This is a genomic window from Clostridium sp. UBA2485, assembly GCF_002341865.1.
GTDB lineage: Bacteria > Bacillota > Clostridia > Clostridiales > Clostridiaceae > Clostridium_J.
Window position 1 is genome coordinate 586 of record NZ_DDOV01000112.1, and the last position, 57,671, is coordinate 58,256.

Genomic DNA, 57,671 nt, shown 5'->3' on the forward strand with positions numbered 1-57,671 from the left:
GTCCTTTGACTTAATAATAAAACGGGGGAGGTTTTCATCTCCCTTTTTAAATATAGATAATTAAGTGTATAAAAGAAACTAATAAAGTCTTATTATAAAAGCCACTGCAAATACTTAATTTTATCTATTTTAGACATAGTTATTATCCTCTTTCCAGTAAACTCTAAAATCTTACTATTTAATATCCCACCCGATAGAGCCCCTGACTACTTGTTTAACTATTTTATATAATTCAGAACATGAGTCTTTTTAATCTTTACATATCCTCAAATTCAATATCCATTTCTATAAATTCTTCCCTTAATAAATAATTATTATTTTATTTTCTAATTAGGTTTACATTTCTTAATAAACTTTCGTTTTTTATTATTGAAAATTAAATTTTATCCTAAGTAAAGCAAAGGAAAATAATAGGGATAGTTATTATTCCTTTGTATCCCCTTTACAAAAAGGGATAGATGAATTTTCAGAGAAATTAACTCTATTAAATGTAAGGTAAAATACCATATAAAAAAGGAATAACACTGCTACTATAATTTTAAATGCACTTAAAGATAAATTTTCATTTGTAAATAAAGATTTTAAGAAAATAACGAATAACAAAATAAAGGCTCAAACTTTTCTTATGAGCAATAGAGAACTTTTATGAAAAATTACAGAAACCTTTGAAGTTGTAACTTTAAAGATTGCTTATAATATAGACTTTTAAATAGGCATGAGATAAATAAGAAAACTTTCTACAGAACTATCCACTGTTTTACAAGTGTAATTAATTTCTTATAAGCTAGGATGACTACTTCTTAGCAACTTCAGACCTTTATCTAAAAGATAGTCGTGAGCATAGAATAGTTGCTGAAGAATTCTATATTGTTTCTGAATAGAGCATAGCAAACAACTTTTAACTTGCCCCTTTAAAATATATATTTTAAAAGACCTGTAGTACTATCACACTACAGATCTTTTACGGATTACTGACACATATATATTAAAATGTTCTGCTTTTTGTATCTACAAGATAACAGTCCTAGTAAAAATAAAACCTTAAAACTCTCTACTCATAATACTGGCTTATCAGTAATCAAGGTAATCGTAACTGTTAATTTTTTGTGGGAAATTTACTTAGAGCTTAAAAGGTACGTTTTTAAAAAATAATAACAGTTCTAAGTAAAAAATTTTGAGTTAAATATTATTATGATTATATCAACAAGTGAACGTGAAAACTGTATAGATGAAAAAGCCGTCCTGTTAATGGGATGGCTTTTAAACAAATTAGCATTCAAAATTAATTAGTGCATTAGAGTTGTTTCGATTTTGTTGATTCTGATGATATTGTTGAGTTTTTCCTGTGGGTTCCATATCTTTATTATAATCTTCATAGGATTCTTTAACTAATTCCATAAGTAAGTTTCCGTACTGTGTATCACATTCTGCTATCTGTTGAGTTTCCATGGAGGCTTGTACTAGTATTCTCTATTCCTCTTGTTTACTTTTAGCATTTCTCAATTTGTTTTTTAAAGATTCATTTACCTGCTTTGCGAAGCATCTCTGGATCAGCACGGTTTATTAATTCTTTTTCTTCTTCTGTTAATTTCTGACCTCGTGCAATCTTTCTAGCAATTCCTTCGATTTTTGCCTGCTCTTCATACATCTTATTGATATCATGCTAATAAAGCATACGATCCAATTGTGGATTTTCCTTTCTAGCTTTATCAATTTTTTCTCGATCTTCTATAGTTTTATTCTTCTTATTATGTAGATTAAAAATATACTGAAAATTTATATCTCCTTGAATTTTCATTTCTCTAGTCCTCCCTCTTATCTAAATATTCAATGCTGATAGCTTTATAATTTTTATATCGAACATTTAAATAAGAATTATAGTTCTTCTTAAAAGTTAACATATAAACATGTTAAAACTTCTAGATTTGTTTGGTAATGTTTTATGTTGTTATTGAATATATATCATACCTATATAAATAATTAATAGCCTTCTGAAAATTGATGATGTAAAAGATTTGTAACAATCTCTTAAGGAACTATTTGTTAGTACTCTATAGGAAATAGTTAAAATAGAATTAAAGGGCCATTTGGGTTATTCTAAGTATAAGTATAACTATAAAAATAAAAGAACTAAGAATAGTAGGAACGAGAGTAAATTCCTTTATTATGATAATAATTAAATAGTAGCATTAAAGTCCACTAAATACTCATCTACAAATATTCTCTATTTTCGTGTTAACTTCAAAATGCCGCCATTCCTTTTATACATAATAAAAGAGCCCAATTAAGAGCTCTTTTAAACTATTTACGACGGATTTTACTTTATACTATTGTTCAGTTGAATCAATTACAGTTTTTGATTCATTATAAGTATCAGTCAATTGTTGCACAGGTGAATTGTAAGGTTTAGCCCAACCTTGAGTTACAGCTAGTTCTGTAAGAGCAGTATGCCCTCCAACTATTTGACTTAAACCAGCAGAATATATGGATCTCAATTCTGGAGTACTGCTTGTTAACGTAGCATTAAGATATGCATCAGCTGCAGCTTTTCCAGAAGAAAGCATATTTGTAGATATAACCTCATCATTAATATTAACGTTATTTTTAATTAGGTTTCCAATTAAATTTGCCATTCTATTATACCTCCGCTATAACTGTTACTTGATTTTCATTAATAAACTGTTGTAATCCTTTTATCCTACCCTCTGATGCTAATACGCTAGATTCACCTTGTCTTTTTAAGTTTTCATCCGTTATTAGTGCATTCACTGCTCTCTGTACAATTAATCCATCTTGTTCCATTTTCAATAGTGATGTTAAAGATAGTACTTCTGCTTCTGAAAGTTTTCTCATATTGTTACCTCCGCTAAATATAATTTATATATGCTTATATTATGTGATTTTTAGGAAGTTAATAGTCGTGTTAAATTTATCCAATTAAATAAATATTATTTCTGCCTTAAAACTCCATTAACTTTTTTTATATACCCTTTTCTTACATATACTCTTCTAAATTATCTATTGCCTTTTGTTTACCTATCCTTTTACTACTACATTAAAGACATACTAAATATCTTTCTGCTTACTTGATTTTTAATTTCTTTAGTTAATAATACCAATCATTCTTACAAATTTTATACCTATATGAACTATAAATATTTAGCATATTTTCATCTCACTTTAATTTTTTACATAAAAAAAGAGCCCCCCTATAAGCTCTTCTCAAAATTAATTTACTATATCTTATTAAAAGTAAAAAATTGTTTTTTAAATCCTACTGGAAAATTTTGAACTTTAATCAACTTTTACATCCACTTCAAGTATCTGACCAGTATTAGCATCTATTTCAACTTTATATACTCCAGTAGTATTTTTAATAGTAACTTTATAGATTAATAAATCCCCTTTATAATCTATTTCAACTTTCATTACCTGACCTGGAAATTGCTCTAGAGCAATTTGAATAGCTGCTTCACTGTTAATACGATAAGCTCTCCAGTAATTATCCCACAGACTATAATAAAGATCCGTCATTACTTGCACACCTTTCTTTTAACATTCCCATAATTATTGTATTCAGGTACCTGGAAATTTATGTCTTATACTATTATATATTCATCACATCAAAATAAAGCAACCTCTGCTCTAAGTCCTCTAAAAATTATTCAACTTAAATTGACTTAATCTAATTAAACAATTTACTAATTATCAATTCTTTCATAACCACAGCCACAAGTATATTTAATACTTAAAGTAAAATTATAATCACTGTTATCATCTAATTTTACATATTCTCTATTTATCTTCTTGCCACATTTAGGACAAATTAAATATTCATTCATTTTTTAACTCCTTCCTAATTTTCACTATTAATATATTTGAAATATGGACTAATTAAATATCTATTTCTACTGGCTTATCTTGATAACATGCAATATTTTGTTTTGGACTTTTTTTAAGTATTCTATTTAGAATCTTTTGAATTTGATTTATATCCTTATCTTCTATATCTTTCCAAATTAAATTTTCCCACTCTTCATACATATTGTCGCACTCTTCATTTTTAATAGCACTTTTTAACATATCTTTTGCGTTAAGAGCTGCATGATGAATCCCTAATGTATAAACATTCATTTCTTTAAATTGATCTATATTTGTAATCAACTCTTCTTTTGTCATTAGCTTATATTCATTACCAACTACTAATATTTCATTATCTTTTAAAGTTGACAATTTAACCATTCTTATTCCCTCCTATTTCAGATTATAAAAAATAATCCCTAATCATTTTCTAAAACTTATTCTTTTATTGCATTTAGCCTCAAATAAAAGCTTAATTTCTTCTGCTGAATATCCTATAACTTCTTAGTGCCCTAATTTCTCAACTGCTTTTTATATTAAAATCTAAAAATCCTTCTATTTTATAATACAATCAGCATATGTAATTTGTTACTTATAATAACAAATTATCTTCTTTTAACCATTTTACATTATTAAAAGAAAATTATTTCTTTAACATTTTCTTCTTTATCTCTTTCTGTTAAACTTGGTGCTACAAATGTAAAATCTGATACAATGTTTTTATTTACCAAATAAAAGTTTATTTCATTATGTACATCTTTTAAATCTATTCTTATTAACATCTTTTTAAGGCTTTATTAAATTTCACAATTAACAATCTTATTAAATAACTTCAACTCAATAGCCTAAATCATTAACATTAATTTATAATATAAAAAATACCGTAAAATTCACCTTGAATAATACAGTATTAGAAATTTAGTTTATATACATTTTTGTTACTTTTATATAAAACTATATTTGACTTTTACATAAAAGTTCTCTAACTTCCATTAATATTTTTCCTAACATATTTTTTCCCGTTCCCTCTTTACCACATCCCCAATAATAATCATTAGAAGTCTTCTCTATTATTTCTTCTTCTCCTGTGGATAAAAGTATCTTCAATATGTCTTTATGACTTTTAAACTTTTGCAATACAGCTTTTCGCATTATATCATCCTTTACTTCCTCCCAGTCTTTCCTCAAAGGCTTAGTTCTATCACGTCCCATTATTGCAGCATCCATTGGTGTTTTTGCAAACCTCACCTCTTCTTCATATTCACTTATAACGAACTTTTGAGCTTGGAAATAATGTTCACTTGTTTGCCGCCACTTCTCATCAAGCTCAAATCCATGCTTTGAAAAGTTTGAAAAATATCCATATTCCTCATTTATCTTATAAAAATATATAGTCATATTGTTCTCCTTATAAATTTATTAATTCAATTAAATTTAGATATAGCCTTCTAATAATATGATATTTATTTATTCAATGATAAATAATTAATATTAATCATCTGCTCCATTAATCCCTATTGTATTCAATCATTTCTCTAATAGCCTCTTCTAGCCAAGCCCAAAAATCATTGTATTCTTTTCTTTGCTCATATCCTACTGATGCAAAATCATGTATTATTTAAACCCTTTCACCTTTATCTACTTCGAAACATGCTATATCATCATTGTCATCTCGTCTTGCGAAAGGTATTAGTTTTCTATTGGGATATCTTTCTTTAAGTCCTTTGAACCTATTTAATATTCTTTCTTCATCCATGATATACCATAAATCAAAGTCTAATAAGTTTAATTCTACGGCTTTTACAAATGAATCTGGATATTGAAAGTCATCAACCCCTAATCTATCCTCTAAAATTTCTATATTCATAATTATTTACCTATCTTTTCATAACATCTGCTTCTCTCGATGATTCTCAATCCTCACCATATTTTATTACTATAAAATCTAATTATTCTTTAGCTAGTTCACCTTCCTTATATGAGATATGAGTCTAAAGTAAGACAATTAGCATTCTTATCCCATACATCATTCGTCTGGTAAGTATCAAACTCAATTAACCTTTGCTATTGGTTAGTGCATCCCAATACCAAGCTTACAGCAAACTTTCACCGCCAGTTATTAGCCATGTTAACATACTAATAAAAGGATGCCTATTTTAAATAAGCATCCTTAATTACTTAATATATATAATACGAAATTGGATTAATTTTCTCATTATTAGAGTTAATTATCTCAAAATGTATATGTGGTCCAGTTGACCATCCTGTTGAACCAACCTTTGCAATTTGTTGTCCTCCACTGACGCTCTGTCCCTGACTAACTAAAAGCTCTGAATTATGAGCATATAAGCTGCTGATATCTCCATGATCTATAACCACTACATTCCCATATCCATTCATCCAACCTGAGTAAGCTACAGTTCCATCTTTAAGTGAATACACTCCAGCACCATAAGGTGCCCCTATATCAAGAGCTCCATGAAATTCTTTCTCACCTGTGATAGGACTGACTCTTCCTTCAAATTCCTGAGTTATAGGATACCCATTTCCTCCTGTTATTGAAAAAATACTTCCATTTGATACTTGTCCACCACTAGGCACATCTTCATCGCTAGACATAGATCCACCTCTAGATGGTCTACTCTCAGCCTCCATACTCCCAATAGCTGTAATTATTTCATCAAACTCACTTTGCTGCTTCGCTAATATAGCTTCATGTACATCAATATCACTTTCAATTTCAGCTATAAGTGCATTTTTCTCTTGCTTATTATCTTTTACAGTACTCATTTTACTATTAGCAGTTTGCATCATACTTTCAAGATTGCTTTTTTCATTCTTAGCTTGAGTAGTAGTGCTTTCCAGCTCGTCTTGTTTTTCCTTAAATTCATCCATAAGTTCTTTATCATATTTAATCAAACTTCTTATAGCTTCTACTTTTTCAATGAAATCATAAACTCCTTCTGATCCAAATAATATCTCTATGTAACTTTGGGATTGGTTCATATACATAATACGAAGTCTTTCTGCCATCACTTCTTCATTTTTTGCTAAATCAACCTTTAATTTCTCTGATTTAACCTCTAAATTTTTTATCTTCTCATTTGAATTACCTATTTGGGAATTTATCTCCTCAACTTCATGTTCTAACTCATTGATATTTTTTTCTAATTCATGAATATCATTAAGGACATTTTCCTTATTTTTCTCTAATTTTTTTATCTCATTCTTGCCATTATTGATTTTCTGTTCAATATTATTGGACTTATTTTTCATATTGTTAATATCATTTGCTAGCACATTTCCTGTCGCTAGGTTGCTACATAGTATCAATGCTATTATAATTTTAGTTTTATTATTCATAAAAACTCCCTTCAAGTTATAATGCTTGTCTACTTATTTTTTATGTCATTTTACCAACCTAAACACTTTTTGTCAACTTTTAATTCAATTTAACTTTTTTATGTAAAGGATCCAATTTATTAATTTTTTTATTGCTTTCTCTGTTAACTAACCATATACCTATACATACACATATTAATGCTATGGCATTTTTTAATTCCCATATATTCTCATGTAAAAATATAGCTGATAATATTGAACCAAATATAGGTGTTAAAAAATTAAAAACAGCTACAGTTCCTACGTTGTTATACTTTAAGAGAATTGTCCACAATGAAAATGCAATGGAGGAAAGCATTGCAAGGTATATAAGTAAGCTTGTGGATTTTATAGTAAATCCTGATATAGAACCATTAAAACCGTAACCTAATCCAATAAGTACAGCTCCTCCTATGAATAATTGATATCCCGTTACTACCACTGAATCCATAGACTGTGTAAGTTTCTTACCATAAATAGATGATGCAGATAGTATTAATGCAGAAATCAAAATTGCTCCTTCACCTTTTATGGTAAAAGAAGAACCCAGTAACTGCGAATCGAAATTAACAATGATTACACCTATAAATCCTATAATACACCCTAAGGTCTTTTTTAAATTTAATTTATCATTTATGTATATATAATGAGCTATTATAACGCTAAAAAAAGCTCCTGTTCCACTCAGGATAGAACCCTTTGCACCGCTAATATAAGCTAATCCTAAATAAAAAAATATGTATTGTAAGCAGGTTTGTGTAATTCCCAGTAATGCTATTTGCCCTAGTTGTCTTTTATTAAACTTAAAAAGTTCTTTTTTACTTAATAATGCTATAAAAAGTACTATTAAACCTGCCAAAAAAAATCTATACCCTGCAAATACTAATTTAGAAGGTATATCCTCTGAAGCAATGTTAAATACTTCATATCCACTTTTTACTGCTGGAAAGGCACTTCCCCATAACATACAACACATAGTTGCAAATATGTATATTACTTTTTTCTTCATAAAAAACTCTCTAGTATTCATTTATATTCTCCTATTGTCAATATATTTCACTATTAAATATATCACTAAATTAGCGATTTATAAATATATGCTATTCATAAATTCCTTTATCTTAACATACATTTTGATAATTCATTTTTACGCAATTTATCTTTGGCGATTTATGTATCTAGTTATGCTGTTTTATATCCTCCTTCTAAAAGTTGAATAATTAGTTTGGATGTATACTCTATCAACATCTATTAAAACAAAAATATCGACACTACTATAGTATCGATATTTCAATTACAACGATATTTTTTTTTCATCTAGGTGTAAAGGGGCATAGATGGGAGAAGATTTTAAAAGCACTTTTTAGTTTCATCAATTTAAAATTACTTTTTAATTTTATCTACTACTTTGCTCCATTTACATCCTACTTACTGGTTAATAATAATTATGAAGTAAGTTTTCTAGTTTCTGACTCTTCAAAAAACAATCTAACAAGATGAATTTCTTAACTTAATTGCTTTTTCTCAAAATTATGCATCTAGTATAAATATTATTTTTCAGTTAGTTTATTTCCACACAACACCAATTTCCTCAAATGAAATTCTACTTTCCTCTAATTCCTCTACATCATTAGTTCCTATTAATTGAATTTCATCTTTACTTAATATAATATCTCCAGATTTTTGATTAATTTTTCGCTTAAAAATTGTTTTTAACAACTCAGTTTGTTCTGGAGACATATCATAATATTCTCTCCATTCTTCTATTGATCTATCAAAATCCATTAGTTGTCTTTCTAATAAAAACATTCCATTGTCATACATATCTTCAATAGAATCTATTGTTAAAAGATTTTCTCCTACTCCCCAAAATGCTGTGGTAATAATGGGCATTATCTTTCCTTCTACATCTTCTAATAAATATTGCAATGCCTCTTGCTCACCAAGACTCATTATCTCTTTTGGTGCCCCTGCAAAATATTCCTTAGCTTGCTTGGCATTATTTATTATTTTAATTCTATCACTATTATCATTACGAAATACACCTACACAATATTCTGAATGAAAAGTTATAGTTCCTCGTACCCCTTCACTATCTTGAATATTGTAATTTATCCCATCCCATGAATGTTCATTTGATAATTCAGGATAATGTGCTACCATAATTGCATGAGCTATTGATGCCAATATACATCCTTGCCATAACTTCTCCCTTTTCCAACTTATTTCATTAATCTTATTAGGCATAACATTCTCACCTCTATTTATTTCACTTATCTATATTTTCTTTTCTTAATAAAACTTGGCATTACTGTAGCTATTTGAGCACCTTTAGCTTTAGGGTCAATATTATCTAATTGGTCATTCATTTTGTAGAGGTTTTACCCCTCTTTAGCTTTTACTAGGCTTAACAAGTACCTTTTCGGACAAATCTGATTTAACAACCTCTTTATTCATTTTCATGTTTTCTTGTATTATATTTCTTTTTTGAGCTTCAGTAAAATCTTTACCTGGACCAACCCTGAAGCTGTGCATATGGTCTAGCACAGCTATCTCATTTGGCAGAGCCCATCTTTTTATCTTTCAGCCATTAAAGCTAACTTTTTCAATATCTACTACTATTTTATCACTATAAAAATTAATGAACTAGCCTAATTATGTTTCAGCTAATTCATTTTAATCGATTGTCACTATCACGCTTAATATTAGCAGTTAATATTATTACCATTCTTATTGATTTATCTTATCATTTATAAATGGGCTAATTTTACAGTAAGTTATATATTAGCTTTAAATCGAGATTCTAATCTACTCTCCCGTAATTTTACAACTTAAACTAAATCCTGATTCAACAATAGTATTATATGCAAAATTTAAAAATTCTTCTGCCTTCTCAGTAATATCATATTTTGCATATATCATTATTTCTATATTTCTATCTTTTGCCTCTGGATAACTCTCATATACTTCTCCGCTTTCGATAAAACCTAAGTACGAATTTATCTTATCTTGAAGCATTATTAAATGTTCATATTCATTGCTCCAATCTAAATGATCAAAAATTCCTAGAATTACATTACCATTCTCTTTATCTATACCTATATCATCAACTTTATCTTTATCAATTATTGACATTATTTCACCTTTATTCCCTTCTTATTATCTCAATCTTTGTTGATGGTATTTCTATTCCCTCTATAAATAGTGGCTTACCTTTACCAGCAACAATTCCTCTATCTGTTGACGTGCTATCTTTTGATTTTTAGTTAATGGTGCTATTGGTGATGCTTTTACTTTTTATCGTAATTTGTTCAACAACATCATAAGCATTTTCTTTCATTTTTTCTAATGCCCCTGTCTCAAATTCTCTTTCATTAACTTTATTCTGTTTTAATATGTAGCTTTAGTTACCTCTCAATATCAACTTTATTAATCTTATCCAAAACTTTTTCTTTAAGTATTTCATCAGAATCATCTATATTCTTAATAAACTCATTATAAAATTTCAATATTTTTCAATTATGGATTTTAACATTTTAATACATAACACTATTCTATTATTATAAAAAATAATGAACCAGCCTACTTAAATTTCAGCTGGTTCATTTAATCTTTTAACTGCATTATTACAATTATGCAGTGATTCTTGTAATGTATTTTTCTACATCAGTACTCTTTTCTAAAATAATTATATATATCGTAATCTAAATTTACATTTTTTCAGCAAAAATCTCGCCAATTTTGCAATAAGCTTTAAAATGAATGAGTTATTTTTCGGTGTTATCTATTATTTTAAATTTTTAGTTTATAGTAATTTGTACTTAGCTATAAACTACCCTATTATATAAATTCAAATTCTTTTATGTTCTGAAATCTTATATTTTTTAGTTTTGCTTGCTCCAATGTATTCTTAACTCTCTCAGTTACAATCACTACACCAAACCAATTTTTGAAAAAGAATACATCTGAACCATCCCATTCATTAAGATTTATGCTTAGCCCATGTACATTACTTTTGCTAGCAGAACTAAACTTATTACACTGCTCACATTTTTCAACTAATGTGCTATCTTTATTTCTTAAATATCCACATCTTCCATTTACAATCATTTCTTTTAACCCACTAACATCTAGTTGTACTGGGTTACCCTTATTATCATAACAACCAAGCATATCGATATCTTCAACATTAAATCCAGAGGCATTCATTCCTTTTAGTATATTATGTACCTTAGTATTAATAATTGTATATTGAGGAACTTGATAAATATCTGCTTCTTTCTTACCTTCAAAATATACAGTAAGCTTTGATGTTCGTTTTATCTTTCTCCCTCCACATAAGTTGCATACTTCAACTTCATATTTATTATTTTTATATATTGCTTCTGCATATCCCCCTTCATAATCCTCATTTAGAATGTAAAACTCTTGTTGCAAAATCTTCATCTCCTTTAACATTTATTTTTACTTAGAATTTGCTCTATATTGCTCTATTCCTGCCTTTTTAGCCATAATATCTAGTTGGTTTCGTATATCTTGTAGTCCAGCTTCTGGGTTTTGTTTCGTCCATTTTTTCCATATACTATTCCAATTATCTCCTAGTGGGCTATTATTTGTGTGTATTCCATTGTTAGCTTTTAACCTATGAGTTCCTTTATCTAAATCAAAATAATATTCGCCACTATTTATGTCTTCTATTCCATGTTCTTTAAACCAATCATGATATTGTTCAGGTAATCCATGGTGAACCTCTCCAACTGGGTCAGTTCCTGTATACTCCTTCCACTTAGTCCTTTGTATTTCAGTTCTACTAGTTTTAGCCGCTCCCTCAATAGCATTTCCCTTCTTATGCCCAAACAACTGCAGGTTAATTCCCTTTTCAAAAAGACTCGATTTTTTAGGTGTTAGGCTTATACGATCCCCAGTACTATACCCTAAACTCTTAGGGGATTTTATAACTCCTTGATTTTCTATAGGTAGTTTAGTGTTAAGGCTTTGTGGAGTGTTTTTTAGTCCACCAAACATACTTCCAGAACTTGGTTTTACAGCAGATACAAGCTTTGAAATATTTTTCATAACAGCCTTAGCATCTTGTACTGCTTGTTTTTTGAAACTGGCTGTTACTTCTTTAAATACCATTTTTGCTTTTGGTATTACTATTTTTTCCATACCATATTGGAAAACTTGAGAACCTGCTTCAGCTGCCCCATATTTTACGCCTTCACTTATTGCTTTGGGTACATTTATGTCTCCGCCGTTGTATATTATGTCACCTATTAAGCTATCTACCATTGCAAAGGCTGTCATTCCTGCTATCATTGACACTGCATTTAAGCCGGCATTCATAACATAATATCCGTATCCATATGCAAAAGTTGCTCCTGCTAAGGCTCCTACTCCCGCTGATTTTAGATAGGATTTTACACCTCTGTTGATTTTTCCGTCATCCATATAGTCAGCTACTAAATTAAGTCCAGCACCTGCTACTGCTCCAATTACTCCTCCTATCACATGCCATGCTATGTGTCCCGTTGGGTCATAATATTCTATTGGATTGTTATGACAGTAAGTATATAGATTTAAACTTAATGGATCTTCATCTTTTCCTCTATAGGTATCTTCTTGCATAAATCTTGCTGTTACAGGATCATACATTCTAGCTTTTAAATAGTACTTGCCAGTTTCACTATCATATTCATAGCCTGAATATCTATATGGATTATCTATAGAGCCTGTTTCCTCTAAAATGTTTCCAAAGGCATCATAATAATAGCTCGCTAATATATCTCCATTACTATTTAAAAGTTTTGTTACATCACTATGACCATTATACATATAGTAAGCAGTTATATCACTATCTTTTTCATTTATAGTTCTGCTTATTAAACTTGTTCCCCAAACATTTCTTGCTAACTCTTGTCCATCTTTATCTGTTTCTAATATAACATTATCTCCCTCATATAGGTAGTTTGTTATATTACCTTCTATGTCTTTTAGTACTCTTAAACCTTCAGCATCATATCCATTTTTAGCTATAGTTTTGTTATCTTTTCTAACTTCTATTAGCTGATTAAATAGATCATATTTATAATCTATTTGCTCCTCATTTAAAGAACTTATAATTCTTGCCCCTATTAATAATTCAGATGGCTCTATATTAGTTGTTTTTTCAGCTATTTGATTTCCATTATTATCATACTTAAAGTATTTTTCTGAAACAACTATATCATTTTGACTTGAAATTATAGATAACAGCCTATTTTGCCCATTATATATATATCTGTTTAAAAGAGTTAAATCTTTATCTATGACTTTTTCCGTTTCTCTATTTCCTGCCAAATCATAGGTATAAGATGTTGTTTTTCCTATTGGTTCTTTTACTGAGAACAATCGATTTAGGTTATCATAGGTATATAGCGTTGTTCCTTTTTCATCATGTTTACCTATCATATTTCCTGCATTGTCGTAGGTATAGCTAAAGGATTCTAAAATCTCACCAACCTTTTTAGTATTTGTAAGATTTTTTAATCGATTATTTCTAAGATAATCATATTCTTCCTTTGATCCATCGGGATATATAGTACACTTTTTATTTCCATTTTCATAGTATTCATAGCTAGTTGTCTCACCATTTGATATTACAGTCTTAAGCCTATTTGCACTATCATAAACTTTTTTTACTGCGTTTCCTTTTGGATCAGTGGTTACCTCTGCTCTTTCACCACTAGGAAGTCCTTCTAGTGAATCATATATAAATGTACTTCTGCCAAATTCAGGTACTTCTTTTGATATTGTTCTATTTAAAAAGTCATATTCTCTTTTTATTGTACCTTTATTATCTGCAACAGTTAATTGATTACCATTGTTGTCATAGGTGTATGATATATTTATATCTTCTATTGTTTCTAAAATTTTTCTTCCATGTATATCATAACTATATGAAGTAATCTTTCCATTTTTATCTTTTTTGCTTTTTACATTTCCATCACAGTAATAAGTATAACTTTCTATCTTACTATTAAATTCATTGTCTACATCTATTCCATTTGGATCTATTATTTTTGTAAGCTTATTAGCAATATTATATTCATAGGTAGTTCTGTTACCTTTTCCATCTGTTTGAGATGCTTTATTGCCATTGTTATCATAAGTATAGCTTGTAATATTTCTATTTGCATCTATTACTTCTGTTAACCTATTTAATTCGTCATATCTAAATTCTGTAATGTTTCCATTTCCATCTGTCTTAGATTCAATATTACCTCTATCATCATAAGCTTGCTTAGTAATATTTCCAGCTGCATCAGTGGTAGATATGAGTCTATTAGCTTTATCATACTCAAAAGCATTTACATTATTTAAAGCATCATAAGATTTATATTGAAGATTGTTTTCTTTATATTCTAATCTCTCAATAATATTTCCTAATCCATCTTTTCTTTCAATCAATCTTCCAAATGCATCATAGGTATTAGATTTTACATTTCCTAACCAATCAATTTCTTTAGTTATATTACCATCTTCATCATACTCATATCTAGTTTCATAAGAAGCAGAATTATTACTTGTATTTCCATCTGATATAGATTTTGAAATTACTCTATTAAGTCCATCGTAAGTATACTCTGTAACATTACCTTTTCCATCTACCTCAAATCTCTTATTGCCATTCTTATCATAGCTAGTTTTAGTAGTTATGATTTCACTATTGTCTTCTTTAGATTGAGAATTTGATAATGGTCTTCCCTCTGTATCATAGGTCATTACATTTATTTTACCTGTGCTGTCTTTTCTATAAACATTATTTCCATCTAAGTCATATTGATACAGTACTACATTTTCTTCTATTGAGCTGTCACCATTAATTATAGCTTTTCTAATTTTGCCAAAGATATTGTATTCAATATTTGAAACAACATTACCATTTCCATCTATTTTACTTGTAAGATTTCCTTTTAGATTATAAGTGTTTTTCTCTAATTCTTTTTCTTCCAAAGTATTAGATATGGATTTTTTAGATAATACTTTTCCTTCTCCATTATAGCTATAAACTATACTATTTCCTTTAGCATCTGTTTCTTTAATTAAATTTTTTAAGCCATCATATTTATACTTCTTAGAAAACTCAAGTCCATTTTCTTTTGAAACAGGATCTAATTCTTCCTGAAGCATATTACCTAAGTTATATCTAAATTCTTTTCCATAAGCATTTCTAATTTTTTCTTCTTTAGATTCTCCTTCTGCATTTTTATAAGCTAGTCCATCAACTTCTTTTATTACATTATCACAGACATCATACATATAAGCTTTTATTACTATATATTGTGATCCCATTAATTTTTCTTCTGTAACTACTCTTCCTCTGCTGTCATAAGTATACTTTGTTTTAGAAGTTGATACCTTATCTTTAGGAGTAGTTTTCTCTATAAGTCTTCCCATTGTATCATAGACATAATTCGTGATCTCATCTTTAGCATTTGTTTCGCTTAATAACAGCCCTTTATTATCGTAAGAATACCTTTTTACATTTCCATTGTAATCTGTTTCACTTTCAATCTGATCTAAGCTATTATAAGTTATGTGTTTAGCTGCTTCTACTTTATTTCCATTTTCATCTACTAAAGTTTTACTCTCTGATATTTTTCTATTTTTGTTATCATAGGAATAGGTAATTTTATTTCCGCTAGCACTGGTTTCTGATATAAGGTTTCCATTTTTGTCATATTCATACTCAGTCATAATATCCATAAGTGTCTTATCACTTATATCATTGCCATAAATATCACACTTTTTAATATACTCATATTTTTTGAAAGGTAATCCAAGCTTATTATTAGCATATCCAATAATGATAAAGTCTCCTTCATTTTCTATATAGCTAAATTCTTTTGATAGGTTGTTATCTTTATCATATTCATATTCTTTTCCTCTACCTTCGTTATCATATTCTGCCTTTAACATTCCATCTTTAAAATACTCATAGTTCTTTTCAAAGATTTCCTCAGGTATTTCTCCTGAAAATACTAGGTCTTTTCCCATGGTTTCTTTTATTAGATTACCATTTCTGTCATATTCAAATCCCTTGTATATATATTTTACATCACCATCTTCATCTTCAAGTGCTTCATATCTAGAACTAATTTTGTTTAATCCATTATATTTATAGTAACTTGTATTTCCTCTTGCATCTCTTTCATAGGATATATTACCTAAAGCATCATAGCTCTTTGCATAGGCAGTTCCATCTGAATTTATAACTTTTACTTCCCTATCTTTATAATCTGTAATTACATAGGTTTTTATATAGTTATTTTCATCAAGGTAATTTTTAATAGCTTTTTTAGTACCTATGCCTTTTACTGTATTGACAATTTCATATTCATATTCTTCCAATAAAACAGCATTTACATCTTCACTTTCCTTTATATACTTTTTAATTGGTCTATTTACACTATCATATTCATAGATATATATAACTCCACTTGGCAGCTTTTCATATATTTTATTTCCATAGATATCATAATCGTATGTTGTTTGGTTATTTTCTTCATCTATAATAGTTTTTATATTCCCATTGTTATGATAGGTATATCTTACTCCATGATCTCCATTATAAGCATGGGAATCAATATTATCTAGTGAAGCATTATAAAGATTTGGTGAAACCTCTTTTACTTTTCTTCCTAAAGAATCATAAACTATTCTTGTAGTTTCTTCTCCACCTTTAACAATACTTCTTTCTAAATTTCCTTTATTATCATAGGTAAATTCTTTTTCTATTCCTTTTGCTGATTCAGACTTAATCATAAATCCAAGGTCATTATAAGTATTTTCTACAGTTTTATTTTCAGGATTTGTTATAGATTTTTTATTACCATATCTATCGTAAGTATAAACTTCAACTCCGCTTTCCGGATTTTTTACACTTTTAACTAATCCTTTCAATTTGCATCCATCATTAATGGGGTCATTTGCATCATAATACTCATAAGTTGTTATTGCTTCTTCATTATTGTCATTTGGATTTACTTTTTCTATTTTCTTTGTTAAGTTTTTCTTTTCTTTATCATATTCATAGGAAATATTACGTACAACTGTCATGTCAGCTTCTTTAATAACTTCTTTTACAATATTATTTTTCTCATCATATTCTCTTTCAGTTACAGTTAAATCTGGATTTACCTCTTTTATAATATTTCCTTTTTTATCCCGTGTATAAGAAGTAACATTTCCCAATTTGTCAAACTTTTTAACTACCTCTTCAACTTCACTTACCCCTTCATCATTAGCATCATACTCCATTATGGTTATTCTGCCTTCTGGGTCTGTCTCCGCTGCTAAAAATAAACTTATATTATAAAGCTGTTTTGTTATTCTTCCCTTGGAATCTTTAATTTCTAAAACTCTATTTTTATTATCATAGTTATAAGTTGACTTATTTCCGTAGTTATCTGTTTTTTCTTTTACTTTACCTTTATTATCCGTACTATCAAAATATGTAATAGCTTCTATAGTTTTTCCTGCTTCAATTACTTCTGATAGCTTTTTATTAGCGTCATATTTATATTCATATAATGTGTTCCCATTAAAATCCACCACACTAGAAAGTAATTTATTTGAGTTATAGTTATATTGAACTATTCTCTTTATGGTTCCATTTACAGTTTCAAAAACTTTTACTAAATTTCCATCTTTATATTCAAACTCATAAATTTTTCCTAGTAAGTTGTCAATTTTTTTCACAGTTCTATCACTATTATAGTGAATTCTTAATGCATTATCATTTTTATCTTTTATAAATGATAATAACCCGCTGGCTGTATACCCATATCTGCTTTGATTTCTACCTATAAGTTCATGAGTTCCATCACTATTTTTAATAAGTTCATTTCTGTTATCGATAGGTATATATTTTCCACTTTCTTCCCTAAAGCTTTGTACACTTCCATCAGGCAGTGTTATGGTTTTACCTTTAACTTCATATTTTGCTTCTATATCCTTTATTTCCGATTCAAAGCTTAATCTCCATCCATTTCCTAAAGAACCTTTAGTTGTACTTTCATTGGAATTATAAGTTCTTTCTAAATTTACTTCTAAACTAGGAAGTTCTATTTTTATATCTTCGAAAGTTTTAGAATAGTTTCCAGTAATACCTGTTTGACCTTCTTGTCCTAAAAGTTTTTTAATTTGATATTGATAATCTGTAATAAATTTATTTACTGGTTTTTTAAAATCCTCATAATTGCTTCCACCACTACCTATACCTATAAGATCATCCATAGATTCAGTAATATCTTCCGCAAATATAGGTTCATATTTAACAGTAGAGTTATTTGATATTTTATCTCCACTTCCTTGAACTTTATTGTTTTCATAAACATATGGACCATCTGAAGCTCCCCAATAGTTATGGGTTGCATCTATTATTCTCTCAATGCTGGTCAAACCTATCCCAGAATTATTTTTAAATGAGTTGTACGTAATAGTGGCACTTTTAATTTCGCTATTAGACCAAACACCATATTCATTATTATGAATTTTATTATATTGTATTTTAACTTGTCCATTATTGATGCCAATTCCTTTACCACAATTTGTTATAATAGATGAATATATCTCTAAAAGTTTATTAGTATTTGACATGACCCCATTATATTTACAATTTGAAATCTTTGAACCTGAAATAGTAACTTTACTATTTCCTAATATATATATACCATTTTGAGATTCATTATCTATTGATTTATTTCCAGTGATAGTAACACCATCTATGTTTATATCTTTTATATTATTGTTACTTACATATACTCCATACTCTTCAAAGTTGGATATTTGTGAATCATTGTATAAAAGTAAATTAGCATTTTTATTATCTATATAGATTCCTGACTTACAATTTTCAATTTTTACTCTTTCTAAATCAATGTTTGTAGACAAATTTTTGCTATCACTAACAAAATGATATATACCATCTTCTTTTACATTGTTTATCTTTACAACAAATGCTTTAATACTATTTGTTGTAACTATTCCATACCTAGCATTAAATATATTTGAATTAGTGATTGTCATTTCATTGCTATAATTTAGAAGCCCGTAATCATCCGTTGTTTGTAGTGTACTATCGTTAATATGCATTGTTTTATAATTCTTAACTAATGAGCTACTTCCACCTGAGCGATATAATTGTGTATTTTTTAATACTGTTGTTCCTGCATTTTCAAGCATAGGTATAATTTCATCTTTTGTACTTTGCCCTCCATATTTAATTACTGAATTCTCAGAGATAAAATTACCACCTGTATAAACAAGAATGCCTTTAAAAAATCCATCAGTTACATTTTTAATTGGAATATGTCCTACATAATCAGGATTAGGCTTTCCTATAATTGTCTTTCCCTCTGCATTTAATGAGGTTATAACAACCTTATCAGTAGACTTTCCCTCTAAAGATAAACTTCCTAGCACCTTTATATCTCCAATAGCATTAATCTTTGTACCTTCTGTTATTTTTACTGATTTTTTTCTATTAACTGCTAAAACACTATTTACTACATAATTATATTTACCTTTAGAAATAGTTGTATTTATATTTAATGCACCATCTATTAAAATACCATCTATGGTGTTGTCACTTATTACATTGGTACTGTCTTTTGGATTTATAGTTTTAAATAAATCTGTATTATTTTCTTTAATAGAGGTTATATTTATTTTTATAGCTGCTCCTATACCGTTTCGAACTATATTGGCATCTGTCATCTTATTATTTTTAATTGTATTTTTAGTTAAAAGAATATTAGATAAATAATTTGCAGTTATATCTATTCCTGAACCACTATTATTTTCTATAATATTGTTGTCTACTTCTATTTTTCTACCAGTGTTAACTGATAAAATTTGATGCCTTTGAATAATATTAATAGCTGTAGAACTATTTTTAATGGTATTTCTTGATATCTTCATAATTTTACTGCTTTGAGACTTATTATTTAATTCAATGATATCTATGCCATTTCCTTGTAAAGTATTTCCTTCAATTAAAACAGCTCCTAAGCTATTGCTAAGAACTATACCACTTTCAAAATCATAAAGTTCATTATTTTTTAAATTTATATCTTTGTCACCTTTTATTGCAATTCCAGTATAAACCTTACCAATGTATTCACTGTCTTTATATTTACTTTTGTCATAGAGCTTAGAATTTTCTAAGGATAATCTTCCTTCAATATCTAAGAATCTTTTACTTGAATATGCTCTTACATTCTGTCTTTCTACATAAAAATTAGTATAACTAGCATCTAGAGTCCCTGTGCTCTTAACTCTTATTCCAAAATGTTCACTTATATCAGTGTCCATCCTTTTATCAGTAAAAGTAATTTGTTTACCACTTGAGGAACTGCATTTTGATATCAATTTACCCTTTACTTCTATTCCACTGGTAGAGTCTATATCACTGTTTGAGTTATCTTGCGTAAACTCTATTCTTGCCCCTTCCTCAATAGTTACTGTAGCATTTTCTGCAATTTCTACTACCTCGGATATCTTTATTACATCTCCAGCTTTCCACACTTCATCCTCAGTTATAATCCTTCGACTTTCTTTGTAGAACTTTAAAGATAGTGCAATTGCCCCTGAACCAGTTTCATCTCCAGATAGTTCTCCATTAGTCATATATTCTGGTTCACCAGCTCTTGTTGTATCCGATAATAGCCAATATTTGATTTGATAACCATAGTTATTTCCACTTAATTTAACCCGTATAGCCTTTATAGGGTATCCATCTACTCCGGCAAGTTCATTGTTCTCTTTCCATTCACTCCATCTTTCATTATAATAAACTTGATATTCTATCCCCATTCCTGGATAATTCTTTAAAGTTTTAGGGCTTAATCTTAAATTGACTTTCTCAATTTGGGAACCTTCTTGAAAACCCATAATTCCATCTACAGAATATGCCTTCTGACCATTTTTACCAAATAGCGCCACTTCAATTTCTGGGCTTTCATGTGAAGTCCCTTCATTAGGAGCTGCATATAATTTTATATTTTTTGAATTAATAGGTTTTTCATGGTTATTTAAAGATGTATCACTAAGTTCCTTTTTTATATCTTCAGTTTTAGTTTCTTCCTTTTCACCAGGCTCCTTATTTTCATCCAATAATTTCTTTTCATCTAATTCTTTATGTTCATCTTTTTTTAATTCTGATTTTTCTTCCTCGACTATAGTTTCATTATTTTCTATATTTATATTTTCATTATATATTTCATCAGAATTTAAATTTTCTTCTACTTCAGGCTTAGTTGTTTTAAAGGATTTTTTTTCACTCCATTCACTATATAAATCATTATTTTTATACCTTAATCTATAGGTATAATTTTCTTCTGGCACTACACCTTTGTGAAAATAAAAATCTTTCTTTCCAACTTGCAGTATAGTTCCGTTTATTTCTAACTCATAATCAAAATCTATAGACTCCTGCCATCTTATTCTTATTAGATAAGGAGATATCTCTTCTATATCTTTTATTTCCGGACTGTTAAAAATTTCATTTTTTGAAGTTAAAGGATCTTTCTCTAATTCTTCAATTAGAGATCTTTCTGTAGAATCTTTAATTAAAGTTTCATTATGAAGTTTTTCCTCTTCAAGTCTCTTATTTTCTTCTATTTTTTTTAATTCTAATTCTTTTTCTGTATCTTTATTATTTTCTTTATCATTACTAGTTTTTTTTATAATAGTAGCTAAACTACTAATTAAATTAGGTGATATTTTAATATACTCACTTGTCATAGCTAATACTTCTTGGCTATATGAAAATATCATAATAAATGTTAATAAAACCGCTATGATCCTCTTATGCTTATCTATCATACTTCCTCCTCAAATTTAATAATTATATTAAAATCTATATAACCGCTATATAAAAACACATGTTAAAATAACTACAATTTTTATTTAAAAGTAATCCATCTTTCGAGAGAATAAAGCTTATTATTACTCCCGAAAGATGAATTTAATCGATAACTTTATATCTTTTAATTAAAAATTGATTCTATGAATTATTTTATGTTTAAAATATACTCTACCATTTGTTCTGTTATAATACCTTCTCCCCCGAGAATCGTCACTGATATATTATTTTTAATATCTTTGATATATTGTTCTGCATTGTTTAAATTTTTATCATCAATAAGAACTAGTGGTGCTGATCTTCTTGCAGCATATATACTTCCAGCGCCAGCATCTGCAAAATTAAGTCCTGTAGTTAATACTATCTCCTTTGGACTAGGTTTAAATTTAATGTTTATATTTTTGCAGGTTTCATATCTGTTATTACCGCTAATTCTCTCAAAGTCTTTATCCGTATAATTTAATTTTGCTTTTATTGTATTAATAACAGTATTAGATACTGCTCCTTCCCCTCCAACAATATAAATCTTTGAAGGCTTAATACTTTCAATATAGGATAAAAGTTGTGAATTAATATTGTCTTTATTAGTAAAAACTATAGGCCAATTATTTTCTGCTGCTATAGGAGAGATACTTAAAGCATCGGCAAATCCCATTCCATCAGTAAGCACAATTGGTGTATTATATTTTGCATATACTTCTTTTACTATGTGATAATTGGTAATAAATCTATCTGCTCCACTTAATCTCATAATTTTAAAATTCTTTGAGCAATTTTCTCTTAAATACCCAATAAATTCATCACTTATTAGACTATCTCCACCAATAATATAAACTTTTGCATCCTTCTTAACTCTATCTTTAATAAAGTCAAAGAACTCTTTTGATGTAGGGTCTTTATGATAATCTTTATTTGTGTAAAGTATAGGTGCATTAATTTTTTTCGCAAGTACAGAGGAAGATATTATTCCTGAAGAGTCAGCACCATTAGCTATAACTATATTTTCTATTTCATCTTTATAAGCTTTTTTAGCTATCTCTACAGAAGTATCAATTCTATCTTTTCCAGCTATTCTTTGTTTGAAGCTGATTGGTTTAACCTCTCCACCTTCTTCACCACTTCCTGAACCACCTTCTGTTCCTTCATCTGTTTCATCATCATCATCCACATATGTATAATCATCACCTATTAATTCTGTATTAGGATAATAAAATTCCAAAATTTCTTTATACTCTTTTCCTTCTTTTGCTCTATTTATTGCTCCTTCTACACTTAGACCTACACCGTGACCGATACCTTTTCCTTTAAAAGTATACAAATCTTTATTATTACTTTTACTTACAGTTACATCAAAATAAGTACTTAAAAAACTTCCATTAAGACTATGTGGAAAGAATTTTAATAACTCTTCTCCGGTAAGATTTAAAACTTTTTCATTGTTATTTACATCTTTATACCTTATATTTAAAGATTTGATTCTCCCACTAGGATATTTCTCAATGGTATTTAAATCTATTTGTAAAAATTCTTTCACATTTAATTCTTTATATTTGGTAGTTAAGATATTATTTAGCTCATCATAACTTAAAGAGCTATTCCATTCTTCAGTATCATATGTATCCTTTTGATTTTTTAAATATGGTATATCTTCACCAGTAACATTAACTAGCTCTTCTGTTTGTCCACCATTGCTTAAGCAATAATAATCCCTTAAATATCCACCTTTAAATAATTTATCATTATCATTTTGTAAATATTGAAGTTTTGATATTTGGGTCATTTCATCATATACTTCTGTTAATTTATCGTTTTCATCTATTAAATATGGAAATATACCACTTTCAATATCTGTCATATCACTATCTTTAAAGATACTAAATATTCCACTATTTATATTTGACTCTGCAAAAGTTCTTGCAATGATTGCCTCTGCTCTTATTACTTCTTTGCTAGTCTCTTTACTGAGGGTATTAATATTTGAGAATATATGCATTTGTGGCAATACTTTTCTTACATATTGATCAATATTCATTTCATTGATAATTGTCATAGATTTATCAGTACCATCTTTAAAATATAAATTTCCGAACATATTGCCATAAAAGGGTTTGTCCACTAAAGTTATGTAACCTTTTTCACTTTCGCCTATTAAGGTTATAGTATTTTGATTTTCTAATAATATTTCTTCATTTTCTAATATATCAAAACTAGAATTTTTACTTTTAATAGTATATTCACTATTACTTTTTAATTTTTTATCACTTCCTTTTATAGCATAATCATTACTTACTTTAATTACTATTTGATTTATATCTTTTAAGTTTTCTAGTTTTATATTAATTTTATTTTGCTTTGATGAAGTACTAAGCTCTTTATTACTTTTCCCATAAACAATAATGTTATTGTTTAATAAAAAAAAGCTTACTAACAATATTATTAATAAGTTTTTTCTTTTAATCTTTTTCACTTTTTCACCTCCAAATATATGATAAAATGCCAAAATATATTCTATTATATATTTTATATAAATTCAACTATTTTTTGAATAATATTTAATATTATTTTAATTTATTCAAAATTATTGAAAAAATAACCATATTTTAAAAATAAAAAAGTCTAATAACATAAGTTATTAGACTTTTTTATCGAAATTAATCGATACACCGCATAAGTATAACTGTTCCACTATCAAAGGTTAAGGATACTTCTTCTTCAATAAATTCATTTGACAATGTTAAATTATCACTTAAACTTAAATAATATGAATTAAGTTCATATTTTGCACCTTTTATAGTTAGATTTTTTACATCCTCTTTAAAGGCTATTAAAGAAAAACATTCTCCTTTTTTCCCTCTAATGATAGTAGGGGTATTTATCATTGTAATGCTATTATTCTCATCTACTATAGAAGCTTTTATATTTTTTTCTAGCGCTTTATATAATACGCATAGATTCCCAAGAAAATGATCCATTCTACTTCCTGTACAACCTAGAAATACTATGTCTTCAGCTTTAAGATCTATAGCCATGTTTAGGGCAAGTTCTGTATCAGTAAAATCCTTTTCACTTGGAACAGTTAAAATTTCTGTTTTATCTTTAAAATAATTTAGTACCTCTTTATCAATTGAGTCAAAGTCCCCTAATAGAATTTTAGGAATTATTCTATATTTATACAGACAATTTGCTCCACTATCTGCTGCTATTATTTCATAGCCTTTTTCAATATAGATATTTAATATCTCCTCACTTGGAGCTTTTCCTCCAGATACTATTGCTATTTTCATACTAAATTCCTTCTTTTAAAAGTTTAATATTTTTTTCTATTTCATTGTTTTTAAACACTGCTGAACCTGCAACTATTACATTTGCACCAGCATCTACCACAGTTTTTATATTTGCTGCATCTATTCCGCCATCAACCTGTATCATCAATTCTTTATTACAGTTTTCTGCTAAGACTTTAACTTCTCTTATTTTCTCACCACAGTAATCTATATACTTTTGTCCTCCAAATCCAGGGTTAACAGACATTATAAGTACCATATCTACCTCTTTGATTAAATGCTTTATACTACTTACTGGTGTAGCTGGATTTAGTGCTATTCCTGCTTTAATACCAAAGCTTTTAATATAGCTTATAGTTCTATCTAAATGTCTATCTGCTTCTGCATGAACAGTTATGATATCTGCTCCAGCATCCACAAACTCTTTAATATATCTAGCTGGCTCCTCTATCATTAGATGAACATCAAAGGTTAACTTTGTATATTTTCTTATAGATTTTATTACTGGAAATCCAAAAGAAATATTAGGTACAAACATCCCATCCATAACATCAATATGAATCATATCTGCTCCATATTTCTCTAAATTCTTTACTGCTTCACCTAAGTTTGCAAAGTCAGCAGATAATATTGAAGGTGATAATTTTATCATTTTCTGTTCCCCCTACTTATAATCTCTTCTAAGGTTTTTATATAAAATTCATATCTACTCTTGTGAATTTCACCTTGTTCAACTGCATTTTTAACACCGCATTTTGGCTCTTTGTAGTGTACACAATTATTAAACTTACAATCATCTCTATATTCATCAAATTCTTTAAAGCAATATTGAAGTTCTTCTTTACTTATAAAATCTAATTCTAAGGATGAAAATCCTGGTGTATCTACTAAAAATCCCTCTTCTACCTCAATAAGCTCGCTATGTCTTGTGGTGTGCTTACCTCTTTTTAGCTTGTCACTGATTTCTCCAGTCTGCATAACTTCTTTTCCAATAAAACTATTTAATATTGTAGATTTACCAACTCCTGAGGGACCACAAAATACACTTATATTATCTTTTATTTTCTCCTTTAGCTTATCTAAGCCTTTATTATTCTTAGCTTCTAAATACAATACTTCGTAACCAGCAGATTCTAATTCATCCTTTATGCTATTTTTATCTTCATCTACTAAATCCATTTTATTAAAGCATACTACTGCTTTTAACCCATTATACTCACATAAAAGTAAAAATTTATTTAGTAAATCCTTATTTAAGTCTGGATGCTTAAAAGCAAAAACTACAAAAGCTTGAGTTACGTTTGCTACTGCCGGTCTTATTAGCTCTGTTTTTCTTTCGTAAATTTTTTCTATAGATACAGAGTCTTTTTCAATGGAAATTTCAACATTATCACCAATCATCGGTGTTAAATTGTTGTATCTAAATTTCCCTCTAGCCTTGCATTTATATAACTCTCCATTTACGTTAACGTAATAAAGTCCACCTATACCTTTAACAATTACTCCATCCATATGTCCTCCAAAACATTACTGTTTATCTTGATTTGGTTCTGTTGGTTTTTCATCTTCTTCTATTTCTTTTGCTTTTACTGTTAATTTTATAGTTTCTCCTTTAACCACCTTAGTGCCAGGTGTTATATTTTGAAATTCAACTATATCATCATCATTTCCTGAAACCTGTACATTTAATTCTAAAGATGCTGCTAAATCTTTAGCGCGCCTTACGGTTTCTCCTGTAAAATCAGGTACTGGTATTTTCTCTGGTTCTGGCTCCTTATATTTGTAATAATTTACACTTATTGTTTCTTGTTCTTTTACCTTTGATCCAGGCGCATGACTTTGATTGAATATTTTTCCATCTTTAGTTATATCATCAGTTATTACTGGTGACTTATCTCCTAAGTTAAGATTTGATACACTAAGTACACTAATTGCCCCGTCTATAGTCATATTTGTTAAATCTGGTACTTTAGTATACTTAATTGAAGAACCTTTACTTACAACTATATCAACAGTATCATCTTTCTTAGCTGAAGCCTCTGGCTGAGGATTTTGTCTTATAACAGTTCCTTCTGCATAGGTTTCATTGTTTTCTTCAGTTATCTTACCTACTCTTAATCCTTTGCCAACTATTTGATTTTGCGCTTCTTCCGAAGATATATTTCGTAAATCTGGAACTTTAATCTCTTCTGGTCCTTCACTTAAAATAACCTTTACTTGAAATTTCTTTTTAACTGGAGTCCCTTCATTAGGTATACATTTTATAATTGTACCTTTTGGTTTATCATTTTTTTCTTCTCCATCTACTATTAATTCAAGCCCTAAATCCTCTAACATTTTTTTCCCTTGCGCTTCAGTTTTTCCTACAATAGCTGGAATTTTTATTTCATTAGATTTACCTGATTTAGGATTAAATATTTTAGAATATATTGTACTTGAAAAAACTCCTAGTATTAATACAAATATAGTAGCAAAAGAAATGATTATCATCTTCTTTTTCTTTTTATCTATACTCTTTGAACTATTTTTTCTCTTCGGCTCTTCATCTTCATCATCAAACTCATCTTCGTCATCAAAGTCTTCATCTTCAAAATCATTTTTTTTATAAGAAGATTTTATTTTATCAACTTGAATAGGGTCCATAACTCTAGTATAATCTTCCTCTATATTAGTGTTTTGTACTATAGTATAATCCTGATTATTTTGTATCTTCCTTAAATCATTTAATATATCTGTAGCAGTTTGATATCTTTTAATAGGATCTTTTTCAATTGCCTTCATTATTAAATTGCTTAAACCAACAGGAACATTATAATTTATTGCACTTGGCGGAATTACTGGTTCTTGAATATGTTTTAAAGCTATTGAAACGGGACTATCACCATCAAAAGGTAACTTACCTGTTGTCATTTCATAAAGCACAATACCAAAAGAGTATATATCTGTTCTAAAATCTACCACTTTTCCCTTTGCTTGCTCTGGTGAAAAATAGTGTGCCGATCCTATAACTTTGCTTGTATGGGTTATAGTATCCGTATTAGAAGCCTTAGCTATTCCAAAGTCAGTAACCTTTACAGTTCCATCCTCTGTCACAAGAATATTGTGAGGTTTTATATCTCTATGAATTATGCCATTTCTATGAGCACATTCTAAGGCCTTTGCAATTTGTATTCCTATAGATATTACTTCCTCATAAGGTAAATTACCTTTCTCATGAATTACTTTCTTTAATGTCTTTCCATTTACAAGCTCCATAACTATATAATTATATTTACCTTCAACACCTACATCGAAAACATTAACTATATTGTTATGAGAAAAGCTTGCTGTTGCTGCAGCTTCTTTTCTAAACTTATCCATAAATTCAAAATTTGTAGTATATTCTTCTTTTAGAATTTTAACAGCTACATATCTATTTAGAAGACGACATTTTGCTTTATATACTACTGCCATGCCACCTTCACCAATTTTTTCAATTAGTTCATATCTACTCCCCAATATGGTTCCAATCATCTCCGCACTCTCCTTTAAATATGATAACTGAGATGTTATCTCTTCCGCCTCTTTCTTTACTTAACTGTATTAATTTTTCACAGCTTTCGCCTTTACAATTAGTAATTATATCATATATTTCTTCCGTAGTTACTTCATTAGTAAGACCATCTGTGCATAGCAATACTTTATCTACACTATCAATATCTAATTTATAAACATCTACCTCTACAGATGGTTTTGTACCAATAGCTCTAGTGATTACATTTTTATTCGGATGATTCACAGCTTCTTCTTCGCTGATTGTTCCATTGTCTAGCAGTTCTTGAACTAAAGAGTGATCTTTTGTAACCTTCACTAAAGAATTATTGCACAATGCATAACATCTGCTATCTCCTACATGCCCAACTAATAATGTATTATCCTTTATATAGCAAACCGTTATGGTAGTTCCCATCCCTCTATAACTTTCATTTAATAGGGCATGTTTATATACATTATGATTTGCTTTATTGATAGCCTCAACTAATGTTTTTTCTGGTTCTTCATCTTTATGTTCTTTTATATATCCTATAACAATTTCTAAAGCAAGTTTACTTGCAACCTCTCCGGCATTATGCCCACCCATACCATCAGCTATACCATAAATAGCCATACTGTCTTCTTCAAAGTATCCAACAAAGTCCTCATTTAAACTTCTTTTGTTTCCAACATCAGACTGTATCCCTATTAATCTCCCCATTCCTATAACTCCTTTTTCTCTAAATAACTTCTTCTAAGTTGTCCACAAGCAGCATTTATGTCTAAGCCCATTTCCTTTCTAACTGTTGTCTCTATTCCATTTTTAATTAATATATTTTTAAATCTATTTACATCTTCTAAATTGGCTTTCTTTAAGCTACTTTCTTTTATTTCGTTTATAGGTATTAAATTAACATGACAAAGCATACCTTTTAAAAATTTTGAAAGCTCCTGTGCATTTTCTATGCTGTCATTAACTCCTCTTACCAATGCATATTCAAAAGTAACTCTTCTATTAGTTTTTTCAATATAATAGTTACAAGCCTCTAATAATTCTTTAATAGAATAAGCCTTAGCAATAGGCATAGTTTGCCTTCTTAATTCATCATTTGGTGCATGAAGTGAAATTGCTAAAGTTATTTGTAGATTTTTATCTGCTAGTTCTTTAATTTTAGGAACAATTCCGCAGGTAGATAAGGTTATATGTCTTTGTCCTATATTTAGACCATATTCTGAATTTACATTCTCTAAAAATTTTATTACATTATCAAAGTTATCTAGTGGTTCCCCACTCCCCATTAAAACTACATTTGAAATTCTGTCACCTAAGCTCTCTTGTGCCTTAATAACTTGACCTAATATCTCTCCACTGGTTAAACTTCTAACTACACCGTCTATAGTGGATGCACAAAACTTACATCCCATTCTACAACCGATTTGAGTAGATACACATATAGAATTCCCATGACTATATTGCATAACTACAGATTCAATTAGATTGTTATCTCTTAATGCAAAAAGATGCTTTCTAGTATCTCCCGCCTTTGAATTGTAAGTTTCAACTATTTCAGGTACACCTACATAAAATTTATCTTCCAATTTTTCTTTTAAGCTCTTAGGTAAATTCTTCATATCTTTAAAGTCATATACATATTTATATATCCAATCAAAAACTTGTTTTGCTCTAAATTCATTTTCATTATTTTCCTTCATCCATGATTTAAGTTCTTGTAAGTTTAAGTCTAATATATTTTGCATAATGCACCTACCATATTCTACGTATTTTTGCTATGAAGAAACCATCCATGTATTTGTTTGGCAATATGGTTGCATATCCTTCTTCACTATATATTACGTTATCTACATTTCCATAAAACAATGGTTCTAATTTAAAGCTAGGATGATTTTTTAAAAACCATTGTATGTTATTTTCATTTTCCTCTTTGTTTAGTGTACAAGTGGAATATAATATAACTCCATCCTTTTTTACATACTTTGCTGCATTTTTCATAATCTCTTTTTGTATTTTAACTATTTCTTTTAACTCTTTAGAAGTTTTAGTATATTTTATCTCTGGTTTTTTCCTTATAATTCCAAGTCCTGAGCAAGGAACATCAATAAGTACTCTATCTCCGCTATCTTCCAGTTCACTGTTATATATAGTAGCATCTAAAGTACTGCAATTTATGTTTTTTATTCCTAATCTCTGCACATTGGAAAGAATTAGTGACAATTTATTTTCATGAATATCAAAAGCTAATACTTTGCCAGTATTATTCATAATCTCTGATATATGAGTAGTCTTTCCTCCTGGTGCACTGCATAAATCTAAAACTGTCATATTTTCTTCTATATCCATTGAAGGTGCAACTAGCATGGCACTTTCATCCTGCACTGTTACGTATCCATCTTTAAATAATGGATTGGCTTCAATACTTCTTCCATTTACCACTCTAATGGCTTCAGGGGAAACATACCCTTCCATTATATCATATTTATTTTTCTCTAAAGCTTCAAATACTTCCTCATAATCTCCTTTTAATGAGTTTACTCTTAATGTTATAGCTGGCCTTTCATTTAAGCCCTTCAGTATGTTTTCTGCATTATCCATTCCATAGTGGCTTATAAAATGCTTTATAAGCCACTGTGGAAATGAATAGTGAAAAGCTAATTTTTCTATTTCATTATCATTGTAATATTGCTTATCTAAATTCCTTAAATAATTTCGTAAAACTCCATTTACTAATTTAGAAGCACCTACTGATACATTTTTTTTAGTAAGGTTCACTGCTTCATTCACTACTGCGAAATCAGGAATTTTATCTAAATATTTTATTTGATATATTGAAATCCTAAGTATATTTAATACAAAATTCTCTAGTTTATTAAAATTTTTTCCTGTAAAGTTTTGAATAATTTTATCTATTGAATATTTATATTTGATAGTACCGTATACTATCTCTGTAACCAATGCTTTATCTACTTCACTTAAATTACTATTGTTAAGCTCTAGTCCTAAAACAATATTAGAGTAAGCTTTATTAGTAAAGACCTGACTTACTATTTCTGTTGCTATTTTTCTAGCGTTACTCATCGTCTTACCTCTATTTTCAATTATTTAAACATCTGAAAGAAAATAACAAGTCCAAAGATGCTTTAGATTCCATTCATAGTCCTCTATGAGTGGGTTCTGACAGCACAGTATGATGTAAAAAGGCTAACATACTGACTTGTTATTTTTTCAAGATATCTTAATCATTTCTTCTACTTAAAAGTATTAATCTAGCTAATTGTGCAAGTGCAGTTATCACTGCTGCTACGTAAGTTAATGCTGCAGCATTTAAAACCTTTTTTGCTCCATTAATTTCATCACCTACTAAAATACCCTTAGATTGTAGCACTGCAATTGCTCTATTTGAAGCGTTAAATTCTACTGGTAATGTTACTACTTGGAATAAAACTACTGCTGAGAATAATACTATACCTGCTGTAATTAGGGGTTTAATACTAAAAATTATTCCCATAAAGAATAATATCCAAGAAGCATTAGAACCTAAACTAGCCACTGGTACTAGAGCTGTTCTTAATCTTATAGGTCCGTAGTTTTCTTTATGTTGAATGGCATGACCTATTTCATGAGCTGCCACTCCTATAGATGCTAGTGAAGTTCCTTCATAAACTTCCTGGGATAACCTAACTACTTTCTTTTCAGGGTCATAATGATCAGTTAATTTCCCCCTTACCATCTCAATTGGAATGTCAAATAATCCATGAGCATCTAAAATGATTCTTGCTACATCCTTACCTTTATATCCCATAGAGCTATAAATTTTAGAGTATTTGTTGAAAGTAGATTTAATATTAAATTGTGCCCACATAGCAATTATTAGCGCTGGAATCAAAATCAACATAGTAGGATCATAATAATAACCATAATAACCGAACATAATAAAACCTCCTTATTTTAGTTTAGTTGTCTTTTTTAAAACTTTGTAATATCTAGCATTCTTTATTTAAGATGCCCTAATTGAGAATTAAGTATTAATACTAAAGATTTATAAATAATTATTATTCTAATTTTAATTCTTATTCTTTATTTTTATTTCTTAACTCTATGTTTTCTTCAATTTTATTTCCTTTAATATACTCAGATACTTCTAATGGCTTTTTATTCGGGAATTGTATTTTCGTTATTAATATAACTTTATCTTTTGTTGCTACTCTAATTCCTTCATTATTTACCTTTAAAATCGTTCCTGGTTTTTTACTACTTTCTTCTTGTAGTAGTTTAGTAGATATTACTTTCATCATCTTATCTTCATAAAAAGTGTAGGCTATTGGAAAAGGATTTAATCCTCTTACAAAATTATGTATTTCTACTGAGGATTTATTCCAGTCGATATTAGCCATTTCTCTACTTAACTTATGAGCATAACAACTTTTTGAATCCTCTTGCTTTTCTCCTGCAATTTCTCCCTTTGATAACTTTTTTATAGTTTCTACGAGTAGAGAACTTCCACTTTCCATTAAAACATCATGAAGCTGTCCAAAAGTCATATCTTCATCAATCTCCACTTCATTTTTTAAAAGCATATCTCCTGTGTCTAATCCTACATCCATAAGCATAGTAGTATTTCCAGATTTTTCTTCACCTGCCATGATTGCATAATTTATAGGTGCTGCACCTCTAAATTTAGGAAGTAATGAAGCATGAAGATTTATACATCCGTATTTAGCAATCTCTAAAACTTCCTTTGAAAGTATCTGCCCAAAAGCAACTACAATTATAAAATCTGGCTCCATTTTCTTAAGCATATCTATCATTTCTGGTTCTTTTCTTAAATTTGCTGGCTGATAAACAGGAATATTATGCTCTAATGCTACTTCCTTAACTGGAGACATTGCTAATGCCTTCCCTCTTCCTTTTGGTCTATCTGGTTGAGTAAATACAGCCATAACTTCAAATTCATCAATTAGTGCCTTTAGAGATGGTACTGAGAAGTCTGGAGTTCCCATAAATACTATTTTCATATTATGCCTCCTGTTCCTTTACAATTTTATCTATATAAAGTATTCCATCTAAATGATCAATTTCATGACAAAAGGCCCTAGCAAGAAAATTTTCACCTTCTAACAATATCTCTTCACCTTTTTCATTCATCGCTTTAACCTTAACATATTTAGGTCTTTTAACCTCGCCTTGTTCCCCTGGAACACTTAAGCATCCTTCTATATCTGTAACTTCTCCTCTTTTTTCAATTATTTCAGGATTTATTAAAACTATAGGACCATCTCCTATATCTACAACCACTACTCTTTTTAATATTCCCACTTGCGGTGCTGCAAGTCCAACACCATTAGAAGCATACATGGTTTCTTTCATATCATTAATTAAAGTCAAAAGTCTATCATCTATATTTGTCACGACTTTGCTTCTTTTTCTTAAGACTTCATCTTCTTTAGTTCTAATATTTCTTATAGCCATCTTTTCTCTCCTTTATAGCATATTATTTGGATTTACATCTATACTTACTCTTATGTCATTATAAACATTACTTAATTCTTCATAAATAAAATTTTTAATTCCAAGAGCTAAATCTTCGCTAAAATTTCCTTTGATTACAATTTGCCATCTATAAGCATTTTTTATCTTTGAAATACCACACGGACAAGGTCCTAATATTTCAATTTTATCATTTTTTTCTAGGTGAAACCTTAATTTGTTACATATATTTTGTATATTTTTTATTAATAGATCTTCCTTTTTACTACTAAGGTTTATACACATAATTTTAGTAAAAGGAGGATATTTAAGAATCTCCCTAAGCTTAATTTCTTCATTATAAAAGCCCTTATAATTATTCTCTACAGAACATTTTATGCTTAGATTGTCAGGGTTATAAGTCTGAACTACTACTTTTCCTTCTTTTTTTCCTCTCCCTGCTCTTCCTGATACCTGGGTTATAAGTTGAAATGTTCTTTCATTAGCTCGATAATCTGGTAGGTTCAAAGACAGGTCAGCTGCAATAATTCCAACTAAAGTCACATTTGGAAAATCTAAACCCTTTGCTATCATCTGAGTTCCTATCAGTATATCTGCTTCACCATTTTTAAAAGACTTATATATATTTTCATAAGAATCCTTTTGTCTTGTGGTATCAAAATCCATTCTCAAGGTTTTAGCCATTGGAAAAGCCTTTTTAACTTGAGCTTCTAATTGTTCTGTACCTATTCCAAAATATTTTACGTATTTACTTTTACATTTAGGGCAAGTTTTTACCTGTGGAACCTTAGCACCACAATAATGACAACTTAATGCTTCATAAGAATTATGATAAGTTAAAGATATGTCACAATTGTGACATTTAAACACATATCCACAAGATCTACAAGATACAAAAGTAGAATATCCCCTTCTATTTAAAAATAATAATATTTGATCCTTGTTTTCTAAGGCTTTACCTATATTTTCATAAAGCACTTCGCTAAAAATGGTTTTATTATTATTTATAAGTTCTTCTCTCATATCAGAAAGATAAATCTTAGGCAGCTTTGCATTATCTGCTCTTTCATCAATGGTTATAAGTTCATATATTCGTTCCTGTGCCTTATAATAACTTTCTATGGAAGGTGTAGCAGAACCTAAAACTAATTTACAATTTTCTATTGTACATTTTAATTCTCCAATTTCTTTAGCTATATATTTAGGATCACTATCGGACTTATAGCTTCCCTCATGCTCTTCATCAATAACAATGAGACCTAAGTTTTTAAAAGGTAAAAAAATTGCTGATCTAGCACCTATTGCTACCTTTACTTTTCCACTTTTTACCCTCATCCATTCATCAAATTTCTCTCCATCACTTAATTTGCTATGAAATATAGCCACATCTTTTCCAAAACGTCCCTTAAAACGTTCTACCATCTGTGGAGTTAGAGAAATTTCAGGAATTAAAATTATAGAATCTTTCCCTTTATCCATCATATTACTAACTAAATTCATATAAATTTCTGTTTTTCCACTACCTGTAACTCCATGAAGTAAAAATTTATTATTTTTAGAATTTAATATTATATCTACAGCTTTTCTTTGAACATCATTTAATATTTTTTTATCGTAGTTTTTATAGAGTTTGTCATTATATCTATAAATGATACTTTCTTCTGCTATTAAAAATCCATATTTAATTAATGTGTTTATAGAAGATAATGAAAATCCCATTTCTTTTGTAAGCTCTGTTTTATTATATATTCCATTATTCTCTTTTATAAAACTATAAATATTCATATAATTTTCTTTTAAATATTTTTCTTCCAAAGCTTTTCCTAATGAAATTACCATTTTAGTTTTAAACTTCATTCCTTTTGTAATACCATTAGGTATTATTACCTTTATACATTCTAAATAAGTACAAAGATATTTTTTTCTCATTGTTTCAATGAGCTCTATATCCTGTTCTCTTATTACTAGGAAATCATCACAGATTTCTTTTATTGTTTTCATTTTAGAAAAATTTTCTTCTTGTAAATCGTGACTTTTATAAAGTTTCATTACAAATCCATCAATAAATTTATTTCCTAATCCGAAGGGAACCTTTACTCTATGTCCTAAAGATAGCTTATCCTTTAAGCTACTAGGAATTTTGTATGTAAATATTTTATCAACTTTTATTGCCTCATTATTAACAATAATTCCTGCAAAATCATTCATAGTATCCCTCCTTTAAAACTAACTTTAAATATTATATCATTTTAAGCATATGAAATAAAANNTTTTACTCATAGCACCTAATTTAATAGAAGTTTTATCTCGCTTAATAATAGTTACCTTGTTACTGTCCTTACCAAAGCTATCAGTAATATCATTTGCAACAATATAATCCAGATTTTTCTTTTCTAATTTACCTGTAGCGTTTTTTATTACATCATTACTTTCAGCAGCAAATCCTACTAAAATTTGATGTTCTTTTAACTCTCCAAGTTTTTTTAGTATATCATTATCTCTTTCAAATTCTAATACTAGATTACCATCACTTTTTTTAATCTTTGTATTAGAATAATTTTTAATTTTATAATCTGCAACTGCTGCTGACTTTATAGCTATGTCACAGTTTTTAAAGTGATTTATTGCTTCATCATACATTTCCCCATTAGTTGTCACCTTAATAATATTTATTCCAAAGGGTGTTTTTAAGCTAGAAGGTCCACTTATCAATGTAACCTCCGCACCTCTATCTCTAGCTTCTTCTGCAATAGCATATCCCATCTTACCACTAGAGCCATTAGTAACATACCTTACAGGATCAATCGGCGATATAGTTGGCCCTGCTGTGACTAGAACTTTTTTCCCCTTTAGATCCTTTTTCTCATAAAGCTTACTAATAATAGTTTCTGCTATTAAATCTGTATCTTGAAGCTTTCCATCTCCAACATCTCCACATGCCAATCTTCCACTAGCTGGAGATATAAATTCATATCCAAAGGATTTTAGCCTATTCATATTATCTTGCACTATAGGGTTATTATACATATTAGTATTCATGGCTGGTGCAAAAATAACTGGCGCTTTTGTAGCCATTATTGTAGTTGAAAGCATATCATCCGCTATGCCATTAGCAACCTTTCCAATAATGTTAGCAGTTGCAGGCACAACCACTACAAGGTCTGCTTTTTTAGCTAAAGAAATATGTTGAATTTCCCAAGCCTTTGGCTCTGCAAACATATCTGTTATAACCATATTTTGACTTAATGACTGAAAGGTAAGTGGTGTTACAAACTCTGTAGCTGATTTAGTCATTATAACATGAACATTAATGTCCCTTTTTTTTAATTTGCTTATAACATCTAAAGCTTTATAAACAGCTATTCCGCCACTAACCCCTATAACAACTGTTTTTTCTTTTAACATTTTACTTTAATCCTTCTTTCGTAGTTTCAGTTTCAATTGCACCCTCGTTTATTTCATTAATAGCAATTGTAACAGGTTTAGTTGACTCTACAGTTATTAATGGCTCCTTGCCCTCTATTAATTGTCTTGCTCTTTTAGAAGCTGCAACTACTAGCGAATACCTATTATCAACTTTTTTTAATAAATCTACTATTGATGGATTAATCATTGAATTGTTCATGTATTAGAACCTCCCTAATATTTCATCTTTTATTTTATATACTCTACATTTTTCAGCAATTATTATGCTCTCAATTTTCTTAACTGCTTCATTAACTTCATCATTAATTACTGCATAATCATACTTTGAGGCAAAAGAAATTTCCTCATAAGCAGAATTTAATCGAGTCTTTAAAGATTCTGGTGTCTCACTACCTCTATTGGTAATTCTAGATCTTAATTCTTCCATTGACGGAGGCAGTATAAATATAAACACTCCATCTGGATAAGCAGATTTTATCTTTAATGCACCTTGAATATCAATTTCTAGTATTACATCTTTTCCACTTTCCAACACTTCAAAAACCTTAGATTTTGGAGTACCATAATAATTTCCATAGACTTCTGCATATTCTAAAAAATCATTACTATCTATCTTTGTTAAAAACTCATCTTTATCTATAAAAAAATAGTTTACTCCATCTATTTCTCCATTCCTTGGCTTTCTAGTTGTAGCTGATACTGATATCCATATATCATTCTTTTCTAACAGTGACTTACATACAGTACCTTTTCCTGCTCCTGAAGGACCAGATATAACTAATAATTGACCTTTAACTCCCATTTTATTCATCGACCTCTTCTATATGCTCATCTTCTTTAGAAGACAATCTATGCGCAACAGTTTCTGGTTGTACTGCTGATAAGATTACATGGTCACTGTCTGTTATGATTACTGCTCTAGTCCTTCTGCCATATGTAGCATCAATAAGCATACCTCTATCCCTTGCTTCTTGAATTATTCTTTTAATTGGTGCTGATTCTGGACTTACTATAGCAACCAATCTATTGGCAGAAACTATATTTCCAAATCCTATGTTTATTAATTTTATACCCATTAGTTACCTCCTATTATTCTACATTTTGAACTTGCTCTCTTATCTTCTCAATTTCACTTTTAATATCCACAGCTAAGTTAGTAATGTCTAAATCATTAACTTTAGATGCTATAGTATTACTTTCTCTATTCATTTCTTGAACTATAAAATCTAATTTTCTTCCAACAGGTTCTTCTAATTGTAGAGTTTCCACAATTTGACAAATATGACTATTTAGTCTTACAATTTCTTCATCTATTCCTGTTTTATCAGCTAAGAGTACTACTTCCATAGCAATTCTATTTTCATCTAATTGAGATTCCTCTAAAAGCTCCTTAACCTTTTTAGTTAATTTATCTCTATACTCTATGGATACCATTGGTACTCTTTTGCTAATCATATTGGTAAATTTTTTAATTAAATCACATCTATGATTAATATCTTGATTTAATTTTATACCTTCACTCTCTCTCATATGTACTAATGAATTTAATGCTTCATCTAAGGATACTTGAAGCTCTTTCCAAGCTTCTTCTAAATTTTCTTCTTTTTGCTTTAAATTGATAACCTCAGGGAATCTAGCTAGATTTGTTATCGAAATATCATCTCTTAAATCATACATGGACTGAATTGTTTTAAGGCAGTTCATATAACTTTTAACAAGTTCTTCATTTAAAACTGCCTCTACATTTTCTTTATCATGATAATTTTGTGTTATAAATATATCAATTTTACCTCTTTTAATTTTTTCACTAACAACCTTTCTAATGTTGTCTTCTAATGAAATTAACGCTCTAGGCATCCTTACATTTAGTTCGAAATATCTGTGATTAACACTTTTTATTTCTACAATAAAATTTGAGTGGCCATCACTGCCACTTCCACGCCCAAAGCCTGTCATGCTTTTAATCATAAAAAACGCATCCTTCCGACTTCTTTGTAAATTCTTTAATACCTATTATACAAAACTTATAACATCAATTTCAAGCTAAAAGTGTAAGTATTAATTAGTAAATTGGAATATTTCTTAGATATTTAAAGAAAAACAATTTTATTCAACAATAATAGAGGCAACATTGCCTCTATTACTAATTATTTTAATTATAGACATATAATCATTTTTATAACTTTTAATTATATTTGTCAAGCATTAAAAGTGCATTTTTTGTAGTTTCTATGTCATTAGTTAAAGATATTCTAAAGTAGTCGTACCCTAAATCTCCAAATACTGATCCTGGTGTTACAACAATCCCATGCTTATTTATAAGCTCTGAGCAGAACTCATAGGTAGTATAATCTTTAGGAGTTCTACACCAAATATAAAAGGTTGCATTAGTGCTAAAAAATTTAATATTCTTTTCTTTTAATATTTTTTCTACTTCACTTCTTCTTTCAGCATAAGTTTTTTTAATATTATTTTTATATTCCTCATCTAAATTTAAAGAAGCATGTGCAGCCTTTTGTATTGGAATAAACTGACCAGAATCTAAATTACTTTTAATTTTAGACAGTGAATTTATTACTTCACTTGATCCTACAGCATAACCTATTCTAAATCCTGTCATATTATACAATTTAGAAAAACTTCCAAATTCAACAGATTTTTTTTCTTCATCAAACTGAAGTATACTTATAGGTTTTTCCTCCAAGGGAATTATTTCATTATATGCTGCATCATTGCATAGTATTATATTTTTTTCTCTACAATATGCAATAATTTCTCTAAAAAATTCTTCATTACCAGTTGCTCCTGTGGGATTATTAGGATAGTTGATAAAAAACAACTTAGCCCTATTAGAAATATTTTCTGGAATTTCTTTAAGCTCCATTAAGTACCTCTTCTTTTCCTTTAGAGGAATAGTATGAGGCGTACAACCCCATAAATTTGAAGCTATTGAATAAACAGGATAACCAGGCTCTGGCACTAAAACAATATCCCCAATATCACAAACTGCTGGTATAACGCTGCTTATCCCCTCCTTAGAGCCAATTAAAATAATAACCTCATCTAGGGTCAGCTCTACATTAAAAGTATCTTTATAATGCCTAATAACTTCTTTTTTAAGCTCTAAAGTGCCATCATAGGGCGGATATTTATTAAAGCCCTCAATATTAAATCCATCAACCAGTGCCTTTAGTATATTTGGATGAACACCTAAATCTGGATCACCAATACTCAAATCTACAACCACTTTACCATCTTCTTTTCTCTTTTTCTTAATTTCATCAAGTATTTTAAAATGATACTGTTGTAAATTGCTTATTCTATTGTTTATCTTCATATTTAATCACCCTATCTTTTATGTTATAAATTATGCTATTCATAACTTATATGAAAGGTTCCATTAAATAGAAATTTTATTCAATTCTCAATTCACAATGCACAGTTCACAATTATGGATATTTCTCAGTTGCCACTGAGAAATTTCAAATTGATTGCCTGTAGCGGCGAACAGTGTTCGCCATAAAACTAGCAATTTCATTGCTAGTTAAAAATAATTTCATCCTTAATTGTTCATTGTGAATTGTGTATTGTGCATTAAAAAAATACCCCTTGGAATATTTTATCCAAGGAGTATTTTATTTTTATTAGTGTGAGGCAAATATTATCTTTACTATAAATACTATTGCTAATATATACATTACTAAAGATACTTTCTTTTTCTCTTTTCCAAATATATTACTTAAAAGATTAATTAATGCATAGGATATTACGCCTACTGTTAAACCGTCTCCTATACTATAAGTTAATGGCATTAAAGATAATGTAAGGAATGCTGGCACTCCTTCTGTATAATCAGAAAAGTCAATTTTTCTTATGCTATCAATCATATAAAACCCAACTATAATAAGTGCTGGTGCTGTTGCACAACCTGGTATTGCTACAAATATTGGTGAGAAAAATAATGCTATTAAAAATAATATTCCTGTTACTACTGAAGCTAGTCCCGTTCTTGCACCTACTGCAACCCCTGCTGAACTTTCAACATAAGTGGTAACTGTTGAAGTTCCTGCTACTGCACCTAATGTTGTTCCAATGGCATCTACTAATAATGCTTTTCCTGCATTTTTAACTCTTCCTTCTTCGTCAACCATTCCAACTTTAGACGCTACACCTACTAAAGTTCCTACAGTATCAAAAAAATCTACAAATAAAAATGTAAATACTATTGTCATGAATGCTGATATTTTTGATGGATCTAATAGATGTGAAAAATCTAACTTAAAAGCTATAGGCTTCAAAGATTCATATTTAAATATACCATTAGGTGTAAATATCATATGACTTGCTGCTGCTTCTGGTGATATGTACGCGTAAACCCATGCTACTATTGAACTTCCTAATAGTCCCCAAAGTATAGCACCTTTTACATTTTTTTTAGATAAAATAACTGTAAGTAATATTCCTATTGTTGCAATTATAACTGTTGGACTTGATAAATCTCCCATTGCCAGCTTTGTTGCTTCACTTGAAACAACTATTCCTGCATTGCTAAATCCTATAAAAGCTATAAACAATCCTATACCTGCTGTTACCGCATATTTCAAATTTGTTGGTATTGCATTAACAACTAGTTCTCTCACATTGGTTAATGATAGTAATATAAATATTATACCTTCTACAAATACTGCTGTTAACGCTACTTGCCAAGGAATATTCATTCCTAGAACTACAGAAAAAGCAAAGAAAGCATTTAATCCCATTCCTGACGCTAGAGCAAAGGGTAAGTTTGCATATAAGCCCATGAATATAGTAGTTATCCCTGCTGTTAAGCAAGTTGCTGTAACAATTGCTCCTGCTGGCATTCCTACACCTTCTGTACCAAGAATATCTGCATTTACTGCTATAATATAAGCCATCGTTAAGAATGTTGTTATACCACCTATAACTTCACGTTTAACATCAGTACCATTCTCTTTTAGTTTAAAAAATTTTTCCATTGTAGCCTCCTTAATTTTTTTAATTTATTAGAACAAAATGTGACAAAATCACAATTTTTTTAATCCATCATTTTAAATTAAGAAAATATCATTAAAATAAGTTTGATAATTCATCTTTCTAATTAGAGTTTTCCCAAATTCCTAATTTTTATAGTTAATAGTTTACTTCTATTAACTTATTACAAATGAAAATTAACCACTAGAATATGTACTAATGGTTAATCTTTATACACTGTACACAACTATTACAATAAAAAACCATGTCACATTGATATATCATTCGTACAAATATGAATTATAAGAACATTTTTCAATGTATTATTCGTACAAATAAATATTACCAACATATTTTTACTATGTCAACAGTTTTTGCGTACATTTTATTAAATTATATTTATTTTATTCGTATTTATAATGTCCTTTCTCAAAAATTTCTCTTATTTCATTCATATCATTTGTTTTTCCCAATGCTACTATAAGTTTTATTCTAGCTTTTTGTCCTGGTAAACTATCTGCAAATATAACTCCACCAGTTCTTAAATCTTTTCCTCCACCTTCATATCCATAACTATCTAAGACCCTTCCCTTATAGCATCTTGAAACTAATACTACTGGTATTCCTTTTTTAACAGCCTTTTTAACAGAAGCAGCCATCTGAGGTGGAATATTGCCTCTTCCCATAGCTTCTATTACTAAACCTTTTGCACCACTTTCTATACAATAATCTACAAGCTTTCCATCTATTCCTGCACAAGCTTTTATTAAATCCACTTTAGTTTCTATTTTATCTGTAGGTATATATTCATGATTTAAGCTTTCTCTATAAAAAATTGCCTTATTATCATCAATAATGCCTATTGGTCCAAACTCAGGACTTTGAAAAGTATTCAAATGCATTGAATGTGATTTTGTAACTTCACTTGCAGCATTTAATTCGTTATTTAAACATACTAATACACCTCTCCCCCTAGATTCCTCTGAAGTCGCCGTACATATTGCTGCTGCTAAATTTGATGGTCCGTCATATCCTAGTTCGGAACTATTTCTCATAGAGCCTGTAACTACTATTGGTTTTTCACTTTTAATTGTTAGATTTAAAAAATATGCTGTCTCCTCTAAAGTATCTGTGCCATGGGTAACAACCACTCCATCTACATCCTCTTTCTCTAAAAATGATCTAACATATTTTGAAAGTTCAAGCATAAGATCTGGTGTAACATGAGGACTAGGTAAGCTTGAAAAATTATATGATTCCACCTTTGCATAAGATTCTATTCCTGTTACCATGGACATTATTTCTTCTCCGCTTAAAGTTGGAACTGCTGCTTGTATTCTTGGGTCAACCTTCATTGATATTGTACCACCATTGAAAATAACAACTACTTTTTTCATTATAAGTACCTCCTAAATTGGTCAAATATAGATATGTAAAAGTTTTTTTATTTAAGTTTATTAGATTATTATTTCATAAATATTTTACAACATATTTAAAATATTTAAACCCTTTAAATTTAAAACCAAACAATTTCGTAAATTTTAAAACATTATATGTAAAATAATCAAATAATTCCTATTAATAAATTCTTCATAGATAGAATTCTTCCTTTAATAATAAAAAAAAGAGAGTATTTGTATTGCAAATCATTTTCTATAATTTTGCAATAAACTACTCTCATGAATTATATTAATCATTTCTTAAATATTTAAACACTACTTTTTCTATATCATCCGCTCCATTGTCATCTATAGTGACAACAGATAATTTACCATCTAAGGCTTTCATTTCTATTTCACCTATTTCACTTCCGGAAATTAAATCAACATCTCTTTTAAATTTCATAATTTTATATCCGTCTTCAATCATTTGATCTATGTTTTTCATAGAATTTCTCCTCCTTAGATAATAATTTTCTTTTGTAATCTTATTATCTGCATTAAGAAACCCTCTTATCCTATAAGGTTTTTATTAATTTATGTAGTTATTTTTATTTTTGGTATTTATAAATTAATATGTAGTTGCTTTCATAAAATAATGCTTTAGATAATAAATTTTATATTGATTTATTAGTTTATTAATTAAAGGTTATATAATATTTTAATTTTTATAGCAAAAATTTTTATTTATGGATTAAAAATTAAGAATCAAAGATAAAAAATTATAATTAAACCTATTATCAAAGCCTTTCAAGTTTTTAGAACAGATTTTAAAAAATATACTAAGAAGAAACTCATTTTACATAATTTAATTTATTTTTCAATTTTTTCAAAAAAAATAATAGCTACGAGTTAATTTTCAACTCATAGCTATTATTTAGACTAATAAAACATGTACTATAAAATTATACAAATTAATCCGCCACTACCTTCATTAATAATTTTTTGAAGGGTTTTTTGAAGCTTATGTTGAACATCTTCTGGCATTTTATAAAGTTTACTTTGAAGTCCTTCTTTAACCAAAACCTCAAGTGGTTTACCAAACATATTACTTTGCCAAATTTGTGATGGATCATTTTCAAATTGATCAAGAATTGATTTGTAAAATTCTTCACTTTGCTTTTCGCTTCCCATAATAGGAACTTCTGTTTCTATATCTGCTCTAATTATGTGAAGTGACGGAGCGGATGCTTTAAGTTTAACCCCTTTCTTGCTTCCACTGTTAATAAGCTCAGGTACTTCTAATTTCATTTCTGACAATTGAGGTGCAACTAATCCATATCCTGTATTATTTACATCTATTAATGCATCTGCAATCTTATCATACTCTACCTTAGCTTTATAGAAGCTTTCCATCATCTTTAGTAAGTCACCTTCACTGTTAATTTCAGTATTGCATACCTCACCAAGAATTCTATAAAATAATTCCTGTTTAGGAATTATATTGACTTGGGCAGTCCCATCACCCATATTCATTTCTTTAACTTTTATTCCTGATAAAAATTCTACTCCCTCGAAACATTCTAAAGCCCTTTTAATGTCCCTTACCTTAAATATGTCTTTGCACATTCCTCTAAGTATAGTCATAAAATTAATCTTTAACCAATGTTTACCGTTAAGGGTCTCTATCCACTCTGGCATATCTATGTTGATTTCCTTAACTGGGAACTCTTTAAGTACATTACTAAATATGTCTGATACATCTTGCTCATTCATTTCCATTACATTAACTAATTGTACCGGAACATCATATTTTTCTTCTAACTCTTTTTGAAGTTCCATGCTTTCTGGAGATTTTATGTCTTTACAGTTACATAACATTATAAATGGTTTATTTATTCTTTTTAGTTCCTCTACAACTCTCTCTTCTGCCTCAGCATAATCGCCTCTCTCTAAACCTGTTACTGTTCCATCAGTAGTTACTAATATCCCAATAGTAGAATGCTCATTTATAACCTTTTTAGTCCCAATTTCTGCTGCTTCTTCAAAGGGTATTTCATAGTCATACCAAGGTGTAGTTACCATCTTTGGTGCATTTTCTTCATTATATCCTAAAGAATTTTTAACTATATATCCAACACAATCCACCATTCTAACCTTAAACTTAGTGCCATTTTCAAGTTTAACCTCTACCGCTTCATTAGGCACAAATTTGGGTTCCGTTGTATGAATTGATTTGCCAGAACCACTTTGTGGAAGTTCATCTTTAGCTCTTTCTTTTTTATGGACATTATCTATGTTAGGTATTACCATCATCTCCATAAATCTTTTTATGAAGGTTGACTTTCCTGTTCTTACTGGGCCGACTACCCCTACATATATGTCCCCTTGAGTCCTTTCAGCAATATCTTTGTATATATCAAAGTTTTCCAAGTTCCACCCTCCTGTAACTAAATATTAACACTATATATATATTGAAAAAAACTTTTAAATATACCAATTTTTTAGTGAATATTTAGGGAACTCTTAAGGTATAGATTTATTAATTAGAACTTTAATTCATATAATATTTTAATTCTCTCTATAAGAATCTTATATAAAAATGAAAAATAAAAAACTTCTCATTTTTTATCAATATCTATAGATATACTACTTCCAAATTTAATCTATAGATTTATATAATTGTGTTATTAAATCATTAATTTTTTTACCTTATACAATACGAATTAACTANNGACACAGTCACTTTTATTAAAAAATCCATTTAGAGAAATTAATTTATAAAATTAATTTCAACCGTAATTGTCGGATTGCCCCCCTAAAAGTGGACTCTAAATGCTAATTACTAGATCATCCTTAAATTTACAATTTTTTAGATTATAGAACTCATCATAAGTTCTATAATCTATTGATGAATGGACTCGTATCGTGTTATATCCATATACATATTTATCAATGATGGCTTCCGCCTCTTCTAAACTATTAAATATCTTGCCAGCTAGACACTCATCTTGAAGATACCTATGATATGACTCTATATGTGCATTATAGTTCTGGCTATGCACTGGAATCCTTTCATGGATCACTTTTTCTTTTATACATAGCTTTTCAAAGTCATGAGCTATAAACTGTGAACCATTGTCCGTACGGACAGTAAGTCCGTCAACAGCATCTTTGATGCTTCTGTTGTATAATGCTATAAGCAATACTTCTTGCGCTGCTTCAGCATTAGCAGAAGGTGATAGCTTACATGCTATAATACTTCTATCAAAAACATCAATAATTGAAGCTAAATAAGCAACTTCACGTGTACCAGCAATATACACATACTTTGTGTCCATCTCCCAAAGTTGATTAGACTGTTTAACTAAGTGATTCTTACAAACACGTTTATATCTTGTAACTGGCTCCTTAGATTTCTGTATCATCCTTAATACACTCATTAGCCGATATACCTTTTTCTTGTTTATCTTTAAGCAATACCTTCGCTTAAGAACTGCTGTAATCTTCTTGTAACCATAGTGTTGTCCATGATCACAGGACTTTATTTCCATAATGTACTTTTGTATTACTAAGTCACTTACTTTTACATTATTAATATTATAGCTAAATCCAGGAATAACTCCCTCTTTTCTTACAATGGGTGTATTTCCATCTTTTTTAGCTTGTTTTCTTCGATAGTATGTAGATCTATTCAGTCCTAGTATCCTAAGAATGCTTGTTACTGGTGCTCCACATGCTATCCATTCCTCTGCATACTCATAATAATCTATTTTATTTTCTTTTTTTTAATAAATCTCTCAATACTGCTATTTCTAGGTCTTTCTGTTTATTTTCTTCAACAAGTTTTTTATACTCTTTCTTATAATTGACAATTATATTTTCTTCCTTAGGTTCCTTTGGTTTCAACGTTTGTTGATATCTCCTATAATTTCCTTTCCATGTTGATAGCAATTTAGGATTAATATCATATTTTGCAGCAACTAAAGCATTGCTTCCATATTCCAATGCCTCCTTAACAATTGCAACTCGTTTTTCTTCTGTAAACTTTCTTGTAAATTTTGTAGTCATATTTTACCCCCTCAACCTTGCTTTTTTATTGTATAGTCATTTGAACGAAGTGTCTAACATCTTGAGGGGGTCTATGAGTTGTCAATTGTCCATTTTCAATTCTCTATTGATTAAAATAGAGAGCTAAAAAAAGAAAGAAGATAATTCTTCTTTCTTTACATATTCTTTATAGCATAAAATTATGCTCATCTTTTTTGTTTCTTGACATCAATTCATAAACTCCGTATTTAGGGTCTTTATCTTCAAATAGAACCTTATATAAGGTGTCTGTTATAGGCATAGACACTTGTTCTCTTTCTTTTAATTCATAGAAGGCTTTGCAAGCTTTTATTCCTTCAACTACCATACCTACTTCTTTTGTAGCTTCTTCTCTAGTCATGCCTTTTCCTATTAGTATTCCCGCTCTTCTATTCCTACTATGGATACTAGTACAAGTTACTATAAGATCTCCCATTCCTGTAAGTCCATAAAAAGTTTCTGCTCTTCCACCTAACTTCATACCTATCTTAATTATTTCACTCATACCTCTTGTCATTAATGCAGCTTTTGTGTTATCACCATAGCCAATTCCATCAGATATCCCTGCTGCTAATGCTATAATGTTTTTACAAGCTCCACCAATTTCTACTCCTATTAAATCATCATTTGTGTAAACTCTAAATTTATTTGACATAAATATATCCTGTACCTTACTTGCTGCTTCCATATTCTTTGAGGAAACAACTATGGTAGTCGGTATATCTTGTGCTACTTCTTCCGCATGACTTGGACCTGAAATTACAACTACAGGTATATCCTTTATTTCTTCTTCTATTATCTCTGACATTCTTTTTAAAGTTCCACCTTCTATTCCCTTAGCAACAGTAGCTACAATTTGAGAACCGCTAATATATTGTGATAGTTTTTTACTAACTTCTCTTATAGCATGAGATGGTACAGCTAACACAACTATATTGCTATCCTTTACCGCCTTCTCCATATCTGAATAAGCAGTTATATTCGAAGGTATTGCCACCTTTGGTAAATATTTTATATTTTCTCTTTTTACATTTATATCCTCAACTATAGCTCTATCATTTGCCCAAATAGAAACCTCTATTCCTTTTTTGGATAACATAACCCCTAAGGCAGTGCCAAAGCTTCCTCCGCCTAAAAATGTAACCTTTAACATAACCTTAAATCATCTCCCAAAAGCCCTTTTATTCTTTTCTTTCTCTAAATATTAGTTTAATACCTGTTCCTTTAAAGTCAAAGCTTTCTCTCAATTGATTTTCTAAATATCTCTCATAAGAGAAATGTAGTAAACTAGGGTCATTAACAAAAAATATAAAAGTCGGTGGTTTTGTATTTACTTGTGTTACATAAAATATTTTTAATCTTTTAAGTGCTACTACTGGTGGCTCTTTCATAAGTACTGCTCTACTTATTACATCATTTAGCACTCCTGTAGCTACTCTCTTATTATAGTTATCATAACATTCTCTAGCCATCTGAAGAACTCTATTTACCCTTTGACCAGTTTTAGCTGAAATAAATAAGTATGATGCATAAGACATAAATGATAAACCTTTAGCAATATCCATTTGGAAGTTTCTCATAGTCTTATCATCTTTCTCTATTAAGTCCCACTTATTAACAACAACCATAATTGCTTTATTTAACTCGTGAGCATATCCTACAATCTTCTCATCTTGGTCACTTAAACCCTCAGTAGCATCAATCATAAGAATACATATGTCTGCTCTTTCAATAGCAGCTAATGTTCTAACTACACTATATCTTTCTATTTCTTCTTTAACTTTACTCTTTCTTCTAAGTCCCGCTGTATCTATTAATGTAAATTTACCTTCTGTTGTCTCTATTTTGCTATCTATAGCATCTCTTGTTGTTCCTGGAATATTACTAACAATATTCCTTTCCTCTCCTAAAATTTTATTTATAAGAGAGGATTTTCCTACGTTTGGTTTTCCAATCATAGCAATTTTTATGTATTCGTCTTCTTCTTCGGATAAATCCTCTGGATTAAAGTGAGCAACAACTTCATCAAGCATATCTCCAAGACCTAATCCTTGAGATGCAGATATTGCTATAGGATTTCCTATACCCAAATTATAAAACTCAAAAGCATTATCTTCTAGTTCTATTCTATCTATTTTATTAACAACTAATACTATTGGTTTTTTAGACTTTCTAAGCATTTGAGCTACTTCATGATCTGAAGGATGAAGCCCAGCTTTTCCATCAACTATAAAGACAATAACATCTGCTGTTTCTATAGCCATGTTCGCTTGCCTTCTCATCTGTGCCATAATAATATCTTCATTTTCTGGTTCAATACCACCAGTATCAATTATTGTAAAATTATGTCTAAGCCATTCAGCTTCAGCATATATTCTATCTCTCGTTACTCCTGGTGTATCTTCAACTATAGCTATTCTCTTTCCAGCTAATTTATTAAATAATGTGGACTTACCAACATTAGGTCTTCCAACTATTGCAACTATTGGCTTTCCCATTTTACTCCTCCTCTAAATGTTTATTTAGTATATTGATTAGATCATCTCCAGCATAATCACACACTAAGAACTCTTTATTTAGTATTTTCTCCAAATCTCTTACAGTATAATCATCTAGCAATAATCCTTCTACCTCTTCTCCAAGCTCATATCCTTTTTTTAGCATATTATTTGGAATTATAATATAATCTCCTAGTGTTTCTTCCTTAGCAGTATTGATTATATCTATACCAGTTAAAAGCCCTGCCACAGTTATTGTGGTACCAAAAAATTTATTTTCTACCGCTATTACATTAATTTTAATATTGGAATTTACTTTCATTATACTATTAGCAACTTCCTCTAAAACAGCCTTAGCAGAAACCCCTGTAATCATAGTAAAGTTACCTTTACCCTTTTTATTTAAATACTCCACTTGTTCTTTTATGGTATTTTTTAATATTCTTATCATTCCAATTCCATCTTCTAACTGCTCATATCCTCCATAATGTTCTTCTTTTGGAGGTTCAATTCCAGCCATTACATAAAACTCATCAGATAATCTTACAAAAGGAGTTCCACTTTCTTTTACATATTTATCTTGAAGGACTTTAACACTTTCTATAAGTTCCTTAGAATTTTCCTTAGTGAATAGTTTTAAATGTGGTAAATTAGCTCTAAATTTAGTTATTCCTAGTGGAACTACTGCTAAATTTTCCACACTTGGGTAAAGAGCATATAAATCTTCAATAGTTCTTATAAGTTCTTTCCCATCATTTATGTCAGGACAACAAACTATTTGAGTGTTTACCTTTATGTCTGCCTCTGCTAGCCTTTTTAGTATATCATATATGTTGCCAGCAAATCTATTTTTTAACATTTTTATCCTTAATTCAGGATTTGTAGTATGTACAGATACGTTTATAGGACTAATTCTATATTTTATTATTCTTTCAATATCCTCTTCCTTCATATTAGTTAAAGTTAGGAAATTTCCTTGTAAAAAAGATAATCTTGAATCATCATCCTTAAAGTATAAAGTTTGCCTCATACCGGTTGGTAATTGATCAATAAAACAAAATACACATTTATTATGACAGCTCATAGGCCTATCTAATATAGCTTCTTTAAATACTATACCTAAATCTTCATCATAATCCTTTTCTATTTCTATTTCCCATACCTCACCATTAGGTTTTTCAACTTCTAGCTCTAAATACTCATCGGTGATTAAGAATTTATAATCTATAATATCCTTAACATTATTACCGTTAATACTGATAAGCTTGTCACCTGATTCAATTTCCACTTCTTCTGCTATGCTGTTAGGAAGAACCTTTGATACTAAATTTTTCACATTTCTTCCTCCTGTTCTATTAGTTTTTATACTATATTTTAGAATAATAGTAGTATTTGAATTTTGAAAATTAGCATTATATAAATTTTATATTGACTTATATTTAAAATAATTAAAATACAATTATTATTGCTTTCATAAAACTTCTAACAATTATTTGTTATATCTAGTTTTATCTTTAATTTTATATTTTATGAACTACTTCTATAAGTTACTAAATTCTATCAATGATAACTTTAATATTAATCATCTTCAAAAAAACATATTATATCTGCTATTATGTTATAATATATCAATTATATTCAATAGTCAATGTAAATGCATAAGGGTTATTATCAATTTGAATACCTCTTTGCTTAATGAACAATTTATAGAAAAATTTTATAGTACAATAATAATTATAAATAACTTAAAGTGAAATATATGATTTTTTGCAAAAGAAAAATGCTTAAGGATAATAAGCATTTTTCTTTAATCTTTAGGAGGTAATTGTGAAATTTATTACCTATTTTAATATGATTATTAGTAACTTAATTATAATAGGTTTAAATACTCTAAAAGTTACAATAATATAAATTAAATATTACAAATTGGTTAAAATAACCTTCATCGATAAATAATTGATATTTTGGAATATGTTTCATATATTGTCTCGTTTTTATTCATTTAAATCAATTTTCTTACCACTTAGAAGATAAATTGTCCATTCACATATATTAGTAGTATGATCTCCAATTCTTTCCAGGAACTTACAAACAAATAACAATCTTGTAGTTTGCTCTATTACTTCTGGTTTCTTAGTCATTATCATCAAAAGCTCTGAAAATACATTGTTATATAATTTATCAACCTGATCATCCATACGACAAATCTCTAGTGCCTTTTCCTCACTTTTATTTAAGTAAGCTTCAATTGAGCCCTCTATCATCTTACTAACTAAAACTCCCATTTTAGATATATCTCTAAGTTCCTTTATATATTCTTCATCACAAAGTTTCAATGTAATTTTTGAAATATCCACTGCATGATCTGCAATTCTTTCAAGATCTGTTACAATTTTACTTATAGTAAATATAGTTCTTAGATCAGTAGCTAATGGTTGCCTCGTAGCTATTAAAGTCACACATTTATCTCCTATATTATTTTCAAAATCATCAATTATATCATCTTTTTTGATTATATCTTTTGCCAAGTTCACATCTTGCTTTATAAGGGCATCCATTGTGTCCTTTATTTGCTCACTTACTGCTAAAGTCATCTTAGATAATTGATTTTGAAGTTCTAATAACTCTGTATCAAAAGATTTTCTTGACATTATTTCACCACCTAACTTATTCTTCCTGTAATATAATCTTCTGTTCTATTGTCCTTAGGCTTATAAAAAAGATCCTTAGTTTTTCCATACTCTATAATTTCCCCATTAAAAAAGAATGCAGTATAATCTGATATTCTAGCTGCTTGCTGCATATTATGAGTTACTATAACAATAGTGTATTCACTTTTTAAATTATCCATAAGTTCTTCAATTTTTGAAGTTGAAATAGGATCTAAGGCTGAAGTAGGTTCATCCATTAATATTACCTTAGGTTTAACTGCTATTGTTCTAGCAATACATAATCTCTGTTGCTGTCCACCAGATAGTGATAATGCACTTTTATTAAGTCTATCTTTAACTTCATCATATAAGTTTACAGCCTTTAAGCTTTCTTCTACTATTTCATCTAAAAGTTTTTTATCTTTAATTCCATGGATTTTAGGACCATAGACTATGTTTTCATATATAGACTTAGGGAAAACATTAGGCTTTTGAAATACCATTCCAACCTCTTTTCTAAGTCTTATAACATCGTATTCATATATATTATCATTTAAATAGCTTATGTTTCCTTTAATAGTTACATTATCTATAAAATCATTCATTCTATTCAATGTTCTTAAAAATGTAGACTTCCCACAGCCTGAAGGACCGATAAGAGCTGTTATCTTATTTTCCATTATCTCCATATTTACATTTTTTAAAGCTTGCATTTCGCCATAAAATAAATTTAAATTTTCTACTTTAATATTATTCATATTCTGCCTCCAGTTATATTAACCAAATCTACCTGAAATGTAATCCTCTGTTTTTTTATTTTTAGGATTAGAAAAAATATTATTAGTAATATCCATTTCTATAAGTTTACCATTTAAAAAGAACGCTGTATAATCTGAAGTTCTTGCAGCTTGTTCCATATTATGAGTAACCACAACTACTGTGTAATTCTTCTTTAATTCTTCCATAAGTTCCTCAATTTTTAATGTTGAAATAGGATCTAGGGCTGAAGTAGGTTCATCCATAAGAATTATATCTGGCTTAGAGGCTAATGCTCTTGCAATACATAGTCTTTGCTGTTGTCCTCCAGATAATCTAAAAGCTGATTTATTTAGAACATCTTTTACTTCATTCCAAAGTGCAGCTCTTTTTAAGCTACTTTCCACTATTTCATCTAATTTATTTTTATCTTTTATTCCATATCTCTTAGGACCATAAATTACATTTTCATATATAGACTTTGGAAAAACGTTAGCTTTTTGAAATACCATTCCTACTGACTTTCTAAGTTCAATTGTATCTATATTTTCAATTAAGATATCATTATTATTTATAAGAATTTTTCCTTCATAGTTTATATCATTTATAAAATCATTCATTCTATTTAAGCTTCTTAAAAATGTAGATTTGCCACATCCTGAAGGACCTATTAATGCAGTTATTTTTCTTTCTTCAATCTGCAAATTTATATTATCTAAGGCTTTTTTTTCACCATAGTAAAAGCTAAAATCCTCAACTTTTATTTTAGAAGTCATATTATCTCTCCTAGTCTTAATGTAAATTCTTATTATATTTATTTCTTAATAATATTGCTATACTGTTAGCAGTTAATAAAATTACAAGTAGTACTATTATTCCTGATGCTGCTAATTTTTGAAATTCTGCTTGTGGCCTTGAAGTCCAATTGTAAATTTGTATTGGTAGTGCTGTATATGAACTTGTAAGTCCTTTTGGTAAAAAGGCTACATAGCTTAAAGCTCCTACCATGATAAGTGGTGCAGATTCTCCTAATGCTCTTGATATGGAAAGTATTGTACCTGTTAATATACTTGGCATTGCATAAGGTAAGATAACTCCTGTTATACTTTGCCATTTTGAAACTCCTAAAGCATAAGAACCTTCTTTAATTGCAATAGGTACATTTCTAAGAGCTTCTTCTGTAGTAATTATTATAGTAGGCAATATTAATAAGGATAATGTCAATGCCCCAGTGAGCATTCCTCTGCCTAATACTACTACAAAGACTCCTAATCCAAGCATTCCATAAACTATAGATGGAACCCCTGCCAAGTTAGAAATATTAAGTTCTAAAAATTCTCTTAATCTACTTTTTTTCATGTACTCTTCAATATATATAGCAGTTCCAATTCCTATAGGAAAAGAAATTAATGCTGTCAAAAATATTAAATAAATACTGCCTACAAAAGCTGGTAATATTCCAGCCTTACTTACAAATCTTGATGGAAAACTAGTTAAAAAGTTTATATCTAAATATTTAATTCCATCTTTTATTATAGAAAACATAAGAAGCACTAAGGTTATTAACGCAAATAATGTACAAGCTAGAAATATGGATTTACATAATGTATTTTTTATTTTTCTTCGTTTTAAATTGTTTTCTTCCTTAATTCTATGATTTTCCTTAGAGGAAGTTTTATTTATGGCATATCCTTCATTAGACATTTTGAAGCTCCTTTCCTTTTTTAACTACTTTTTTAGCAATGATATTCAATATAAATGTAAGTAAAAACAATACTGTTCCTACTGCAAAAATAGTTTGATATTCTATAGTCCCTCTTTGCACATCTCCCATTGCTATATTAACCATATATCCTGTAATTGTTTGTATACTTTTAAGTGGATTTAAAGTTAATGATGGCCTAGATCCTGCTGCAATTGCGACTATCATAGTTTCTCCTATTGCTCTTGAAATAGCTAATATAAAAGATGATATGATTCCTGATATTGCTCCTGGTATAACTATTTTTGTTACTACTTCCAATTTTGTTGCTCCTAATGCATAAGCACCGTCTCTTACAGATGAAGATATAGAACTCATAGCATCCTCACTCAAAGATGAAATCATAGGTATAATCATTATTCCTACAGCAATTCCTGCACTTAGAGCATTAAATATCTCTATGTTAGGAAAGATTCTTTGAAGTAAAGGTGTTATAAATGTCAGTGCAAAATATCCATAAACTATAGATGGTATACCCGCTAGAATTTCCACCATTGGTTTAATTATGTTTTTTACTTTTTTTGGTGCATATTCACTTAGATAAATTGCTGCTCCTAACCCTATAGGAATGGCAATTATAATTGCAGTAACTCCAATTATTAATGTGCCGTTTAATAGTGGCATTATTCCAAAGTGCTTAGGTTCTAAAAGAGGAGTCCAACTCTTCTCTGTAAAAAATCTTACAATTCCTATATCTTTAAAAAATATAAAAGATTCTTTAGATAAAATAACTATAATTACTACGGTTGTTAATACAGTTAATAATGTAAATCCCTGCAAAAACTTTTCTATTATGAACTCTTTTTTATTAATATTTCTCCTTTTAGATGACATATATTTTCCTCCTACAGTGTTCCTCGTGTTATTGATTTAATTATATGGTTTTAATGTTAACTTCCTTATAACTAATGTTAAGGCAAGGTTAACAGAATGTTAGCTTTTATTAATTTAACCTCAAATTAGACAATTTATTAAAATTTCTTTATTTTATAAATTAAAGGAGGGATAGCCTACAGGCTATCCCCTTATTATTTATCTTTAACTAATCTATTCTATCTTTCCTAATTCCACATTATAATCTTCATCCGGTAACTCTACATACCCGATTTCTGATATAATAAATTTCCCTTCACTTAAATAGAACTTTAAGAATTCTTTAACTTCTTCTCTTTTTAATGACTCATTATTTACATATAAAAATAATGGTCTTGATAATGGAGCATAGCTTCCATCTTTTATAGTTTCAAAACTAGGTTCAATTCCACCTTTGCCATTATCAATTTTAACAGCCTTTAGCTTATCCTTATTTTCTTCATAATATGAATATCCAAAGAAGCCCATGGCATTTTTATTTCCTGCAACACCTTGTACTAAAGTATTAGGGTCTGCATTAGGAGTTATATCCTGTCTTATTGCACCACTTTTTTTATTTATTTCTTCTGTAAAATAATCAAAAGTACCTGAATCCGTTCCTGGTGAATAAAATTTAATTTCTTCTGCTGGCCATTCATTTCTTATATCCTTCCAAGTCTTGACCTTGCTATCAGGAGACCATATATTTTTTATCTCATCTACTGTTAAAGTATCTACCCATGTATTGTCCTTATTAACTGCTAGAGTAATTCCATCAAAGGCAATTTTAAAATCTGTGTAACTAACACCATT

Annotated in this window: 51 protein-coding genes (1 of these 51 running past the window's edge); all 51 read right to left on the bottom strand. The window is 29.0% G+C overall.

The annotated features are described in order from the left end of the window. Positions 1-1,269: 1,269 nt before the first annotated feature. Positions 1,270-1,449, bottom strand: coding sequence for a hypothetical protein (locus B3603_RS20385; RefSeq protein ID WP_291568397.1), 180 nt, complete (start codon positions 1,447-1,449; stop codon positions 1,270-1,272). Between the two features lie 70 nt (positions 1,450-1,519). Next, the gene (locus B3603_RS20390; RefSeq protein ID WP_291568398.1) at positions 1,520-1,648 is read right to left on the bottom strand and encodes a hypothetical protein; all 129 of its coding nucleotides are present in this window, start codon (positions 1,646-1,648) and stop codon (positions 1,520-1,522) included. Between the two features lie 15 nt (positions 1,649-1,663). Continuing rightward, positions 1,664-1,798 carry a hypothetical protein gene (locus tag B3603_RS20395; protein ID WP_291568400.1) on the bottom strand — a complete coding sequence of 45 codons (135 nt, stop codon included), beginning with the start codon at positions 1,796-1,798 and terminating at the stop codon, positions 1,664-1,666. A gap of 529 nt (positions 1,799-2,327) precedes the next feature. Further along, positions 2,328-2,633 (bottom strand): spore coat protein, encoded by a 306-nt coding sequence (locus tag B3603_RS20400; protein WP_291568402.1) that lies wholly within the window; start codon positions 2,631-2,633, stop codon positions 2,328-2,330. A gap of 4 nt (positions 2,634-2,637) precedes the next feature. After that, positions 2,638-2,853 (bottom strand): hypothetical protein, encoded by a 216-nt coding sequence (locus B3603_RS20405; protein WP_291568404.1) that lies wholly within the window; start codon positions 2,851-2,853, stop codon positions 2,638-2,640. Positions 2,854-3,294: 441 nt separating this feature from the next. Next, complete coding sequence (locus tag B3603_RS20410; RefSeq protein ID WP_291568406.1) at positions 3,295-3,534, bottom strand: PepSY domain-containing protein; 240 nt, start codon at positions 3,532-3,534, stop codon at positions 3,295-3,297. 167 nt (positions 3,535-3,701) lie between these two features. Continuing rightward, entirely contained in the window at positions 3,702-3,842 is a 141-nt protein-coding gene (locus tag B3603_RS20415) for a hypothetical protein (protein ID WP_291568408.1), read from the bottom strand. A gap of 52 nt (positions 3,843-3,894) precedes the next feature. Further along, complete coding sequence (locus B3603_RS20420) at positions 3,895-4,242, bottom strand: hypothetical protein (RefSeq protein ID WP_291568410.1); 348 nt, start codon at positions 4,240-4,242, stop codon at positions 3,895-3,897. A 251-nt stretch (positions 4,243-4,493) separates the two neighbouring features. Then, positions 4,494-4,643 carry a hypothetical protein gene (locus B3603_RS20425; RefSeq protein WP_291568412.1) on the bottom strand — a complete coding sequence of 50 codons (150 nt, stop codon included), beginning with the start codon at positions 4,641-4,643 and terminating at the stop codon, positions 4,494-4,496. A gap of 172 nt (positions 4,644-4,815) precedes the next feature. Next, the gene (locus tag B3603_RS20430) at positions 4,816-5,259 is read right to left on the bottom strand and encodes an NADAR family protein (RefSeq protein WP_291568413.1); all 444 of its coding nucleotides are present in this window, start codon (positions 5,257-5,259) and stop codon (positions 4,816-4,818) included. A gap of 220 nt (positions 5,260-5,479) precedes the next feature. Beyond that, positions 5,480-5,728, bottom strand: coding sequence for a hypothetical protein (locus B3603_RS20435; protein ID WP_349676835.1), 249 nt, complete (start codon positions 5,726-5,728; stop codon positions 5,480-5,482). Positions 5,729-6,039: 311 nt separating this feature from the next. Then, positions 6,040-7,224 carry a murein hydrolase activator EnvC family protein gene (locus B3603_RS20440; protein WP_291568416.1) on the bottom strand — a complete coding sequence of 395 codons (1,185 nt, stop codon included), beginning with the start codon at positions 7,222-7,224 and terminating at the stop codon, positions 6,040-6,042. A 79-nt stretch (positions 7,225-7,303) separates the two neighbouring features. Next, on the bottom strand, positions 7,304-8,272 hold the full coding sequence (locus tag B3603_RS20445; protein WP_291568417.1) for a DMT family transporter: 969 nt from the start codon (positions 8,270-8,272) through the stop codon (positions 7,304-7,306). Positions 8,273-8,808: 536 nt separating this feature from the next. Continuing rightward, positions 8,809-9,489 carry a hypothetical protein gene (locus B3603_RS20450; RefSeq protein ID WP_291568419.1) on the bottom strand — a complete coding sequence of 227 codons (681 nt, stop codon included), beginning with the start codon at positions 9,487-9,489 and terminating at the stop codon, positions 8,809-8,811. A 144-nt stretch (positions 9,490-9,633) separates the two neighbouring features. Then, on the bottom strand, positions 9,634-9,777 hold the full coding sequence (locus tag B3603_RS20455) for a hypothetical protein (protein WP_291568421.1): 144 nt from the start codon (positions 9,775-9,777) through the stop codon (positions 9,634-9,636). Positions 9,778-10,050: 273 nt separating this feature from the next. Further along, complete coding sequence (locus B3603_RS20460; RefSeq protein ID WP_291568422.1) at positions 10,051-10,377, bottom strand: DUF6572 domain-containing protein; 327 nt, start codon at positions 10,375-10,377, stop codon at positions 10,051-10,053. A 705-nt stretch (positions 10,378-11,082) separates the two neighbouring features. After that, on the bottom strand, positions 11,083-11,679 hold the full coding sequence (locus B3603_RS20465; protein ID WP_291568423.1) for a hypothetical protein: 597 nt from the start codon (positions 11,677-11,679) through the stop codon (positions 11,083-11,085). A gap of 27 nt (positions 11,680-11,706) precedes the next feature. After that, positions 11,707-22,113, bottom strand: coding sequence for an RHS repeat-associated core domain-containing protein (locus B3603_RS20470; RefSeq protein WP_291568424.1), 10,407 nt, complete (start codon positions 22,111-22,113; stop codon positions 11,707-11,709). A gap of 188 nt (positions 22,114-22,301) precedes the next feature. Further along, positions 22,302-24,620, bottom strand: a complete 2,319-nt coding sequence (locus B3603_RS20475; RefSeq protein ID WP_291568425.1) for a cell wall-binding repeat-containing protein — start codon at positions 24,618-24,620, stop codon at positions 22,302-22,304. 184 nt (positions 24,621-24,804) lie between these two features. Next, the gene (locus tag B3603_RS20480) at positions 24,805-25,437 is read right to left on the bottom strand and encodes a thiamine diphosphokinase (protein WP_291568426.1); all 633 of its coding nucleotides are present in this window, start codon (positions 25,435-25,437) and stop codon (positions 24,805-24,807) included. Position 25,438: 1 nt separating this feature from the next. Then, the gene (rpe, locus tag B3603_RS20485) at positions 25,439-26,089 is read right to left on the bottom strand and encodes a ribulose-phosphate 3-epimerase (RefSeq protein ID WP_291568428.1); all 651 of its coding nucleotides are present in this window, start codon (positions 26,087-26,089) and stop codon (positions 25,439-25,441) included. Beyond that, complete coding sequence (gene rsgA / locus B3603_RS20490) at positions 26,086-26,949, bottom strand: ribosome small subunit-dependent GTPase A (RefSeq protein WP_291568430.1); 864 nt, start codon at positions 26,947-26,949, stop codon at positions 26,086-26,088. The genes rpe and rsgA overlap by 4 nt, the downstream gene beginning before the upstream one ends. A gap of 15 nt (positions 26,950-26,964) precedes the next feature. Then, a complete protein-coding gene (pknB, locus tag B3603_RS20495; RefSeq protein WP_291568432.1) occupies positions 26,965-28,950 on the bottom strand; it encodes a Stk1 family PASTA domain-containing Ser/Thr kinase in 1,986 nt (661 codons plus the stop codon). Beyond that, the gene (locus tag B3603_RS20500) at positions 28,925-29,671 is read right to left on the bottom strand and encodes a Stp1/IreP family PP2C-type Ser/Thr phosphatase (protein ID WP_291568434.1); all 747 of its coding nucleotides are present in this window, start codon (positions 29,669-29,671) and stop codon (positions 28,925-28,927) included. The genes pknB and B3603_RS20500 overlap by 26 nt, the downstream gene beginning before the upstream one ends. A gap of 2 nt (positions 29,672-29,673) precedes the next feature. After that, a complete protein-coding gene (rlmN, locus tag B3603_RS20505; protein WP_291568435.1) occupies positions 29,674-30,708 on the bottom strand; it encodes a 23S rRNA (adenine(2503)-C(2))-methyltransferase RlmN in 1,035 nt (344 codons plus the stop codon). 7 nt (positions 30,709-30,715) lie between these two features. Further along, a complete protein-coding gene (rsmB, locus tag B3603_RS20510) occupies positions 30,716-32,044 on the bottom strand; it encodes a 16S rRNA (cytosine(967)-C(5))-methyltransferase RsmB (RefSeq protein ID WP_291568436.1) in 1,329 nt (442 codons plus the stop codon). 157 nt (positions 32,045-32,201) lie between these two features. Then, positions 32,202-32,897 carry a zinc metallopeptidase gene (locus B3603_RS20515; protein ID WP_291568438.1) on the bottom strand — a complete coding sequence of 232 codons (696 nt, stop codon included), beginning with the start codon at positions 32,895-32,897 and terminating at the stop codon, positions 32,202-32,204. A gap of 139 nt (positions 32,898-33,036) precedes the next feature. After that, complete coding sequence (fmt, locus tag B3603_RS20520; RefSeq protein ID WP_291568441.1) at positions 33,037-33,981, bottom strand: methionyl-tRNA formyltransferase; 945 nt, start codon at positions 33,979-33,981, stop codon at positions 33,037-33,039. A 1-nt stretch (position 33,982) separates the two neighbouring features. Next, positions 33,983-34,435, bottom strand: coding sequence for a peptide deformylase (gene def / locus B3603_RS20525; protein ID WP_291568443.1), 453 nt, complete (start codon positions 34,433-34,435; stop codon positions 33,983-33,985). Positions 34,436-34,447: 12 nt separating this feature from the next. Next, positions 34,448-36,661: a primosomal protein N' gene (gene priA, locus B3603_RS20530; protein ID WP_291568445.1), complete on the bottom strand. Its 2,214-nt coding sequence runs from the start codon at positions 36,659-36,661 to the stop codon at positions 34,448-34,450. Positions 36,662-36,697: 36 nt separating this feature from the next. Next, a complete protein-coding gene (gene coaBC, locus B3603_RS20535; protein ID WP_291568447.1) occupies positions 36,698-37,858 on the bottom strand; it encodes a bifunctional phosphopantothenoylcysteine decarboxylase/phosphopantothenate--cysteine ligase CoaBC in 1,161 nt (386 codons plus the stop codon). A gap of 1 nt (position 37,859) precedes the next feature. Continuing rightward, the gene (gene rpoZ, locus B3603_RS20540; protein WP_291568449.1) at positions 37,860-38,078 is read right to left on the bottom strand and encodes a DNA-directed RNA polymerase subunit omega; all 219 of its coding nucleotides are present in this window, start codon (positions 38,076-38,078) and stop codon (positions 37,860-37,862) included. Positions 38,079-38,081: 3 nt separating this feature from the next. Continuing rightward, a complete protein-coding gene (gene gmk, locus B3603_RS20545; RefSeq protein ID WP_396153088.1) occupies positions 38,082-38,681 on the bottom strand; it encodes a guanylate kinase in 600 nt (199 codons plus the stop codon). A gap of 1 nt (position 38,682) precedes the next feature. Next, entirely contained in the window at positions 38,683-38,955 is a 273-nt protein-coding gene (gene remA, locus B3603_RS20550) for an extracellular matrix/biofilm regulator RemA (protein ID WP_039631486.1), read from the bottom strand. A 13-nt stretch (positions 38,956-38,968) separates the two neighbouring features. Next, complete coding sequence (locus B3603_RS20555) at positions 38,969-39,847, bottom strand: YicC/YloC family endoribonuclease (RefSeq protein WP_291568453.1); 879 nt, start codon at positions 39,845-39,847, stop codon at positions 38,969-38,971. Positions 39,848-40,064: 217 nt separating this feature from the next. Further along, the gene (locus B3603_RS20560; RefSeq protein ID WP_291568455.1) at positions 40,065-41,216 is read right to left on the bottom strand and encodes an aminotransferase class I/II-fold pyridoxal phosphate-dependent enzyme; all 1,152 of its coding nucleotides are present in this window, start codon (positions 41,214-41,216) and stop codon (positions 40,065-40,067) included. A gap of 307 nt (positions 41,217-41,523) precedes the next feature. Next, positions 41,524-42,876, bottom strand: a complete 1,353-nt coding sequence (locus B3603_RS20565) for an NCS2 family permease (protein ID WP_291568457.1) — start codon at positions 42,874-42,876, stop codon at positions 41,524-41,526. Between the two features lie 399 nt (positions 42,877-43,275). Beyond that, on the bottom strand, positions 43,276-44,268 hold the full coding sequence (locus tag B3603_RS20570; protein ID WP_291568458.1) for an asparaginase: 993 nt from the start codon (positions 44,266-44,268) through the stop codon (positions 43,276-43,278). 292 nt (positions 44,269-44,560) lie between these two features. Further along, a complete protein-coding gene (locus tag B3603_RS20575; protein WP_291568460.1) occupies positions 44,561-44,758 on the bottom strand; it encodes a hypothetical protein in 198 nt (65 codons plus the stop codon). Positions 44,759-45,207: 449 nt separating this feature from the next. Further along, on the bottom strand, positions 45,208-46,683 hold the full coding sequence (spoIVA, locus tag B3603_RS20580) for a stage IV sporulation protein A (protein WP_291568463.1): 1,476 nt from the start codon (positions 46,681-46,683) through the stop codon (positions 45,208-45,210). A gap of 398 nt (positions 46,684-47,081) precedes the next feature. Further along, a complete protein-coding gene (locus B3603_RS20585) occupies positions 47,082-48,023 on the bottom strand; it encodes an IS3 family transposase (RefSeq protein WP_349676836.1) in 942 nt (313 codons plus the stop codon). Position 48,024: 1 nt separating this feature from the next. Further along, entirely contained in the window at positions 48,025-48,321 is a 297-nt protein-coding gene (locus B3603_RS20590; RefSeq protein WP_291568465.1) for a transposase, read from the bottom strand. Positions 48,322-48,487: 166 nt separating this feature from the next. Further along, positions 48,488-49,492 carry an NAD(P)H-dependent glycerol-3-phosphate dehydrogenase gene (locus tag B3603_RS20595; RefSeq protein WP_291568467.1) on the bottom strand — a complete coding sequence of 335 codons (1,005 nt, stop codon included), beginning with the start codon at positions 49,490-49,492 and terminating at the stop codon, positions 48,488-48,490. Between the two features lie 28 nt (positions 49,493-49,520). Continuing rightward, a complete protein-coding gene (gene der / locus B3603_RS20600) occupies positions 49,521-50,837 on the bottom strand; it encodes a ribosome biogenesis GTPase Der (protein ID WP_291568469.1) in 1,317 nt (438 codons plus the stop codon). 1 nt (position 50,838) lies between these two features. After that, positions 50,839-52,173 carry a DUF512 domain-containing protein gene (locus B3603_RS20605; RefSeq protein WP_291568471.1) on the bottom strand — a complete coding sequence of 445 codons (1,335 nt, stop codon included), beginning with the start codon at positions 52,171-52,173 and terminating at the stop codon, positions 50,839-50,841. 658 nt (positions 52,174-52,831) lie between these two features. Beyond that, complete coding sequence (gene phoU, locus B3603_RS20610; protein ID WP_291568473.1) at positions 52,832-53,488, bottom strand: phosphate signaling complex protein PhoU; 657 nt, start codon at positions 53,486-53,488, stop codon at positions 52,832-52,834. Positions 53,489-53,499: 11 nt separating this feature from the next. Then, positions 53,500-54,246, bottom strand: coding sequence for a phosphate ABC transporter ATP-binding protein PstB (pstB, locus tag B3603_RS20615; RefSeq protein WP_291568475.1), 747 nt, complete (start codon positions 54,244-54,246; stop codon positions 53,500-53,502). Between the two features lie 18 nt (positions 54,247-54,264). Continuing rightward, positions 54,265-55,020: a phosphate ABC transporter ATP-binding protein PstB gene (gene pstB / locus B3603_RS20620; RefSeq protein ID WP_291568477.1), complete on the bottom strand. Its 756-nt coding sequence runs from the start codon at positions 55,018-55,020 to the stop codon at positions 54,265-54,267. A gap of 16 nt (positions 55,021-55,036) precedes the next feature. Then, positions 55,037-55,948: a phosphate ABC transporter permease PstA gene (pstA, locus tag B3603_RS20625; protein ID WP_291568480.1), complete on the bottom strand. Its 912-nt coding sequence runs from the start codon at positions 55,946-55,948 to the stop codon at positions 55,037-55,039. Continuing rightward, the gene (pstC, locus tag B3603_RS20630; RefSeq protein ID WP_291568481.1) at positions 55,941-56,840 is read right to left on the bottom strand and encodes a phosphate ABC transporter permease subunit PstC; all 900 of its coding nucleotides are present in this window, start codon (positions 56,838-56,840) and stop codon (positions 55,941-55,943) included. Before pstC ends, pstA begins: the two co-directional genes overlap by 8 nt. 213 nt (positions 56,841-57,053) lie before the next feature. Then, positions 57,054-57,671 carry the 3' portion of a PstS family phosphate ABC transporter substrate-binding protein gene (locus B3603_RS20635; protein ID WP_291568483.1) on the bottom strand. It continues 312 nt past the right edge of the window, so the window shows 618 of its 930 coding nt (coding positions 313-930); its start codon lies beyond the right edge, outside the window — the gene reads right to left on this strand; its stop codon occupies positions 57,054-57,056.

Excerpts from the sequence above, each read along its gene's own strand:
- B3603_RS20385 (WP_291568397.1), bottom strand. The coding sequence starts at position 1,449 with ATGGAAACTCAACAGATAGCAGAATGTGATACACAGTACGGAAACTTA.
- B3603_RS20390 (WP_291568398.1), bottom strand. The coding sequence starts at position 1,648 with ATGTATGAAGAGCAGGCAAAAATCGAAGGAATTGCTAGAAAGATTGCA.
- B3603_RS20395 (WP_291568400.1), bottom strand. The coding sequence starts at position 1,798 with ATGAAAATTCAAGGAGATATAAATTTTCAGTATATTTTTAATCTACAT.
- B3603_RS20400 (WP_291568402.1), bottom strand. The coding sequence starts at position 2,633 with ATGGCAAATTTAATTGGAAACCTAATTAAAAATAACGTTAATATTAAT.
- B3603_RS20405 (WP_291568404.1), bottom strand. The coding sequence starts at position 2,853 with ATGAGAAAACTTTCAGAAGCAGAAGTACTATCTTTAACATCACTATTG.
- B3603_RS20410 (WP_291568406.1), bottom strand. The coding sequence starts at position 3,534 with ATGACGGATCTTTATTATAGTCTGTGGGATAATTACTGGAGAGCTTAT.
- B3603_RS20415 (WP_291568408.1), bottom strand. The coding sequence starts at position 3,842 with ATGAATGAATATTTAATTTGTCCTAAATGTGGCAAGAAGATAAATAGA.
- B3603_RS20420 (WP_291568410.1), bottom strand. The coding sequence starts at position 4,242 with ATGGTTAAATTGTCAACTTTAAAAGATAATGAAATATTAGTAGTTGGT.
- B3603_RS20425 (WP_291568412.1), bottom strand. The coding sequence starts at position 4,643 with ATGTTAATAAGAATAGATTTAAAAGATGTACATAATGAAATAAACTTT.
- B3603_RS20430 (WP_291568413.1), bottom strand. The coding sequence starts at position 5,259 with ATGACTATATATTTTTATAAGATAAATGAGGAATATGGATATTTTTCA.
- B3603_RS20435 (WP_349676835.1), bottom strand. The coding sequence starts at position 5,728 with ATGAATATAGAAATTTTAGAGGATAGATTAGGGGTTGATGACTTTCAA.
- B3603_RS20440 (WP_291568416.1), bottom strand. The coding sequence starts at position 7,224 with ATGAATAATAAAACTAAAATTATAATAGCATTGATACTATGTAGCAAC.
- B3603_RS20445 (WP_291568417.1), bottom strand. The coding sequence starts at position 8,272 with ATGAATACTAGAGAGTTTTTTATGAAGAAAAAAGTAATATACATATTT.
- B3603_RS20450 (WP_291568419.1), bottom strand. The coding sequence starts at position 9,489 with ATGCCTAATAAGATTAATGAAATAAGTTGGAAAAGGGAGAAGTTATGG.
- B3603_RS20455 (WP_291568421.1), bottom strand. The coding sequence starts at position 9,777 with ATGCACAGCTTCAGGGTTGGTCCAGGTAAAGATTTTACTGAAGCTCAA.
- B3603_RS20460 (WP_291568422.1), bottom strand. The coding sequence starts at position 10,377 with ATGTCAATAATTGATAAAGATAAAGTTGATGATATAGGTATAGATAAA.
- B3603_RS20470 (WP_291568424.1), bottom strand. The coding sequence starts at position 22,113 with ATGATAGATAAGCATAAGAGGATCATAGCGGTTTTATTAACATTTATT.
- B3603_RS20480 (WP_291568426.1), bottom strand. The coding sequence starts at position 25,437 with ATGAAAATAGCAATAGTATCTGGAGGAAAAGCTCCAAGTGAGGAGATA.
- rpe (WP_291568428.1), bottom strand. The coding sequence starts at position 26,089 with ATGATAAAATTATCACCTTCAATATTATCTGCTGACTTTGCAAACTTA.
- rsgA (WP_291568430.1), bottom strand. The coding sequence starts at position 26,949 with ATGGATGGAGTAATTGTTAAAGGTATAGGTGGACTTTATTACGTTAAC.
- pknB (WP_291568432.1), bottom strand. The coding sequence starts at position 28,950 with ATGATTGGAACCATATTGGGGAGTAGATATGAACTAATTGAAAAAATT.
- B3603_RS20500 (WP_291568434.1), bottom strand. The coding sequence starts at position 29,671 with ATGGGGAGATTAATAGGGATACAGTCTGATGTTGGAAACAAAAGAAGT.
- rlmN (WP_291568435.1), bottom strand. The coding sequence starts at position 30,708 with ATGCAAAATATATTAGACTTAAACTTACAAGAACTTAAATCATGGATG.
- rsmB (WP_291568436.1), bottom strand. The coding sequence starts at position 32,044 with ATGAGTAACGCTAGAAAAATAGCAACAGAAATAGTAAGTCAGGTCTTT.
- B3603_RS20515 (WP_291568438.1), bottom strand. The coding sequence starts at position 32,897 with ATGTTCGGTTATTATGGTTATTATTATGATCCTACTATGTTGATTTTG.
- fmt (WP_291568441.1), bottom strand. The coding sequence starts at position 33,981 with ATGAAAATAGTATTTATGGGAACTCCAGACTTCTCAGTACCATCTCTA.
- def (WP_291568443.1), bottom strand. The coding sequence starts at position 34,435 with ATGGCTATAAGAAATATTAGAACTAAAGAAGATGAAGTCTTAAGAAAA.
- priA (WP_291568445.1), bottom strand. The coding sequence starts at position 36,661 with ATGAATGATTTTGCAGGAATTATTGTTAATAATGAGGCAATAAAAGTT.
- rpoZ (WP_291568449.1), bottom strand. The coding sequence starts at position 38,078 with ATGAACAATTCAATGATTAATCCATCAATAGTAGATTTATTAAAAAAA.
- gmk (WP_396153088.1), bottom strand. The coding sequence starts at position 38,681 with ATGGGAGTTAAAGGTCAATTATTAGTTATATCTGGTCCTTCAGGAGCA.
- remA (WP_039631486.1), bottom strand. The coding sequence starts at position 38,955 with ATGGGTATAAAATTAATAAACATAGGATTTGGAAATATAGTTTCTGCC.
- B3603_RS20555 (WP_291568453.1), bottom strand. The coding sequence starts at position 39,847 with ATGATTAAAAGCATGACAGGCTTTGGGCGTGGAAGTGGCAGTGATGGC.
- B3603_RS20560 (WP_291568455.1), bottom strand. The coding sequence starts at position 41,216 with ATGAAGATAAACAATAGAATAAGCAATTTACAACAGTATCATTTTAAA.
- B3603_RS20565 (WP_291568457.1), bottom strand. The coding sequence starts at position 42,876 with ATGGAAAAATTTTTTAAACTAAAAGAGAATGGTACTGATGTTAAACGT.
- B3603_RS20570 (WP_291568458.1), bottom strand. The coding sequence starts at position 44,268 with ATGAAAAAAGTAGTTGTTATTTTCAATGGTGGTACAATATCAATGAAG.
- B3603_RS20575 (WP_291568460.1), bottom strand. The coding sequence starts at position 44,758 with ATGAAAAACATAGATCAAATGATTGAAGACGGATATAAAATTATGAAA.
- B3603_RS20590 (WP_291568465.1), bottom strand. The coding sequence starts at position 48,321 with ATGACTACAAAATTTACAAGAAAGTTTACAGAAGAAAAACGAGTTGCA.
- B3603_RS20595 (WP_291568467.1), bottom strand. The coding sequence starts at position 49,492 with ATGTTAAAGGTTACATTTTTAGGCGGAGGAAGCTTTGGCACTGCCTTA.
- der (WP_291568469.1), bottom strand. The coding sequence starts at position 50,837 with ATGGGAAAGCCAATAGTTGCAATAGTTGGAAGACCTAATGTTGGTAAG.
- phoU (WP_291568473.1), bottom strand. The coding sequence starts at position 53,488 with ATGTCAAGAAAATCTTTTGATACAGAGTTATTAGAACTTCAAAATCAA.
- pstB (WP_291568475.1), bottom strand. The coding sequence starts at position 54,246 with ATGAATAATATTAAAGTAGAAAATTTAAATTTATTTTATGGCGAAATG.
- pstB (WP_291568477.1), bottom strand. The coding sequence starts at position 55,020 with ATGACTTCTAAAATAAAAGTTGAGGATTTTAGCTTTTACTATGGTGAA.
- pstA (WP_291568480.1), bottom strand. The coding sequence starts at position 55,948 with ATGTCTAATGAAGGATATGCCATAAATAAAACTTCCTCTAAGGAAAAT.
- pstC (WP_291568481.1), bottom strand. The coding sequence starts at position 56,840 with ATGTCATCTAAAAGGAGAAATATTAATAAAAAAGAGTTCATAATAGAA.